Origin of the sequence: Nostoc sp. PA-18-2419, assembly GCF_005869855.1 — a bacterium.
Lineage (GTDB): Bacteria > Cyanobacteriota > Cyanobacteriia > Cyanobacteriales > Nostocaceae > Nostoc.
In genome coordinates this window covers 1-57,671 of record NZ_SZNH01000001.1, presented here as the reverse complement: position 1 = coordinate 57,671, position 57,671 = coordinate 1, and the positions used below count along the sequence as shown (strand labels likewise).

Annotated in this window: 39 protein-coding genes, 2 tRNA genes, 3 pseudogenes and 2 other annotated features; of the genes and pseudogenes, 22 read left to right on the top strand and 22 right to left on the bottom strand. The window is 41.3% G+C overall.

Annotation, left to right across the window (positions count from 1 at the left end):
* Positions 1-45: 45 nt before the first annotated feature.
* Positions 46-101 (bottom strand) — a sequence feature (23S ribosomal RNA rRNA prediction is too short).
* Between the two features lie 946 nt (positions 102-1,047).
* On the top strand, positions 1,048-2,154 hold the full coding sequence (locus tag FCR06_RS00205; protein WP_138496860.1) for an acyltransferase family protein: 1,107 nt from the start codon (positions 1,048-1,050) through the stop codon (positions 2,152-2,154).
* 134 nt (positions 2,155-2,288) lie between these two features.
* On the opposite strand, the gene FCR06_RS00200 is transcribed toward FCR06_RS00205, so the two are convergent.
* The 12 genes from FCR06_RS00200 to yidD all read right to left on the bottom strand — a co-directional run bounded on the left by FCR06_RS00200 (position 2,289) and on the right by yidD (position 28,491).
* Positions 2,289-3,722: a vWA domain-containing protein gene (locus FCR06_RS00200; RefSeq protein WP_138496859.1), complete on the bottom strand. Its 1,434-nt coding sequence runs from the start codon at positions 3,720-3,722 to the stop codon at positions 2,289-2,291.
* A gap of 15 nt (positions 3,723-3,737) precedes the next feature.
* Positions 3,738-3,929: a hypothetical protein gene (locus FCR06_RS00195; RefSeq protein ID WP_138496858.1), complete on the bottom strand. Its 192-nt coding sequence runs from the start codon at positions 3,927-3,929 to the stop codon at positions 3,738-3,740.
* A gap of 5 nt (positions 3,930-3,934) precedes the next feature.
* A complete protein-coding gene (gene rplL / locus FCR06_RS00190; RefSeq protein ID WP_138496857.1) occupies positions 3,935-4,315 on the bottom strand; it encodes a 50S ribosomal protein L7/L12 in 381 nt (126 codons plus the stop codon).
* Between the two features lie 189 nt (positions 4,316-4,504).
* Positions 4,505-4,575: transfer RNA gene (locus FCR06_RS32215), tRNA-Cys, on the bottom strand.
* A gap of 432 nt (positions 4,576-5,007) precedes the next feature.
* Positions 5,008-5,208 carry a hypothetical protein gene (locus FCR06_RS00185; RefSeq protein WP_138496856.1) on the bottom strand — a complete coding sequence of 67 codons (201 nt, stop codon included), beginning with the start codon at positions 5,206-5,208 and terminating at the stop codon, positions 5,008-5,010.
* A gap of 753 nt (positions 5,209-5,961) precedes the next feature.
* Entirely contained in the window at positions 5,962-8,637 is a 2,676-nt protein-coding gene (locus FCR06_RS00180; RefSeq protein WP_138496855.1) for an alkaline phosphatase family protein, read from the bottom strand.
* Between the two features lie 500 nt (positions 8,638-9,137).
* Complete coding sequence (locus FCR06_RS33270) at positions 9,138-13,910, bottom strand: esterase-like activity of phytase family protein (RefSeq protein WP_138496854.1); 4,773 nt, start codon at positions 13,908-13,910, stop codon at positions 9,138-9,140.
* A gap of 597 nt (positions 13,911-14,507) precedes the next feature.
* Complete coding sequence (locus FCR06_RS00170; RefSeq protein WP_138496853.1) at positions 14,508-19,952, bottom strand: phytase; 5,445 nt, start codon at positions 19,950-19,952, stop codon at positions 14,508-14,510.
* A gap of 190 nt (positions 19,953-20,142) precedes the next feature.
* On the bottom strand, positions 20,143-25,989 hold the full coding sequence (locus FCR06_RS00165; protein ID WP_138496852.1) for an Ig-like domain-containing protein: 5,847 nt from the start codon (positions 25,987-25,989) through the stop codon (positions 20,143-20,145).
* Between the two features lie 683 nt (positions 25,990-26,672).
* Complete coding sequence (gene ychF, locus FCR06_RS00160) at positions 26,673-27,764, bottom strand: redox-regulated ATPase YchF (protein ID WP_138496851.1); 1,092 nt, start codon at positions 27,762-27,764, stop codon at positions 26,673-26,675.
* Positions 27,765-27,802: 38 nt separating this feature from the next.
* Positions 27,803-28,027 carry a hypothetical protein gene (locus tag FCR06_RS00155; protein ID WP_138496850.1) on the bottom strand — a complete coding sequence of 75 codons (225 nt, stop codon included), beginning with the start codon at positions 28,025-28,027 and terminating at the stop codon, positions 27,803-27,805.
* Positions 28,028-28,254: 227 nt separating this feature from the next.
* Positions 28,255-28,491, bottom strand: a complete 237-nt coding sequence (yidD, locus tag FCR06_RS00150) for a membrane protein insertion efficiency factor YidD (protein WP_138496849.1) — start codon at positions 28,489-28,491, stop codon at positions 28,255-28,257.
* A gap of 61 nt (positions 28,492-28,552) precedes the next feature.
* On the opposite strand from yidD, the gene FCR06_RS00145 reads away from it, so the two are divergent.
* The 5 genes and pseudogenes from FCR06_RS00145 to FCR06_RS34690 form a co-directional block, all read left to right on the top strand.
* Positions 28,553-29,290, top strand: coding sequence for a diacylglycerol/polyprenol kinase family protein (locus FCR06_RS00145; protein ID WP_138496848.1), 738 nt, complete (start codon positions 28,553-28,555; stop codon positions 29,288-29,290).
* Positions 29,291-30,268: 978 nt separating this feature from the next.
* On the top strand, positions 30,269-31,933 hold the full coding sequence (locus FCR06_RS00140) for an HlyD family efflux transporter periplasmic adaptor subunit (RefSeq protein WP_138496847.1): 1,665 nt from the start codon (positions 30,269-30,271) through the stop codon (positions 31,931-31,933).
* 137 nt (positions 31,934-32,070) lie between these two features.
* Positions 32,071-34,239, top strand: coding sequence for a peptidase domain-containing ABC transporter (locus FCR06_RS00135; RefSeq protein ID WP_138496846.1), 2,169 nt, complete (start codon positions 32,071-32,073; stop codon positions 34,237-34,239).
* Between the two features lie 30 nt (positions 34,240-34,269).
* The gene (locus FCR06_RS32285) at positions 34,270-34,428 is read left to right on the top strand and encodes a hypothetical protein (RefSeq protein WP_189523277.1); all 159 of its coding nucleotides are present in this window, start codon (positions 34,270-34,272) and stop codon (positions 34,426-34,428) included.
* A 40-nt stretch (positions 34,429-34,468) separates the two neighbouring features.
* Positions 34,469-34,609, top strand: a pseudogene (locus tag FCR06_RS34690) (IS5/IS1182 family transposase); the annotation flags it as partial.
* 1,550 nt (positions 34,610-36,159) lie between these two features.
* Here the strand turns inward: FCR06_RS34690 and FCR06_RS00125 are convergent.
* Positions 36,160-37,077 (bottom strand): alpha/beta fold hydrolase, encoded by a 918-nt coding sequence (locus FCR06_RS00125; RefSeq protein WP_138496845.1) that lies wholly within the window; start codon positions 37,075-37,077, stop codon positions 36,160-36,162.
* 784 nt (positions 37,078-37,861) lie between these two features.
* Between FCR06_RS00125 and FCR06_RS00120 the strand changes: the two genes are divergently transcribed.
* The 3 genes from FCR06_RS00120 to frr all read left to right on the top strand — a co-directional run bounded on the left by FCR06_RS00120 (position 37,862) and on the right by frr (position 39,739).
* Entirely contained in the window at positions 37,862-38,404 is a 543-nt protein-coding gene (locus tag FCR06_RS00120) for a thioredoxin family protein (RefSeq protein ID WP_138497150.1), read from the top strand.
* A 71-nt stretch (positions 38,405-38,475) separates the two neighbouring features.
* Positions 38,476-39,204 (top strand): UMP kinase, encoded by a 729-nt coding sequence (pyrH, locus tag FCR06_RS00115; protein ID WP_138496844.1) that lies wholly within the window; start codon positions 38,476-38,478, stop codon positions 39,202-39,204.
* Positions 39,191-39,739, top strand: a complete 549-nt coding sequence (gene frr / locus FCR06_RS00110) for a ribosome recycling factor (protein ID WP_138496843.1) — start codon at positions 39,191-39,193, stop codon at positions 39,737-39,739. The genes pyrH and frr overlap by 14 nt, the downstream gene beginning before the upstream one ends.
* Positions 39,740-40,118: 379 nt before the next feature.
* Here the strand turns inward: frr and FCR06_RS00105 are convergent.
* From FCR06_RS00105 to FCR06_RS32280, 3 genes and pseudogenes are all read right to left on the bottom strand, one after another.
* A pseudogene (locus FCR06_RS00105) lies at positions 40,119-40,226 on the bottom strand (glycerophosphodiester phosphodiesterase); the annotation flags it as partial.
* Positions 40,227-40,263: 37 nt separating this feature from the next.
* Entirely contained in the window at positions 40,264-41,814 is a 1,551-nt protein-coding gene (locus FCR06_RS00100) for a glycosyltransferase family 39 protein (protein ID WP_138496842.1), read from the bottom strand.
* 593 nt (positions 41,815-42,407) lie between these two features.
* Positions 42,408-42,569 (bottom strand): hypothetical protein, encoded by a 162-nt coding sequence (locus tag FCR06_RS32280; RefSeq protein WP_189523276.1) that lies wholly within the window; start codon positions 42,567-42,569, stop codon positions 42,408-42,410.
* Positions 42,570-42,615: 46 nt separating this feature from the next.
* Between FCR06_RS32280 and FCR06_RS00095 the strand changes: the two are divergent.
* From FCR06_RS00095 to recR, 3 genes and pseudogenes are all read left to right on the top strand, one after another.
* Positions 42,616-42,900: pseudogene (locus FCR06_RS00095) on the top strand (histidine triad nucleotide-binding protein); the annotation flags it as partial.
* Positions 42,901-42,930: 30 nt separating this feature from the next.
* Positions 42,931-44,013: a photosystem II q(b) protein gene (gene psbA, locus FCR06_RS00090; RefSeq protein WP_138496840.1), complete on the top strand. Its 1,083-nt coding sequence runs from the start codon at positions 42,931-42,933 to the stop codon at positions 44,011-44,013.
* Positions 44,014-44,584: 571 nt separating this feature from the next.
* Complete coding sequence (recR, locus tag FCR06_RS00085) at positions 44,585-45,142, top strand: recombination mediator RecR (protein ID WP_262984629.1); 558 nt, start codon at positions 44,585-44,587, stop codon at positions 45,140-45,142.
* A 215-nt stretch (positions 45,143-45,357) separates the two neighbouring features.
* On the opposite strand, the gene FCR06_RS00080 is transcribed toward recR, so the two are convergent.
* Both FCR06_RS00080 and FCR06_RS00075 read right to left on the bottom strand, forming a co-directional pair.
* Positions 45,358-46,410, bottom strand: a complete 1,053-nt coding sequence (locus tag FCR06_RS00080; RefSeq protein WP_138496838.1) for a glycosyltransferase — start codon at positions 46,408-46,410, stop codon at positions 45,358-45,360.
* A gap of 316 nt (positions 46,411-46,726) precedes the next feature.
* Positions 46,727-47,671, bottom strand: a complete 945-nt coding sequence (locus tag FCR06_RS00075) for a glycosyltransferase family 2 protein (protein WP_138496837.1) — start codon at positions 47,669-47,671, stop codon at positions 46,727-46,729.
* A gap of 152 nt (positions 47,672-47,823) precedes the next feature.
* Between FCR06_RS00075 and rplS the strand changes: the two genes are divergently transcribed.
* The 8 genes from rplS (at position 47,824) to rplL (FCR06_RS00035) (ending at position 52,092) form a co-directional block, all read left to right on the top strand.
* Positions 47,824-48,186, top strand: coding sequence for a 50S ribosomal protein L19 (rplS, locus tag FCR06_RS00070; protein WP_138496836.1), 363 nt, complete (start codon positions 47,824-47,826; stop codon positions 48,184-48,186).
* A 151-nt stretch (positions 48,187-48,337) separates the two neighbouring features.
* A tRNA-Trp gene (locus FCR06_RS00065) sits at positions 48,338-48,410 on the top strand.
* Between the two features lie 177 nt (positions 48,411-48,587).
* On the top strand, positions 48,588-48,809 hold the full coding sequence (gene secE / locus FCR06_RS00060) for a preprotein translocase subunit SecE (RefSeq protein WP_138496835.1): 222 nt from the start codon (positions 48,588-48,590) through the stop codon (positions 48,807-48,809).
* A complete protein-coding gene (gene nusG / locus FCR06_RS00055) occupies positions 48,809-49,450 on the top strand; it encodes a transcription termination/antitermination protein NusG (RefSeq protein ID WP_138496834.1) in 642 nt (213 codons plus the stop codon). The genes secE and nusG overlap by 1 nt, the downstream gene beginning before the upstream one ends.
* Before the next feature lie 6 nt (positions 49,451-49,456).
* A complete protein-coding gene (gene rplK / locus FCR06_RS00050; RefSeq protein ID WP_138496833.1) occupies positions 49,457-49,882 on the top strand; it encodes a 50S ribosomal protein L11 in 426 nt (141 codons plus the stop codon).
* A 170-nt stretch (positions 49,883-50,052) separates the two neighbouring features.
* Positions 50,053-50,769, top strand: a complete 717-nt coding sequence (rplA, locus tag FCR06_RS00045; protein ID WP_138496832.1) for a 50S ribosomal protein L1 — start codon at positions 50,053-50,055, stop codon at positions 50,767-50,769.
* A gap of 54 nt (positions 50,770-50,823) precedes the next feature.
* Positions 50,824-50,993 (top strand) — a sequence feature (ribosomal protein L10 leader region).
* A 61-nt stretch (positions 50,994-51,054) separates the two neighbouring features.
* Entirely contained in the window at positions 51,055-51,606 is a 552-nt protein-coding gene (gene rplJ, locus FCR06_RS00040; RefSeq protein ID WP_138496831.1) for a 50S ribosomal protein L10, read from the top strand.
* A gap of 96 nt (positions 51,607-51,702) precedes the next feature.
* Positions 51,703-52,092: a 50S ribosomal protein L7/L12 gene (gene rplL / locus FCR06_RS00035; RefSeq protein WP_138496830.1), complete on the top strand. Its 390-nt coding sequence runs from the start codon at positions 51,703-51,705 to the stop codon at positions 52,090-52,092.
* 454 nt (positions 52,093-52,546) lie between these two features.
* On the opposite strand, the gene FCR06_RS00030 is transcribed toward rplL (FCR06_RS00035), so the two are convergent.
* Complete coding sequence (locus FCR06_RS00030) at positions 52,547-53,809, bottom strand: HhoA/HhoB/HtrA family serine endopeptidase (RefSeq protein WP_138496829.1); 1,263 nt, start codon at positions 53,807-53,809, stop codon at positions 52,547-52,549.
* A 460-nt stretch (positions 53,810-54,269) separates the two neighbouring features.
* On the opposite strand from FCR06_RS00030, the gene FCR06_RS00025 reads away from it, so the two are divergent.
* Positions 54,270-55,160, top strand: a complete 891-nt coding sequence (locus FCR06_RS00025) for an ATP adenylyltransferase family protein (RefSeq protein ID WP_138496828.1) — start codon at positions 54,270-54,272, stop codon at positions 55,158-55,160.
* Positions 55,161-55,470: 310 nt separating this feature from the next.
* Here FCR06_RS00025 and FCR06_RS00020 read toward each other — a convergent pair whose 3' ends face one another.
* The 3 genes from FCR06_RS00020 to FCR06_RS00010 form a co-directional block, all read right to left on the bottom strand.
* Positions 55,471-55,926, bottom strand: a complete 456-nt coding sequence (locus FCR06_RS00020; RefSeq protein ID WP_138496827.1) for a cupin domain-containing protein — start codon at positions 55,924-55,926, stop codon at positions 55,471-55,473.
* A 108-nt stretch (positions 55,927-56,034) separates the two neighbouring features.
* Positions 56,035-56,814 (bottom strand): cysteine hydrolase family protein, encoded by a 780-nt coding sequence (locus FCR06_RS00015; RefSeq protein ID WP_138496826.1) that lies wholly within the window; start codon positions 56,812-56,814, stop codon positions 56,035-56,037.
* Positions 56,815-57,020: 206 nt separating this feature from the next.
* Positions 57,021-57,284 (bottom strand): peptidase, encoded by a 264-nt coding sequence (locus FCR06_RS00010; protein ID WP_138496825.1) that lies wholly within the window; start codon positions 57,282-57,284, stop codon positions 57,021-57,023.
* 151 nt (positions 57,285-57,435) lie between these two features.
* Here FCR06_RS00010 and FCR06_RS00005 point away from each other — a divergent pair.
* On the top strand, positions 57,436-57,671 hold a 236-nt coding region (locus FCR06_RS00005; protein WP_138496824.1), incomplete at its 3' end, for a helix-turn-helix domain-containing protein.

The window sequence follows — 57,671 nt, the reverse complement described above, 5'->3', positions numbered from 1 at the left end:
AAGTTGGTGGAGCATTGCGTTATCTCAGTTACTAGAGGGACTCCACTGGTGAGTTGTTACACACTCTTTCAAAGATGGCTACTTCTAAGCCCACTTTCCAGGTTCTTCGCACTCCCCGTTCACAAACGCCCACTGCATTTGGCAGTGTTACCTTCCTCTCGTACTAGTATGTAGGCTCCACGAGTTGGGGCACGCATAAAATTATATTACTACATTATACTACAATTAATGCTTGTTACTTTCCGGTAAATATTTTGGCTGCTAGTTATGCTTACAAAGCGGATCTTAAACCCTTGAATTTACGAGCAAAAAATCCCCTACTTGATGGGATACCGTAAATATGATCAGATCATTAACCGTCTAAGAAGCTTATCGCCTGGTGCTTCTGCACTAGCAATTTGGTTGATTAGTTTATAAATGTCATACATAAATAATACCAATTCTTTGAAATCAGGCTACGGCTGAGTTATTGCAAAAGGAATGCTTTTAGTAATTCAATACCTTCGCCAAAATTAAAAGAGTTAAAGAAGAGGACAAGGAGCAGTTCTTGCTGGGTGCAGGGGGGAGAACCCCATAAGCTGTTTCAAAAAAATGGCAAAGGTCTGGTATGTAAATAGTATTATTTGAAACCCAGATATAGAACTCATATATAATTTTTGAACAAGATTTCAGATAAAACGGGCTTTTCAGTCTCAGGATATTTTCACAAATCAAATCGGAGTTTTATATGGTATTTTCAATATTAATTGGTTAACTTTATTAGGACTTACGCATTGATACAGACAACCAACTGTGACTTACCTCTTGTTAGAAGGCAGAGGCTTGTAATACTCTTGTGGGAGGCTCTGCCTCCTGGTTTGACGAGAGGCAGCAGCCCTGTTAATCACATTCTCAGGTAGAGCCGGGGAATCAAGCAGGGCAAGACTTTTAGCTTAACGAGACTACCATCCATATGATGGTCAATGTGTAAAGTGCATAAGTCCTATTTATATACAAAAAACCACTTGAATACTTTGTTTTTTCAAAAAATCTACTTTAACACTAACAATGCAGTCAAAAATAGAGGCAAAACCAAGGCTATCGGGTGTTGATTTGTGCCGAGGAATCGCGGCATACGCAGTTGTCTTACTACATTCAGCCGATCCAAATCGGGATCGTGGAAGTTACTTTTCCCAAGAGATACAATATCTATTTAGTTTTGCTGTTCCCTTTTTCTTAGCTGCATCTTTTTACTTCATGATTTGTAAGTCGAATGCTGACTTTTCATTCGCTTATTGGAAAGCAAGATGTCGGCGTCTCCTAATACCATATATGGTTTGGACAGTTATTTATCTAATTGCCAAAATAATTATGTTTTCAGCATCAAATCAAAAAGAAGAATTAAATCATCTATTAGGAAATCCTTTTTTAATTATATTTTATGGAAAAGCATCATATCAACTATACTATTTACCGCTATTGCTAGTAGGTACTTCGCTCATAATATTTGCAAATTACTTCGCAAAACCGAAAATTGGACTTAAAATATTAGCTAGTTTGTCTCTGTTGAGTCTCATCCTCTACAACCTGCTTTTAATTACTGGAAATACAGTAGATTTACATAATGATATAGCTTTTAAAAATTTATTTAATCTAGTGAATTACGAGCCTTCTAAAAATGAGTTTTTGAGGTTTATATCTATAGAAGTAGCATGGTTAGTGAGGTGTTTACCTTACTTTTTTATCGCAATGACTTTAAGGTATTTACTTCTTAAAACCAACTTTTCATTGTTGCGTGTGAAACTCGTATATGCTTACTTGTTATTAGGTTTATTTCTTGTTGTTAACGTTTATAATAACCCACTAATTACTGGTTTTCGGGAAGTTTTTCTGGGATATTCTCTTTTATTATACGGTATTGTTTTATCGAATTACTTTAAACCAAACAGCGTAATAAAAAATTTAGCATTATGTTCTTTTGGAATTTACTTGATACACCTATTTGGAATTAATATTATGGAAATTTATCTGAAGAAAACTCAACCTCAGTTATTAGATGAAGTAACTTTTTTCTCTCAATTAGTATTTTCTTTACCCACTTTTCTCATGAGTTGGTTAGCTGTATTCACTCTGATGAAAAATAAAAGAATTGCTAAGTACCTATTTGGTGTTTAGCAACAAATTGAATTAGTTAATAATAAGTTGAATTGAAGATTTTACTATAACTTTGTAAATCAATAAAAGTGAGAATATATGATGGAATAAGATCGGGATGCGTCATAAGTAACTATAACGCACCCTGATGTACTCTACTTATCTTCTCGCACCGGCAACGGCATATCCAGAATCTCCATCAGCAAATCCAGACGAGAGGGGCGCGTTAGCAGTGGAACGATGTTCGGCAAACTGTAGTAGTCACCTGCGAAAGTGAACGTATCTACAGGTGCTTGCTGCTGCTTTAGTTGGCTCTCGACCCAGTTGTAATGAGTACCCACACGGACAATCACCACATTGGGCATTACCGCAAACTCTCGACAGTAGGTCTTGTAGACTTCACCGAAGTAAGGAGCAGCATTTTCGCCTTCATCCGTCACCAGAATAATCTGGTCAACAACCTGCTTCTTCTTCCGCATTGCTTCCAATGCAGAACCGATGCTAGTACCACCGCCTGCATTGATGTGCTGGAAAGCACGCTGCCAGTCGGTTAACTCCTTGCCCTTTGCCGTAACAGCGTAAGGAATGGTGTCGAAGGCGTAGACAAACAGTTCTGCTTGAGTGATACCAGAGATTAAGGCAGCGAGTTGCAAACCCGTCGCGATCGCATTTTCCATTGAACCAGACTTGTCTACCAGTAGAGCAGTTGGACGAGCGATCGCACCACGCCGTTTTACCTGTTCGTTGGTTACTTTTTCCAAACGTGCAACGGTGTCTGCGTCAAAATCTGCGGTGTCTGCGGCAATCTGAGCTTTGAATGCTGCCACACGCCCATTTTTAGATGCTGATTCGAGCTTAGAGTCAATCAACTTCTTGACTTCTGGATGATCCATTGCACCTCTAGCCTGAAGTGACTTGAGGTTATTAATCGCTTCTTGGGGAGACATGCTGTTGATTAACGCCACCAGCACAACCGGTGTAACTTGTTTGATTGCACCGATGGCGATCATGTAAGGAATGTTAAAGTCCACAATCAACCGCGCTTGTTCTGCGGCACTTTCTGCCTTTGCAAGGCGCTTGAGGATATCTGCTAAGGAACCTTCTGGAGGAGTATCACCAAACAGAATTGCATTTGCCCGTTCGTTTGGTTTGATGTGCAGCGAAGCATACAGATGCTTCATTGCCTTACGACCCCGCAAGGCGGCGCGATCAAATAAAGCCGGATTGCTCTCCCGTGTCTTCAAGTAACGGCGTACCGCAGTCCTTGCTGAACGAGGCAGTTTATTTTGCTGCTGCTTCATGAAGTCCACTATACGCGCCACCTGATAAGGTGGAAATTCTTGCAGCATGATAAATCCAGCATCCCGGTGTTCAATCAAATTGCTGGTTAACAAGTGACCAACAAATACTTCCTTGTGGTCGCGGACATCACCATGACGCTGATACCAGACTGCCAAATGTCCGTAGAAAATAGGATCGAGTTCAACGATTAACTTGTGAATTTCTGCGACTTGCTCAAGTTTGCGGTGAGGAGTTGTCAGCAAACTGTTGAGCATTTCCAAGCGCAGGTCACGTTCTGCGGTATTCATAGTAACCTCCTCTAATTATGATGGATGAGGAGGCAGATGTTGCACGCGGGGCGATAAAGTCACCATGCAAGTTGTAGAAGCATCGTGTATAACTTGTACAGAGTTATGTAAGCTTCTGCGATCGGGGCGCGGCAACAACTGCCAAGATTGGGGAGATGGGGAAGTGTGGGGAGCAGGAGAGGCAGGGGGAGAATAATCAATGCCCAATTCTATTAGGTCAGAGAAACAACTGCTCCTGTTTCCTCTAGCTGCTGCTTAAGAATTTCAGCCGCTTGTTGATTCAGTCCTGCTTGAACTACTTGAGGCAGGGATTCTACAAAGTCTTTTGCTTCTTTGAGTCCCAGTCCAGTCACCGTCCGGATGACCTTGAGTAAGGCAATCTTTTTCTCTGCTGGAACCGATACCAACAAGACATCAAATTCCGTTTGAATCTGCGCTTGAGTTTCATCCTCATCTCGCTTGTCAATCTTAAGGAATTTAGGTGTGGATATGTCGACATTGAAAGTTGCTTCAATCTGCTTTACTAATTGAGCGGTTTCATTAATATTTAAAGACTTGATTTGTTCTAAAATTTCTAGAGTGTTCACAGACATAGCAGCCTCAAATTATATTAAATTGCAATAAATAGTATTGTTTGTAATTCTATTAACAGTCTTATAATTCAGATTTTTCATTCAAAATTTGTCTTAAAAAGCTTTGAGCAGAGGTTTCCTCGACTCCATCAAAATTTTGCCAAATCCAATATTTATATCACCTCGTGCAAGTTAAAAAAGCTGTTGATTCACACATGGGATTTGAACCCACATTTGCTTGATTTGCATTCAAGTGCCTTTTCCAATTAGGCTAGTATGTAAGCTTTTTCGGTTAGGGCACGAAGTGAAAATTTTAGTTTTAATAAATCAGTAAGGCTTGCTGTAAATCTTAAATAATTGAAATTCCGCACAAGTTAGCAAAGCAGTTTTCACAGTTGCCTTTACCAATTTGGCTACGCTCCCATCAAAGGGAGCGACAGGAATCGAACCTGTATTCCGTTTCCGGATATATGTTTGTATGCTTTACAAGTCAGGGCGCGGAATTAATTCTTCAATAAATCCGTACAAGTTTAAGAAGCTTTTTACAGCTGACGATCGCTCTTACCAACTATTGGCAGTGGGCACGTATGCTAAATCTGCAAAAGATTTATAAATTATAGTTCGCTAATTTGATCGCTCGAATTTTACTACCTTAGGATCGTTATGAATGTATATGTATGCTTCTTCTGTTAGGGCACAGATAACTAAACATTTTAACCGTAGACAGCTTCCGGACGGACAATTAAATCCCCACTGGGACGCCGATCTACTATGTAAGCAGAAAGGCGATCGCTATTTATATCTAAATGCCGTGCAACCTGTTGCTTCACTGCCACATCATTCATACTTGCTGTAATTCCCAGTTGTGTTTCTACAACATCAACAGAACGTCCTTCAAATCGAATATGAACCATTACAATCACCTCTTTTTAATTACGAATTACGAATTATTTAGTGGATCTGACCGGAATTGAACCGATACCTTCCCTGTGAGAGTTGCACTCACACCTCGTGCAAGTTGAAAAAGCTGTGGTTACACCGCAGGAATTGAACCTGCACTTATCGTTTTAGAGACGATCGCTCTACCTTTGAGCAAGTATGTAAGCTTTTTCTGTCAGGGCACAAGTGAATCTGGGCGCTCTACCATTAGAGTTACAGACCCAAACAAGTAGAAGTTAGTGGAGTCGTCGGGAATTGAACCCGAATCCTGCTACCGTCCGTTTGTTGGTTTCGGAGCAGTCGAACACCAATCGCGACCCCAAAAAGTTGTAACTTGCTATTCGGTTTTCTAGGTTCTGAGATGTTTTACCTTAGCCTTTAGAAAGGCTTTTATTTATATATTACATTTGTAATATATAAAATACATCTTGTCAAGGAGATACTACAAATTTTTTCAAAAAATATGGATTAGCGTAGGTTGTGAGAGTAAGTATTAAGGACTTCCAGCAAATAAATTATCTAATTTTGTGGGGTAGGTATCTTACCCGTCTTTTGTTCCAGATAACTGAGACACCCACTTTACAATTAGAAAACCCAACATTCTTATCCATGTTAGGTTTCACGTTGCTCATATAAAAAGCGAAGGAGTATCACTCCCCCGCATGAGCAAAATTATTACAGCATTAGTTAATTTGGAATGTTGAATTTAAGCTGTAATCATCTTTTAGCTAAACCACACTAGCAGCAAAAACAAAGTCATTTGCTGTCAGGCTAGTTGATGTAACTCCAACTAATGAAGCTAACTCTGTATTTCCGATTTTCACTAAAGTGTCACTACCTTGTTGCAATAGAGTTAAGGCACTAAATTGAGTCACACCAATACCACCAAGTCCAATTTTGTCAACACCGATGCTAAAGTCAGTAATAATGTTGTTGCTAGTTGGTAAACTGCCATTGGCTATCCAAAATTGGTCTGCACCAGTACCACCAGTTAGGCTATTACCACCCCCTTGACCAGCAAATAGCACATCATCACCATCGCCACCAAATAACGAGTCATTGACACCGGAGAAGAGTTTGTCATCTCCAGAACCACCATACAGACGGTTATCGCTACCTTCACTCTTGAGGGTATCCTTACCCGAACCACCAAAAGATAATTGACGCGAACCTTCAACTACAGTCAGAGTGTCTGCGCCTGCGCCTCCAAATAGGTTATTACTACCATTGGCTTCAACTACAGTAATTTGGTCATTACCATTGCCACCATCAGCGCTGGTATTGCTAGCAGCACCATTTTGACCAATAAAGACACTATCATCTCCGTCTCCTGCGGATACTGAAGAGTTACTGCCTACCAATACAGTGTCATCACCATTGCCAGTCTGGATTGTGTTACCTGTAGTACCTTCTACAAAGTCTGCTCCGTCGCCTGTGAATAAGGTTTGGTTTGACTTGAGGGTGACATCATCGCTACTTGTAGTACCAAAATCAACATCCAATGTTGATAGTCCAACAGTGCGATCGGTAAATCCTGCTGCTGTAAAGTACTGAGTATTGCCTACACTTTGATAGTTGAGAATTGTTGTTTGACCGTTAGCAGCTTCTTCTGAAGTCAAAGTTCCTTGGGTGAAGGAGACTGAATCAGGCCCTCCCACTAATGCTTCTGTGATGGCACGACCTTTCAAATCGCCATTACTAGGAATATTCAAACCCAAAATCTTAGCGAGTGTGGGTGTTATGTCAGCATTACTGACAGGCGCATAGTCTACATAACCTGATTTGAAATCAGGGCCAATAGCCTCCATGTTATTGAAGGTATCGCCCCGACCAAAACTGCCATGCATCCCCTGCCCTTGTTGTAAGCCTGTGTCAGCAATCTCTACCTCAGCTTGAGGGTTGTTTGGGTTATTTGGGTCGGTGCTAAAGGTTTTGAAGTTGATTACAATCGCTGGAACAGGTGTTTTAGCATCACCTTTTAGCCCGATCGCACTTAGTGGTAAAGCACCTGGAATGTTTCCATAGGCGTCATCTACGAAAATACCACTGATGTAGTCCTTTTGCGAAAGCAAATTCACTACCTGTTTGGCTAAGTCAGCATTACCATTGGGCAAATAAATCAGATCGGAACCACCGTTAGCAGCTACAACTACCTTTGTACCTGAGTCCAGGTGACCATCAATTACCTGACCGCTACCGCCAATTACACCATTCCCAGCTGTCGGGCGTTGACCTTGTGTTGCATCAACAGCAGCATACTGAATGTTATCGATGTCTAAAGGAGTGACTGTATTTTTATCAGGATCGTATAAAGGTAGATTTAAATCGTGAGCCAAATCAATGGCAACAAAACCTGGTGGTAGAAATCCTGGATTGACACCAGTGTAGGTTTGAGTTGCAGCATAACTATTTGTTGTTGTGCCTTGGTTATCAGTAACTTGTTTGCTGATGGTGGAAAAACCGTGGTCAGCAGTAATGAAGACATCAGTAGTCTTGTCCAAACCTGTACTTTTGAGGTAATCAAGAAGCTGCTTTAAGTTATTGTCAGCATTCTTGATTCCAGCTTTGGAAGTATCACCATTAATGCCCGGTGTCAAACTGTTTAAGCTATCACCTTGATTGTGTTGAGTTCCATCAGGGTCTCTCGACCAGTAGACCAATACGAATGGTTTATCTTCTGTCTGAAACTTCGGGAGAACTGCCTTAGTAGTGGCATCGATAAAAAACTGTTGCTGGTCAACATTGGCAACTGTAGTTCCTGGAGTTGTGTTATTACCAGAATTACCATTTGCCCCTCTACCAGGAGTTGTGGTGGGTAGCCCAACTGCTTCTAAACGAGCGGCTATATCAGCATCGAGTGGTACAGCTTGAGGTGAACCTGTTACCGGATTAGGTGCTGCACCTGTGCGATCGTCGATAATTACAGTATCTGGGGTAGGAATAGTTCCATCGGTGCCGCCATCTCGGTTAACTTGTGTGACATCTTGGATGGCAACTGGCCCTAGCTTACCAATTGCAGCAGTGTTAAAACCTTGCGCCCGTGCGTAGGATAGCAGTGACTCTTCATCGAGAAAGTTATTACCAGGAAACTTTTCGTCAATATCTCCGAGAACCGCATCATTTTCGATAAATGGCGTCACACTGCCGTTAGCATTAGGAACAGGAAAACCAGTGTAGACGGTATTGCTAAAGTCCCCCGTATCTCCAAGATAATGTCCTGTGGCGATCGCAGAAGCATTTGGAGTGGTAAATGTCGGAAATAACGAATGACTATTGGTAAAATTAACTCCCTGCTCGCGGATACTAGATAAAGTTGGGGCGTCAGTCGGGTTTACAGAACCGTTACGCAATCCATCCGCTACAAAAATAATGACATTTCTACCGTTGCCGTTTGTATCAGCCATGCCGACTACTCCTTAAATATTGTAAGCTACGAGCGATGCCTACAGCTGGCTACGCCTACGCAGCAGTTTTGTGTCTGAAGACTAGTACCGCAAGGCGTAATTCGTAATCCGTAATTCGTAATTAGCTGTTTGCAAGGGTTTCAGACATTTAAAATGGTTGGTTTATTTCCGTTGCGCTGTACTTAGTAATTAATTACACTTAAATACAGCAAAGATTATTGCCTACAAAAACCTGAGTAGTATTTGGTGAAAATGCTTACTATCCACACAATTTAGTACAGACAATTAAATGAATGTAACTCTGGTCAGTGTTTCAAAAGATAGTTGTTCAAAGTTTAAGGAAAGTTATGAACAAGTTAAAATTTTGGACTTTACAAACATCCAGTAAATCAATTTCTCACAAATATAAAAAGCGAGGGACTATCACTCCCTCGCAATCGCAAAATTATTACAGCATTAGTTAATTTGGAATATTGAATTTAAGCTGTAATCACTTCGATTTAAACCACACTAGCAGCAAAAACAAAGTCATTTGCTGTAAGGCTAGTTGACGTAATTCCAATTAATGAAGCCAACTTGGTGTTTCCGGCTTTTACCAAAGTATCGCTACCTTGTTGCAATAGAGTTAAAGCACTAAATTGAGTCACACCAATACCACCAAGTCCAATTTTGTCAACACCGATGCTGAAGTCAGTAATGATGTTGTTGCTAGTTGGTAAACTGGCATTAGCAATCCAAAATTGGTCAGCACCAGCACCACCAGTTAGGCGATTACCGCCATCTTGACCAGCAAATAGCACATCATCACCATCGCCACCAAACAACAAGTCATTAACGCCAGAGAAGAGTTTGTCATCTCCAGAACCACCATATAGACGGTTATTGCTACCTTCACTCTTAAGGGTATCGTTACCTGAACCACCGAAGGATAATTGACGCGAACCTTCAACTACAGTCAGAGTGTCTGCGCCTGCGCCTCCCAATAGGTTATTGCTGCCATTGGCTTCGACTACAGTAATTTGGTCATTACCATTACCACCATCAGCAGTTGTGTTACTAGCAGCACCATTTTGACCAATAAAGACACTATCATCTCCGTCTCCTGCGGATACTGAAGAGTTACTGCCTACCAATACAGTGTCATCACCATTGCCAGTCTGGATTGTGTTACCTGTAGTACCTTCTACAAAGTCTGCTCCGTCACCTGTAAATAAGGTTTGATTTGGCTCAACTGTAATAGTATCGCTGTTAGGGGAGCCAAAATTAATTTCTTCAGCTTGGGGTTGACCTAAGCCAGGAGCAAGATTAAGTGGCTTCTCCAACTTCAAAAGCAGAATTTCGTTGTTGTCTATGACTGGATTTTGAGGGTCATTCCCAGGACGGCCTGTTGAGAAGGGATAGTTGTTGTCATTGGCGACCAAAATGGTGTTTTTGTCAACAACTAAAACATTTTCAATTGTTTGAAAGGGGAAGTCAAAATTAGTTTTGCCATCTCCATTCAGGTCATTGGGGTCTTGGATATTCAACAAGTCTGCAACTTCTTGTTTAGCTACATAGCCATTAGAATCTGTTTTAGACAAGTCTATTTTGTAGATTCTCTTGAACTTAGCAGCAGCTCCTTGATTGTTATCCCGTTCAATTACAAGGTACTCATTGTCATTAATGACTGCTAAATCTCCGATTGAATTTGAGGGATTGTCCAGTCTGTAGTAAAGTTTTCTATCAGTATACTTGTGACTGGCTAAATCAAATTCGTTAATCCGCAAAGCACTAGGAGTATCGCCTTGGACTGTGCCTTCTAGTAGCATGTAGAGCTTGGTTTTGCTGGCGTTGATTGCTCCGCCCTCAAAACCTTTAGAACTAGCCAAGTTAGCAAAGGCATCACCTGAAAGAACATCGGGGTTTTGTGGCGATCGCACTACATTATATTGAGGATCGTCTCTAAGTTTATCGCGTACTTCATCAGCGATATCTGGAAAATCAGAGAAGAGTGCATCTACCCCTAATTGATAGAACTGCTGAATTTCTAGTGCTAGCTGGCCTTTGTAATCTGCTGCTAAATATTGGTCTTCGGCACGGAAGGTGTAGGGATGAACCTGCAAGCCTGCATTGTGAGCATCTTGAACTAAGGTAGTCGGAGGTAATGTTGTCTTATCAGCATCATTGACTACTCCATCGCCATTGACATCATCGGCTTTACCATCGCCATTGGCATCAGTACCTTTGACGCTAACAATCATCCGCTTCCAAGGGCCAATGCCATCAGCATAAGTAGCAATTTCAGCCAAGCCTTCTGGAGTTCGCAAGTCGCCGTATGTGCGAGTATCACCACTAACTTTCAAATCATAAGGCTGACTTTCGATAATCTTACCGTTGATATCGATATCACTGGCATCTAGAAGTTGGATCAGTGGAATATCTACGCCTGCGGCAGGCATAATGGTATCGTGGAGTTCTTTAAGATTACTTACTTCAAAGGACTGGATGAAAATCCGACTCGGGTCGGTAAAGTTATTTGCCTTGAGCGTATCAATAAGTAACTGACTGATATTTCTGTGTATTTTGTCCGTAGTGCCTACATAGGTAGCTTCATCAGCAAAATAGGTCGGATGCTTAGTTTCCGGGTAGATGCCAATCTTTTTACCTGTCTTGGCTTCCACATCCTTAACCAAATTGATGATTTCCGTGAGGGTGGGAATCTCAAATTTATCGTCAAAGGAATGATCGCGGAAAGGTAAACGTTCTTCTGCGCGTAGAGTCTTGATTTCAGCTAAGGTGAAATCTTCAGCAAACCAACCTGTAATTGTGTTGCCATCTAAGCTTACTGTCTTGAGGCGATCAGCAAACTCTGGATGTTTGTAAACATCTGTGGTTGTATTGCTGAAATTAACAGTGCCATCAGCATTCAAAACTGCTAAAGCTGGCTCGTGGCGAGCAATTAAGACACCATCTTTGGTCACAACCAAGTCAGGCTCAATAAAATCAGCGCCTCGCTCAATTGCTTGCTTATAAGACTCTAAAGTGTGTTCTGGACGATAGCCACTTGCACCTCTGTGACCAATGACTAATGGTGCTTCTCCATCTAAAGTTTTGAAGCGATCGGGTGTAGCAATGGGAGCTTCCAACAACTTACCACTGGCATCAAAATGCAGTAGGTAGGGGCCAAACTCGTCTCCCACCCAAATTGTCCCGTCTTTATCAAAGACAAATGACTCCACATCAAAGTCAGCACCAGTTAGTAATCTTCCAGTACTTCCTTCATTCACAATTTGGAAAGGAACTTTGTGGTTTGGGTCAGACAGTTGAATGTAATCTAAAACTTTAACAGTACCATCGCCGTTTTCTGTTCCTTGAAAATTCGGGTCTAGACGATTGATTCGCAGCAGAAAGTCTGCACTATTATCTTTGCTACCGTAACCGTTGTCTGACAGAAAGTAGAAAGAGTTGCTGTTAGCAAATTGGACACCGCTAAAGCCTTGTATTGGCTGTCCTGGGAAAGGCCCTGTTCTACCATTAGCTGAAACATCTTTACCAGAAGGTGGCCCATCACTAAAAGTATCAGCAGGTAAGGAAGCAAAACCGATTAATTCAACTTTTGKCACTATTGAAGCAAACATTGTTTGGTAAATATGAGTTTGATCATTTAAACCCGTAATTCCAGGAATATCAGAACCATAGGCGTTATAACCTTTACCCACCAAGCTACTTAGCACTTTTGAACCAGCGCCTTGATAGTAAACAGGTACAGGACGGTTGGTGTGACTTCCCCAACCATATTTGACAGTGGGATCTGACCCCCAGTAATGTCCAACTTCTGCTGGAGTATCCAAATTCGTTAACGCTTCGGCACCTTGATTTTCTACTAAAGTTGGAAAATCACCGTTTAGAGTCAGGTAGTGATCGTGGTCAGCTGTAACGATGAGTTGGTTTTCTTCCCAACCACCATTTTTTTCGATCCAGTCAATTGTAGATCCGACTGCCTTATCAAAGTCCAATACGGTGCCAATCAAGTTGTCCATATTATTATCATGGGCAGACCAATCAATATCGCCACCCTCAACCATCAACCAGAAACCATCAGGGTCTTTACCAAGTACATCTAACGCCGCATTTGTCAAGTCATTGAGGGTTGGGTTTTCGTTAGTTTCTTTGGCGATAAAAGACGCGTCCGTTTCTCCAGGAAGTAAGGGACGCTTAGTGTCTACTTTGGCGTTATCACCTTGGTTAGCGAAAACGCTGAACATATCTAAACCAGTGGTACTGTAGTCGCCGTTAGCAGAACTTACAGGCAAGTTACCATTTTGACCGCGAGCGCCGTACAGACCCAAGAGGCGATCGCCTTTTTCCGGATCAAGTGTCGCCGCCGTTTCGGCTAGTTTCTGTGCAGCGTTCTCACCCCGCTCCAAAAAGGTGTAATCGTAGATGTTATTAGTTGGCTTAGTACTAAGTTCTGTGTAAGTAGATTGCTTAATGAATTCATTGCTCCGATTCGGCTCAACCCCGTTTGGTAGTATGTCTCCAGGAGCTGAAAGTGGGTGTCCGCCACCAAGTAATACCGTCGGTTGATAAATACGGAGTTGCTGTTGCAGGATATTGTCTAATGCCGGATAGTCAGCATCATACTTGCTGCGACGATTAACGTTGGCTGCTGCTGCTGCGGGTGTGGCATGGTCGATGGGAACTGAAGTCACTAAACCAGTAGATTTACCAACTTCGTTCGCAGTTTTGAGAATTGTTTCTAGAGGATTCTCAAAAATATCAACGGCAATGGCGTTGTTGTAGGTCTTGACCCCAGTGTAGAGAGTTGTAGCGGTGTTTGCAGAGTCAGGATAGCTGTACTTAATATATTCAGGGTTATTACCGGGAGTCCAAGGATTAATACCACCTCTGGTAGGGTCGTAACCTACGAGGTTACCAACAGCACCATCACTAACTTTTGCACCACCTGTCGGGGTATTACCTGGATTAAAAGTAGGATTAAAGGTGAAACCAGGGCGAACTGGGCTTTTTCCTGTGATGGGGTTAGTACCGTCAACAGCTGAATTACCAGTACTAAAAACTCCATTATTATCAGCGATCGTTGTCCCGTAGGTGGTTACCAAACCATAGCCTTGGAGTGTTTGAAAGTTAAGTCCTTGACCCTTACCTTGTGTATAAAAATCGCTTAAATTAGCACCTGTCTTTCCATTTTGAATCTCTTTATAGATTGATGCAGCACGAGCCATTTCCCAGCCCATACCATCTCCAATCATAATGATGACATTCTTAGCCATAAAAGAGAATCTCCCTGTGTCTAATTATTGAAATGGTCTTCGCTCTAGTGGAATCACAAAAGTCATTTCGTGAGGGTAAAATTAATAGTTTTTGGCTTCAAAGATGTAATTGACTAGTAAATTGTTGAGTCTGAACTATTAAATGTCAACCACCACTACAATTGATTTATCACTAGAACATTTAAGTATCAAAATCGACAATGATAATTACATACTAGTTAACTTACAGAGCCAAAGTTGTGAAAAAATTGTGAATTGGTTAAGAAAACTTGACTTGTAATCTTTGACCTAATGTGTTATGAAAAAATCATATATATTTTTGAGATAAAAAAGTTTTTTAAATCCTGGTTTTATTGCTCAATAAATATAAGTATTTATATCTATAAAAATGCATAAATGTAGCCGATTATAGTGAAAATTCACGACTCCGGAGCTAATCTGTGGAAATACTAAAGCTTCTTACAAGAGTTTGATTAATTCGATTATACAATTTAGATTTTTTCAGCTTATTTTTAAGCACTTTTGGAAAAATTCACTACAGCTCCATTAAATTTTACTGTGTAATGAAGCTGTAATAATCACGTTAGTTAGAACTGACTAAATCACACTGGCAGCAAAAACGAAATCATTAGCTTTCAGGCTAGTCGATGTAACTCCAACTAATAAAGTCAACTCAGTATTTCCGGTTTTCAGCAAAGTATCGCTACCCTGTTGCAATAGTGTTAAACCACTAAATTGAGTAACGCCAATACCACCAAGCCCGATTTTGTCAATACCGATGCTGAAGTCAGTGACAATGTTGTTAGTAGTTGGTAGACTGCCATTGGCAATCCAGAACTGGTCTGCACCAGCACCACCACTTAGGCGATTACCACCTGCCTGACCAGCAAATAGCACATCATCTCCATCGCCACCAAACAACGAGTCATTGACATTGGAGAAGAGTTTATCATCACCAGAACCACCAAACAAACGGTTACTGCTGCCGTTACTGGTAAGGCTGTCGTTGCCATTTCCACCGAATAAGCATTGATGAGAACCTTCAATGACTGTGAGAGTATCATCGCCAGCAGCTCCAAATAAATTATTACTACCACTGGCTTCCACTACGGTAATAACATCATTACCATTGCCACCATCAACTTTGGTATTTTTAGCTGAACCGTTTTGACCAATAAATATCTGGTCGTCACCCTCTCCCCCGGATACTGAAGAATCACTGCCTACGAGTACGATGTCATCACCCTTTCCAGCTTCGATTGTGTTGCCTTTAGTACCTTCTACAAAGTCTGCACCATCACCCGCGAAGAATGTTTGTCCTGGCTCAACTGTGACATTATCGCTATCGCTAGAACCAAAGTTGCCTGGGAAAGTAGGCTCTACAGGTGTCAGATTATTAGGTAATTCTAGAATACCCAGTTTTTCAGCAGGAGTATTGCCCGTAATATTAAAGTCGTTGTCGTTAATCAAAGCTAAGGTGTTGGGTGCTACCAGTGCTAAACCTTCCAATTTTTCGACACCGGTATAACCCAACTGAGCAGCATTAGCAATCAAACTCTTGCTTACAGGGGTAATATTGGCAGCAGCTAATTCCGCAGAGGTCAATTGTTCAATAGTCTTACCTGCTGGCAAAGTAAAATTAGCAGGGTTGTTGATGTTGGTCGCTCTGGCTAAATTAATTTGGTAAATTAGTTTATTGCTAGCAGATGTACCATTATCGTCTCGTTCAACTACTGCAAATTTGCCGTTACCTAAAGAAACTGCATCGCCAATCTTATCAGTTCCCGGTAAACCTTCTAAGCGATATAAATACTCTCCTGTTACCTGCTTAGTGACAGTATCAAACTCTAGAATTCGCAGGTTGATAGAAGCTTTAGAACTTGCGTCATTGGCGACATCTGGATTATCGATCGCACTCTGAATAAAGGCATATAATTTATTACCTTGGAGTGCTACAGCTTCAAATCCTCGGTTATTGCGGCGTTGGGCATAAACTGCTGGCAGTACCTCAGTACCAAAAGTTCCGGCGGGTTGGTCTGGGTCGGGTGCAGTGGCAGTTCCTTGAGGAATAAAGCGGTCAATTAGTTTACCATTACTATCAAAGTGATAAATTGCTGGACGGTACTCATCCACCATCCAGTAGTCACCATTTTGTGCAACTGCAATTCCTTCTAAGTCTGCGCCCAAAGGATCGTTAGGAAGAACATTATTATTTAAGTCAACAGCAATTTCATCTGTGTAGGCAGTACCATTTGCCCCAGCTTGCAAGTTTGGTAGTCCGGTTAATGGCGTTGTGCCATCTTGGCGAAATAATCCTGTTCTGTTGGTGATGGTGATTTCACCTGTGGTGCGATTGAGTTCAAAACTGACTATTTCTGGCTGGAAGTTGGGTAATAAAAATGGTCTTTTGACACCATCAGCATCTCCATTGGGGCCACGGTCTGTGTTAGTGACAAATTTTAGGTTGCCATTTGCCGCAATTCCTTGGAAATACAACCCAGAAAAACCACCTAAGAAAATATCTTGACCTTTGGAGGTGGTGCCTAATTTAGGTAGGTTGTCAAAGTCATAGATAGTCAACTTGGGTTGAGCAACGGGATTGCGAGGATCGTAACTACTGGTATCGATATTTAAAGAATTAGGTAAGGCATTGGCTATATTTTCCCAAGGTACTAGCTTAAAGTTTGAGTTGACGTTTTCGCCATCGATGGTTTTGGCAGGTTCATTAGACCCATCTTGAGTAACAAATAAACCAAATGGGAAGTTAGGGCCCAGTGGTACATTAGTTACATCGGCACCATCTGACTCTTGGACGCTATCAATCGAACCGTTGTTACCAATAGCAAAGTTACCCACGTATTCGTTATTACCTTCACGAGTGTAGGCAACAAAGGTACTATCGCCTTGGCTGGATGCTAGCAGGTAGCCTGTGCCGTTTTTGCCGTAGTAAATGGTCAACCCTTCAGCGTCATCGGTGAGGTGAGAACCACCTTCAAAACGCACGCGGTCAATCAACTTGCCTGTTTTGCCACCATCTGGTTCGGCGTTGAATTTCCAGATGCCGACATCTTCTTGGGCTATGTAGAGAAAGCCGGTTTCTTGGTCAACTACCATACCCTCTGTTTGAGGAGAACGTCCTGCTGCGGTGGGCGAGGGAATGGTGAACTCGCGCACCAGTTCTGCTCCAATTTTGCCATTACCTTTGTCAATTAGCTTGAACTGAGCTATATCTCCAGTTTGGCGACGAGTGGTAAAGACATAGTAATCATTAGTTTCGGGGCTACGGTATAGGGCAAGTCCGTAAGAACTACGAGTGGATGCAGAATAGGGAGGTTGAAAAGGCAATCCTTGGAAAATAGTACCAATATTGCTATCGGTGATATCTTCCAAATACTGACCGGGAGTTGTGGGGTTCGGGTTAATTTTGAAAATTGCTAGTTTATCATTTTGGCGATCGCTAGCTACGGCAATATCGATAGATTGACCGCCTAATTTAAAACCGTATTGCAAATCAATATTGTTGTAGCGAATACCACCGGGATTAACTGTTTGCAACAAATTACCAGACAAGTCATAAACCCGCAGTCCGGCATTTTTCACTGAGGTTAATACTAAACTATCAGCAGCATTTGTGGCATTAACATAGATAGCAGGGTCATCAGCATCAGCATCTCGATCTACAGCAGGTAATGCTGGATCTTCATCGTCAAATAAATCGGGACGAGTTTCTACTGTCGGTGCAGCAGTGGGAACTAAGTCTGCACCCAAGGTGAGGATTTGGGTGTATTGGGTGCTGCTAAAGTTGTTGTCACTTACCAATACAATCGACTGACGACCATCTGCTAGTTTGGGGCCGAAGGCAAGACCTTCTATATTATCTACTCCTGTAATCGGGTGATTTGCATCAGTGGGCAGATTGAGGTCAGTTAAATTCAACAGCAGACGCTTTTGGGCGGGTTTAATCGCTGCTAGTTGTTCAGCACTCAAATTGTTGAGAGAATCGTCGAAACTAATGTCAGTTGCACCTTGCAAAGAAACTTCGTAGATTTTGATGGTATCGCCCACACCTTGGGCAAAGGAGCGTTCTAATGCCAGGAAAGTACCACGATTATCTATTGCTAATAAATCCGCCAAACCATTGTCAGCCGAGCCTGTGCTGGGGTTTGGTGCTTCGGGAATGGCATCAGTGATGTAGAGGTATTCTTTTTCTGGCTGTCCAGTCACCAAATTATATTGCAGAATTCGGGAAGGGCTGCCATTAGTAAGTGAAGCCTTTAAGCCATCTTGGGACAATGCGTTTTCAGTAGCCGTGAATAAAGTTTTTTGGTCAGGTGTGATGGTGAGGCTTTCAAAGGCTAAGTTATTGTAAACACCTGATGTCTGGGTATCTCCTGCATCGACAATACCATCTCCGTTAGTGTCTTCGACTACTGGTAAGAATTTGCTAGGGACAGCAAGCGATCGCACTTCTTGCCCTGTAGTCAGCGAAAACTCTTTAATAAAGGGATTGGTAACGCGGCCAGCAGCAGGATTAACTTCGCCTTCAGAAGAGATGAATACTGTGCCCTTGTTGGTTAAAGCAATACCTTCTGTGTCCAGGCTGTTGGTTGCAAAAAAGTTGCCGTTGGTATCTTTTAGGGGAGTAACGTTAGTAAAAGTCACTCCAGAATCGGCAGTGAAGGTATAGAAACGGGCAGGGGCAACTTGAGAGCGATCGTCTGAGATAGCGTAGTAGCGGTTATTTGCAGCATCATAGGTAACACCAGACAATCCACCCACCGGAGTCTGTACCCCATTCACAGTCCCTGCCGCGCCAGCAGGAATAAAGCCAGTAGCGAAAGTAGTTTGTCCAACAAATCCTATATTAGGAATGGTTTTACCTGCTGGAGTTGCCCCAGTCTGCACATCTGCAAACACTAAGCGATGGTCAGAACTGGGGAAAGGAAAAACACCTACTGGGGAGAATGTCGGGTCAGTATTTAGCGGCCAAAATACTCCTGAGTCGGTAATTGTTAGGTCAGTGGAGGGTAGCACGTAATCAGACCGCAAGTTTCCGGGAGTAGTATCAGCAAAGTCTGCAGTGTCAAAAGCTGGATTACCTATATGATTAGTGTTAGCACCACTCTGCAAAGCTGCTTGTTGCGGACCACCAAGACTGGTAGGGATGACATTAGTATTAATACCAGGATTTTGCAACAATTGGCGAATAGCATAGTCATAACTATCACCATCTAAAGGGTCAGCATTTTGGTCGCCCATAATTACAAAGCTTGAACCAGCAGTAATCCCGCCTGTTTTACCTTCATCATCGTAGATGTAATTGCCTTTACCAGGAGTAATATAGTCTGCCCAAAAACGGATTTCGTCATGGTTGCGTTTACCGTTGCGGTCTTCTGACCCATCAAATGTTGGGGGTGTGGGATGGCTAACAAGAGCATGAATTATTTCACCGTTCACTTCGATAGGTACATCCCAATGACTTTTAGAGGAGAGGCGTAGAACCGCTAGTTCCTGCGGAGAATACCAATCATTTGGCTCTGGTGTCGCCGGGTCATCCGGAAGCAAAGCATTGGGCATATCCTTCCAGAGAAAATTTTGGAAGGTGCGGATATTAGCTGTATCAATGGGATATTTGGATAGCAGCAACATTCCGTATTGACCAGGAAAACTACCGAATCCTAAAGCATCATCACCATATCCGGCTGTACCTGAGGTGGTAACGGCTGTACCGTCGTTGTTCAAGTCAAACCCAGAAGCAATACCCGTATTGGAAGGAGCAATGTAAAAGTAGGGATAATCAACCGGACTTGCACCATTCTGACTGACTGCAAGATAATTTTGCTTGAATAGTTGAACCGCCTGTGGCGAGTAATCAAACTCATTAATCAGTAGTACATCTGGGTTATTACGCTGAATGATTTCCGCAACTGCCTTTGCCTGAGCATTATCAGGAGTAGATAAATCAGTTACTAATTGGCCTTCGGCGTTCCGATTCAGGGAAGCATTGAACTGGGAAAAACGAATTGTGCTTGTAGTTACCATAGTTTAATTCTGAGGTAGATTCCAGGAGAATTGGAAGTAGCAAATTCAATACCGTTTAATTAAGGGTTATTGGTGTAGATAATTGGTCTAGAGAAGACGCAATAAATCCTTACTCTGTGCGACTCTACGTCTGTGCGTAAGCCAAGCGATCGCTCTTAAGTTTTCTCAGGAGCGATCGCTTGAATCAGCTTTAAACAAAGACGAAACGAGTATCTGTTGCCAAATTGCGGTTTAATCCGGTTTCCACAACCCCAATTAACTCTAATTGCGCCCCATTCTTGGTGAAAATGCCCACAGCCGACCTGCTAAATCCAGACACTGGTGCTGATCCCAAGAAGTAATTGTCAACAGATCCCTTAAGCTGAATCCGATCACTTGCTTTGAAGCTAACAATATCGGCGTAGTCACCATTGCCGGAATTGGCATAGAAAACTGAATTGGTATCACCCAAAATGTAAGTATCTGCACTTTGAGCGCCGTTGAGTTGGTCAATTTCGTTTGTGCCACCTCCCCAACCAATCAGGTGGTCTTTGCCACCACCTCCAGAAAGAATGTCATTGCCGAGCCCACCTAAAAGTGTGTCATTGCCAACTCCACCATTGAGGTTGTCATTGCCAGCTCCACCATCGAGGCTGTCATTGGCTGCTCCACCTAGAAGTGTGTCATTGTCAAGTCCACCTAGAAGTATGTCATTGCCAGCTCCACCATCGAGGATGTCATTACCTGCTCCACCAATAAGTGTGTCAATGCCATCGTTCCCCAAGAGGGAGTCGTTACCGCCCTTGGCATCAATGTAATCATTGCCTGTACCACCACTGAGTGTTTCATTGCTATCAGTGCCGATTAAGCGATCATTGCCACCTAAGGCATTGAATGTATTCACGCCAACAAGTTGGTCGAGAAAGACAATGTCGTTGCCAGATGTAGCCTTGTTATTGGCCACAGTCAAGTCAAAGGTGTCGCTCACATTACCGCCTTTACCATCAGCAGCAGTGACTGTAACTGCAAAAATGCCAGCTTGGCTGATTTTGCCGGATATTACACCTGTGTTTGCAACGATACTAGAACCAGTAGGCAAACCTGTAGCACTGTAAGTAAGGGTGTCAGCTTGGTCGATGTCAGTGAATTTATTACTGACATTGAAAGAGAAAGCTTTATTAGTAGAAATGATTTGGTCGTCAAGCGGTTGCACTGTGGGAGCATCGTTGACACCGAGAACAGTGATATTAACAGTAGCAGTAGACTGCAATCCTTGACTGTCAGCAAGTGCATAACTAAAACTATCAGTTGCAGTCTGCCCTTGGGATAGAGAGTTAAAACTTGAGGCTATGTAAGTTAGGGTTTGAGTGTTCTGATTAAAGGAGACTGTGCCTTTTGTGCCTGTGGTGTTAACTGCAATAATGTTTTTAGTATCTCCAGCATCCGGGTCAGTATCGTTACTTAGCAAGGTGGTGTAGAGATTAGATGTAGTTGCGTCTTCGGCAATGCTGACTGCATCATTTACGGCTGTTGGGGCTTCGTTGCGATCGTTAACTTGGATAATTAATACCTTTTCTACGAAAAGTCCACCATTATCGGTGCTGCGTACCCGAATGCTATAAGAGGATTTGGTTTCAAAGTCTGGAGAAGCTTTGATTTCTAAGCTATTGTCATCAATTGCAAAGGCAGCGTTATCTGTATCGCCAGTTCCAGCAACTAAGGTGTAAGTGAAAGTGTTGCCAGCGTCAGGGTCAGTAGTAGTAAATGTACCTATAACTGTGTTAGCTGGAACATTTTCGTTGACACTGGTAGCATTTAATGATAAGTCTGTGGGAGCATTGTTTGCAGGCAGATTAAAGCGAGCTAGGCTGGGGTCATGGTCGCTATCCTGGTCGGCAAACTCTGAGTTGATATGAACTACATCATACCCATCTAGCTTGTTGAGCAAGCTATTACTGACTAAAACTTGATCAAGTGTTTGGGCGTTGCCTTCAAAGTTGTAGGTGTAGCGCTCGTTTTGAGGCAAAGTTTCAATCAAGGAAGTCAGTCCAGCGCTTTCTAAAATGCTGACAGGGTTGGAAAACTCAAAGTCATTTAAATCGCCCACTACCGCTACATTGGCATTGGGGTCGATCGCTAAAATGCTCTGAACAAAGTTTTTCACCACCGTAGCTTGTTGCTGGCGCTGAGTTTCGCTACTGAAGGTTGGCGGTTGATTTGGTCCGTATAGCGGTTGGTCGCCGCCCTTAGAATTAAAGTGGTTGCCAACTAGATAAATATTTTTGCCGTTGAAAGTAAATTCACCAACTAATGGCTTGCGACTGGTAGTAAAAGCCGAGTTGGTGGGGTCAATGCGACCGGGACTTGCAGAAAGTGTGGGCACACCATTGACATTGCTAACTGTGGTATTAGTTAAAGTACCGCCACCAGGGATGTCTACAAACTGAACTCGGTCGGGATTAAATAAGAAACCTTGGCGAATATTACCACCGGGTTCACCACCATCTTGGTTGTTCTGTGGGTCAATTTCCCGATATTGATACGTGGGACCACCAGCAGCAGCGATCGCATTAATTAATGTTTGGAAGGTGGTGCTAGCATCAACTGTGCCGTTATTCGTCGGCCCGTTATTATCTTGAATTTCTTCCAAAGCTATGATATCTGGTGATTTGAGGTTGTTAACAATGCGGCTAGCAAGGTTGTTAAACTTGGTTGCACCATCACCAGGGTCAAGATTTTCGACGTTGAACGTAGCAACTGTTAGTTGGTCAGTAGTGGGAGTTAAATTAGTGACTTCCTTCGTCAGCGTGTTGGAAGTAACTGTCACCGAGGTCGGCAGAACTTCGTAGTTGCTGAAACTATAATCCACTACACCCGTAATCGTGCCGAAAGTCGCACCAACGTTAACTTGGGGTGAGCTACCAGAGGTAAACAGGGCATCATCTATTTGGATACGCTCTGGATTAAAATCATTGGGGCTAATCTCGATACCACCGCGTGCTGTGCGTCCGGTGGCATTAACCCCATTATCCGCCAGTACCCAAATTTCCCCAAAAGAATTAGTCGGGCTAACTGCTACAGGATTATTCACCTGTACTAGCATTCCTTCCAAACTTTCGTAGAAATCAATGCCATCTTGGGCAGGGTCAAAGGTGGTCGTTCCAGTTTCGATGTTACCAGTGGTATCATTATCGATTACTGAGGTGGGAATGGTTCTGCCGCCATTACCGAGAATCGTGGCAGCTGGCAAAGCATTGCCACTGGACAGCTTGGCAATTGTGGGGCTAATAATTTCTGTGGTTGTCAAGTTATTAGTACCACTAGCACCACCAGGACGGAACTCGCTCACCGTACCGCCAACTAGTACTGAGTCGCCCACTTGCACAGTTGGGGCTGATGAGGTAAAAACGAAAATGCCTTCAGAGGTGCGAACATCGTTATCTGGATTGGGGTCTTGTAAATAAAAGCCATTAGATTTGACAACTGTGACAATTCCCGGTACATCTGCGACATTTTTGGCATTTAGTGGAGAGATGTGAGATGCACCTTGGATGTCGTGAATCCGAGGAGTGAGAACTACACCGCCAAGGGTAATGCGATCGCTGCGAAATTTTTTAAAATTGTTCTGTGATAAATCTTTGGTTGCTGTGCCGTCGTTGTAGAGAACGGTGTTGCCATCATCGCTGACAAATTGAATTTGAGATGTATCTGTTAAATTATCAGGGATGGTGATAATTCCTTCCGGGTTGAAGCTGGCAGGAAATGTAGCCGCACGCAATTGTGGTTGGCTGTTGGGATTGCCATCCCAAGTGTAAAGGCGAAAATCGTTGGGTGCTGTTCCTGCGTCTCCTGCTGGGCCAGCAATAATCACGTACTGGTTATTAGCATTCTTGCGAATTTCCCGAATTCCCCGACCGCCTAAATCTAATTCAATGGGAGCGCCAAACTGTGCTGAGCCTTGTGTACCACCACCGCTAGCAGATACCAGGCTAGCAAAGTTAGTCACAGGAACGATGAGTGCGTTGGAGCGTCGAGAGGGGGGAACTTGGGGAGCGCGGAAGGCGATGTAAGCTGTAGTGTTATCCGGGGCAATTTCCAAGCCTTCTATATTGTAGCCGTTTGATTGCTTTGACCCGACATTAGTTGCAGCGCTGGCAGCCAAGCCGTAATAATTAGCTCCCTTACCGTGACCATTGGTGACATCCCAGTTGATGATGTCTTCCTTTAAAAAGTCATAACGGCCAACATAGCTGAGTGTGGTGGATGCTCCTGTACCAGTAACATCTGTGGCAAAAACGCGATCGCGGTTAGGACGATTCTTGCCATCATCGCTATTGCTTTGCGACCCTAACCAAAAAATGCGATTGCCTATTTCGGTTGCAGCTTCGAGATCCACTTCTCGCAACACCCCAGAACCATCACTCTGGGTCAGTCCTAAAGAGTTTGTAAAGTCAAAACCAGTTACCGGAAGTCCCGATTTGCTAGAGTCATAAAGGCGCAAAACTTGATTTTCGTCATCCGCTTCTAAGAAAAACGTCCCACCCACAGGAATGGCTGTAGAAGCATCACTCGTACCCGTTAAAAATTGAGTTGTCGCAGTCCCATTATTCGCTGACGCGGCATAGGCGATCGCATAATTTGCAGTACTATTACTATCACTGACGGTAACTGTAATATTGGCAGTACCAACGCCTACAGGATTGATTTTGAGATTGCGACTATCTCCAGTGCCAGTTAGGGTTAAGTTTCCATTAGGAACCACTGCGGCATTACTACTGTTGACTGTGACGGTCAAATTTCCTACAGCAGTATCCGGGTCAGCGATGGTAAAGTTTACGCCTAATGTTTTTGCTGGGTCGTTGGCGTTGTCAATTACGCCACTGATTGCCCCCGTTCCTGTGGTAGGCAAAGCACCGTTAGCATCTAAAAGGTCTGTGGTAGTAGCTGTGTCTAGTTGAATAGTCGGCGCTTGTCCTACTGCTACATTATTAACTGTGGTAGTAATTGCAGCAGCAGTATTGTTAGTTTCGCTGCTTTCAGCAATGGTGTTGTTGGGGTCTACAATTGGTGTGCCACTAGTGAGAGTCCCGGCGGAATTTGGGGTAACGCTAACGGTCAAGATAGCAGTATCACTAGCATTAATGCTGCCACCAGAGAAGGTTACGACACCACCAGATTGGCTAGCAGTAAAACCGTTGGCAACAGTTGTACCATTAAAGGTTACCCCACTAGGCAAGGTATATTGTACTAAAATGCCACTGGCATTAGCAGTACCGTTGTTATTCACGGTGAGAGTGTAGGTAAGGGGGTTGCCTATAATTACCGGATCGGGGGAGTCTGCCAAGCTAATACTCAGGTCTGGTTGAGAACCTGCACCACCAGAAACAGTAATATTGCCAGTCGGTAAACTAGTTGCACTACCAAATGTCCAGTTTGCTGGATTGTTGATTGCCGCTAACCATTGAGCTTTTGTACCACTACTGAGTGTGTTAAGATTAAACGCTGCGTAAGTAGCAGGATTACTCGCAGTATTGCCAGGACTTGTATTGGTAATAACAGCCGTGTTATCAGCCTGGGATAATCCTGGAATGACGTTACCACTACTAGAATCTGTAGCGTTTTCAAATACCCCTGTATAATCAATCTGATAGATAGCTGTGAAACCCGAATTAAGCGGGTTTGAGGTATTGGTAGATTGAAATGCCGCGATTTGGTCGCCACCTTGACCTAAAGAAAGGTCATTATAGCTACCTGCACTAGTGGTTCCAATTTGTCCTGATTTCGTCCAGGTATAGTTAGCAGATGTATCAATGCTACGGATAACTGTACCAGCTGGAATATCATTATTAGCTGTGAATCGAATCAGGTTTTCATTGCCATCGCCATCAGTTGCGGATGAACCCCTGAAGCCGCTACCAGTCCAGCCGTTATCAGTGAAGTAAATAACTGTACCTGAACCAATAGGTACTAAGTTAACGAAAGAGAAAGAATCAGGGCTACCGTTATTGATATAACCAGCGATCGCTATATCACCAGGAGTAAGAATTGTTGATGCCATAAATGTGTATTTACAGAGAAGTTTTTTGTAGTGAATTTAACTTAAAGCGCCTATTGAAGAATTGGTGGCGCGATAGGCGTCTAGGTAGTTTCCTAAATAATTGAAATCAGATAGATGTAGATTTTATTAGTCAAAAGCTGGCAGTGCTAATACTTGGGAATGTCAATGCCATTTTTTCTTGACAGTAAAAAAATTTAACTCCAAAGGTAAAATTTACAGTCAGGCAGTAGACTGTACTGAGGCTTTGAGCGATCGCAAGTTCAGCATGAAAATAAAGTATATAGTCAAAAAAAAACTACATTTTATCTGAGTATTAATTACTATTCAGCAAATTCAACTTATCTCAGTAATATTAAGAAATAGCTAGCAAAAGGTTAAAACAAATAAATATTTAGCATGAGATTGCAAATACATCTTCTGTTGTTTGGCTTAAGTTTTGCTCAAAATTGAAAACTCAGTAGTGMGATATTTTGTCATTGCGAGCGTAATGAAATGGAGAGAAGCAATCGCAATATTTCAGATTTTGCGATTACTACTCTTCAGAAATACCAAGGGCGAACATTGCACTTCGCTGCATTGGCAATAACTATCTACCATCTTGGTAAATTTGCTTACATTGGGATGCTCTGATTTTGCATGGGTTAACCATTATCTAATTGATAACAGCAACCCATTACTCCCACTTACACATTAAAGCGGAATAACATTACATCCCCTTCCTGCACAAGATACTCTTTACCTTCACTGCGAACCAATCCTTTCTCCTTGGCAGCATTCATCGAACCAGTAGCTACCAAATCTTTATAAGCGACAGTTTCAGCACGGATAAATCCCCTTTCAAAATCACTATGGATTACGCCTGCGGCTTGAGGTGCAGACATTCCCGCATGAATTGTCCAAGCGCGAGTTTCTTTCGGGCCACAGGTAAAATATGTCCGCAAGCCTAAAAGGGTGTAGGTTGCACGAATTAATGATTTCAAACCGCCTTCTTTCACACCTAAAGACGCCAGAAAATCAGCTTTATCTTCATCTGGTAATTCGACTAATTCAGCTTCAACTTGAGCAGAAACTATGACAACTTGAGCATTCTCTGTTACTGCAATTTGCCGTACTTTTTCCACAAAATAATTGCCTGTTGCCAAGTCATCCTCAGATACATTGGCAGCATAAATAATTGGTTTATTAGTCAGTAGTCCTAATCCTTTAATAATTTCTGCTTCTTCTTCATTCAAACTCACCTGACGCACCGATTTACCTTCATTTAAAGCCGCAGCTAATTTTTCTAAAACTGTGACTTCAAACTGAGCATCTTTACTGGTGCGAGCTTGTTTGCGAGTGCGCTCAATTCGCCGTTCAATTTGTGCTAAATCTGATAAGCCTAACTCTAAATTAATGATTTCAATATCTCGCGCTGGGTCAACAGAACCAGCAACGTGGATAATATCATCATTCTCAAAACAACGTACCACATGGACGATCGCATCAACTTCCCGGATGTGGGACAGGAATTGATTACCTAGTCCCTCACCCTGACTTGCACCTTTAACTAAACCAGCAATATCCACAAATTCAACACGCGCCGATACAATTTGTACCGAACTGCCAATTTTGGCAAGAACACCTAACCGCTCATCCGGTACTGCGACAACGCCGACATTCGGTTCAATCGTGCAAAAAGGGAAGTTAGCCGCTTCTGCTTTGGCATTAGCAACTACAGCATTAAATAAAGTAGATTTTCCGACGTTGGGAAGTCCGACAATTCCGGCTCTTAACATTTTGGATTTTGGATTTTGGATTATATTACCAAGTTAATTCAAACAGGTTCCGGTATGGTTTGGGGAATTGGTCCTGGAACTGTTTGAGGAATGGGAGCGGGTACTGGCTCTGGTACTGGCCCCGGTACTGGTTGAGGAATGGGAGCGGGTACTGGTTCTGGTGCAGGCCCCGGTATAGGTTCCGGAGTCGGTAAGGGATTCGGCCCAGGAGTGGGAATTTGTGGATCGGGGTCGGGTATATAAATATCTGTGGAATTAATCATGATCAGTCTAAATTTTAGATTATTCAACGTTCCCAAACTAGATGACAAACCCTGCCCTTGACATCTCCCCAAAAGACTATACCCGCAAAACTTGGGCAAAGTTTGGGTGCTTATAGCAACTCCAAAGGGCAACGGAGGAAGTCTTTACTCCAACTTCTTTGATTGTCTCCCCATTACCCCTTATCCCCAGAGGGGGCTCCACCTTCCCCACCTCCCTATCTCCCAGACTACTCTTGTCTCACTTTTTCTACCACTTCTGGCACCGGATCGTAACCTCCTGGATGAAACGGATGACAGCGCAAAATTCGTCGGGTTGCCATCCAGCTACCACGTAAGACTCCAAATCGTTCAACAGCTTGAATGGCATACATCGAACAAGTCGGTTGGAAACGACAACTGGGAGGAAACAATGGGGAGATAAACATTCGGTAGCCGCGAATCAGCCAAATTAATAATAGTTTCATTACAGTCACCGAAATCTTATAAATTAGTTATAGAGGTAAAAATTTTCATCTTATTCCATCTTTGTTGATTACATTTTCTCACTTCACCTCAATTCCAGTTTTATGGCTGCAAATTGCCTTGACAAAGCCTACCGTAGGCATTGCTGCAATTTGGGTGTTATTCATCCTCCTGATTGCATGGCTGGTAAACCGCTTCGCTAATGGCGAACCAGAAATTGTCCGCAAGATAGTTCATATTGGCACTGGTAACGTAATATTACTCGCTTGGTGGCTAGATATTCCTGCTAGCATCGGGATTACAGCCTCAATTTTAGCAAGCGCAATCACTTTACTATCTTACCGATTTCCCATTCTTCCAGGTATTAATAGCGTTGGACGCCAAAGTTTCGGCACATTTTTTTACTCTGTTAGTATCGGTATTTTAATTGCCTGGTTCTGGTACTTGCAACAACCGCAATACGCAGCACTAGGAATTTTAGTTATGACTTGGGGAGATGGATTAGCAGCTTTAATCGGGCAGCGTTTTGGTAAACACAAGTACAAAGTCTCTGGGACAGAAAAAAGTTGGGAAGGCTCTTTGACTATGATGCTTGTTAGCTATCTTGTCAGCAGTTTGATTTTAGTCGCAACTCAAGGAAATAGTTGGCAAACTTGGACAATATCACTGTTAGTAGCATTGATTGCTACTGCTTTAGAAGCTTTTTCATTTCTGGGTATTGACAATTTGACAGTTCCTTTAGGAAGTGCAAGTCTTGCCTTCTTTTTAAGTCAGTTAGTCTTTTATAGTAATCGGCTTTGATTTTTAACAAAACTCAGCTTTGCTGCGTTATGCTTGGCTAACGCAATATTTCAGCTTTACTACGCCACTACAATACCTAATCTTGTTCAAAAATCAAATATGATTCTTATAGTTAAGCTGTTCCACATTTAACTTGCATAATTAGAGTGGGCATCTTGCCCACTCCACAAGAGTTATATAAATTTTAGATATCCAAACTAGATGTGGTTTAGCTTAGCCAAAGACTGAATATTGACCGTATCTGCTCTACGTATTGCTACATATAAAATAGATAGAAGATTTTATATCTATCTTGAGAAACAAAAATGCAATTTTGAATTATGTCTTCAGATTTATGAAATCCTGACAAACAATGCCTATAGTTGGGTCTTAGGTAGTGAAACACCTGATTTCGTCAGTGAGGCTAACAATCGTGTTACATCAAATAATTACATCTGAATTGTTGCTTGAGTTATTAGATAAGGAACAACAGTAAATTTAGAATTGTTCGTTCAAAACTTAAATTTAAAAAATTATCATTATTATCTAAATTCGTTATCAAACGAAGATGAGTGCTACTTTTAAAATACTCAAGAGTTAACGATGAATTTTGGGATTTTGCTTCTTTTTTTCCTCACGTAAAATCTCTAAGTTAATAGCTGTAATAATTAAATATTTCAAAGGTTTATTGAAATCTTCACTTAAACATGTGTAAGAATTTTGCTGCACCATTCAGATGAAATTCAATCTGCAATCAAGTAAATTGATAGAATTTTAATTTGAAAAAAGAGTAGTGAAGTAAAACTTTTTTAGATGGAGTTGTAGAATTTTTTGTTATTGCTGTTTTGAAAACAAAAGGAAGTGTTTGAGAACGGTAAATTGCTAACTACGAACCTGGCAAAATTGATCAAACAGCTCGCTAAAGTTCGCCAAGATAATTTGGCGGGATAATGAATTTGCAAATTTTGATGTATCCATTAAAACAAAAGGTGTAATGTCGTGAACTCCTTACGCCCCGAAGAAAACTATTTTTGGAATAGATTTAATGAACCATCACCAGAGCAACTTAATTTGGTCGAAGGTAACGAGTTTCTCCCTGGTATTAGCAAATGGACTAACATCAGTACGGGAGTTTTACTGACTACTTTTGTAGTAGGAGTGACTTTAACATCTGTTCTCAATTACAACGTGACGGTGAAAGTTCCTGCAAGTATTCGACCAGTGGGAGAACTACGGGTTGTTCAGTCTGCAATGACTGGAAGTGTTCAAAACATTGATGTTCAGGAAAATCAAATAGTAACTCAGGGACAACCTATTGCTCAAATTGATGATTCCCGCCTCCAGACTCAAAAAAGTCAGCAAGAAAGTAGTATCAGGCAAAGTCAATTACAACTCACTCAAATTGATGCTCAGCTGCGTGAAATTGAGACTCAGATTGCAGCGCAGACAAGCTTAAATGACCGCTCAATTCTAGCTGCACAAGCCGAGTTACATGATACCCAACGCAACTATGAAGACCAGCAAATTATAGCTACAGCTGAGATGGCACAAGCACAAGCAGGCTTGAATTTGGCTAGGGTACAACAAGAGCGATCGCACCAACAAAAACTCTCAAAGGCAACTATACAAGAAGCTGAAGCTGCTTTTACTTTAGCCAAAATCCAACGTAAGCGATTACAACAAGAAAAAGTTTTAACCGCAACAATACAAGAAGCCGAAGCTGCTTTAACCTTAGCCAAGGTGCAACGCGATCGCTTGCAGCCAATAATTGTATCAGGAGCTATTTCTCGCAATCTCTTTGAAGAAAAACAACAAGAAATTATATCTGCCCAAGCAAAACTAGAACAAGCTAAAGACAACGCGAAAAATCTCCAAGAAGAAAAACAACAAGAAATTATATCTACCCAAGCCAAGCTAGAACAAGCCAGAGACAACGCCAAAAATATTCAAGAGGACAAAGAACAAGCCTTAAAGGTCGCCCAAACGAACCTAGAAAAGGCTAAAACTGCCATTAATCCTAGTAATACTGCTGTAACCGTTGCATCTGAAAAAATTAAGCAGGAACAGGCTAGAGGTGAAGGTAGCCTAGCTGCTTTGAAAAAAGAACGAGAAACTCTACTTCAGCAACGCCTCGAACTTCAAAAGGAAATTGCTCGCAGTATCAAAGAACTGCAACAGGTAAAAACCGACCTCAATCAAAGTGTGATTCGGTCGCCAATCACTGGCACACTACTGCAATTGCATCTTCGCAACCCAGGACAGGTAGTGCAATCAAGCGAATCTATTGCTGAGATTGCTCCTCTAAATGCACCATTACTAATTAAAGCTCGCGTGCCAGCTCAAGATATTGACAAGGTAAAACCAGGACAAAAAGTCCAAATGCAAGTTTCTGCTTGTCCGTATCCAGACTACGGTATCCTCAACGGCAGTGTGAAAACAATTGCCCCAGACGCCCTACCACCTGCCAAAAACACTGCAAATTTAGATGTAGCCGAAGTAGCGGGTTACGAAGTAACTATTGAACCACAAACTCCATATGTAGGTAGAGGCGATCGCCAATGTTATCTCAAATCAGGCATGGAAGGTAGATCTGATATTATTTCCCGCCGAGAAACTGTACTTCAATTCATTCTCAGAAAAGCCAGATTAATTGGACAATTTTGAATTCAGAATCCACAAGAGTTTTAAAGCCAAGCTTAGTTATTTCAATAAAAATAATACACTCTAGTACCCTGAATTTTGAACCATTCTAGCTCTTTACTTCTGAATTCTCCTGGAATTACAAATTATTAAAGATGAACATGTTTAATCTATTTAAACTCGGTCAAAATTATCAATGTGTTGCCCAATTGAATGAAGAAGACTGTGGGGCAGCTTGTCTGGCTTCAATTTGCAAACATTATGGACGTTTCTTAAGTATCAGTCGCAGTAGAGATGCCGTTGGGACTGGACAGCTAGGAACAACTTTACTGGGTTTAAAACGTGGGTCTGAGGCTCTGGGTTTTAATGCCAGAGCAGTTAAAGCTGCACCTGCGATCATAGACAGAATCAAAGAAATACAATTACCAGCAATTATCCATTGGCGGGGTTACCATTGGGTTATTTTATACGACAAACGAGGCAATAATTACGTTATTGCCGACCCCGCAGTGGGCATCCGTTATGTCAACCGAGAAGAGTTGACATCGGCTTGGAATGGGGTAATGTTATTAGTCGAACCAGATACAGACCGCTTTTTTGAGCAACCCCAAGAAGAAGCAAAAGGTGGTTTAACACGCTTTTTTCACCGGATATTAGCTTATCGTGGGTTGTTGACTCAGGTTTTGACGATCAATATTGTCTTGGGTTTACTTGCTTTAGGTACTCCCGTCCTCATCCAACTGCTCACAGATGATGTGCTTGTGCGTGGGGATACCCACTTACTTACTGTTGTGGTTTCAGCCGTTGTGGTTATGAGCTTGTTCAGCAGTAGTCTGCAAGTATTACAAAGCACGATGATTGCTCATTTTGGTCAACGACTGCAATTAGGATTAGTTTTGGAGTTTGCCCGAAAAATTCTCCAGTTACCCTTAAATTACTACGAAGCTCGACGCAGTGGTGAAATCACCAGCAGACTCAGAGATATTAATGAAATCAACCAATTGGTATCGCAGATTGTAGTTCTTTTACCCAGCCAATTTTTTATTGCAGTCATATCTTTCTGCTTGATGCTGTTTTATAGCTGGAAACTGACACTAGCAGTCATTCTATTTGCGGCTTTAATGGGGTTGTCTACCCTACCTTTTTTGCCCATCCTCCAACAAAAAACGCGCAGTCTGTTGGTTTTGGGGTCGGAAAATCAAGGCATTTTGGTGGAAACTTTTAAGGGAGCGCAGGTGATTAAAACCACAAATGCTGCACCGCAATTTTGGGATGAATTTCAAAGCCGCTTTGGTCGCCTTGCCAATTTAAGTTTCAGCACCATCCAAATCGGAATTATCAACGGTACTATTGCTAAACTTTTAGCTACTATCGGCAGTGTGACTTTACTTGGACTAGGAAGCATTTTGGTAATTCAAGGAGAGTTGAGCATCGGTCAAATGCTGGCTTTTAACGCCTTACAGGTGAATGTTCTGACTTTAATTGATTCTTTAATTAACTTCGTCGATGAATATTTTCGCTCTCAAACAGCAGTCTCTCGCCTGCTGGAAGTTATCGATGCTACGCCGGAAGTAGTTGGAGGTAGTGAAAAGCCAGTTGTCCAAATCTCTGGTGATGCAGACATTCGCTGTTCTCATGTGCAATTTAACCACGCTGGCAGAGTTGATTTATTAGACGATTTTTCTCTCAAGCTTCTAGGAGGAAAAGTAACTGCTTTGATTGGTAAGTCCGGCTGTGGAAAAAGTACTTTGGCAAAAGTAATTGCAGGTTTATATCAGCCTAATTCTGGCAATATTCGCATTGGCTTTTATAACATCCAAGACCTTTCCCTGGATTGTTTGCGACAACAAGTGGTTTATGTGCCCCAAGAACCTCATTTCTGGAGTCGCTCGATTTTGGAAAACTTCCGCTTAGGAACGCCTTACATTTCCTTTGAAGAAATTATCAAAGCCTGTCAAATAGCTGATGCAGATGAGTTTATCAGTCAACTTCCGAATCAGTATCAAACTGTTTTAGGGGAATTTGGGGCAAATCTCTCTGGTGGACAAAGACAACGATTAGCGATCGCCAGAGGCATCCTCACTAATCCACCTATACTCATTTTAGACGAAGCAACTGCCGGACTCGATCCAGTCAGCGAATCTCACGTACTAGACCGACTCTTGGAATATAGAGAAGGCAAAACTACGATTTTGATTACCCATCGTCCGAGTGTAGTTAATCGAGCCGACTCGATTGTGCTACTAGATAAAGGTCAAGTGCAAATACAAGGTACCCTTGAGACTTTTCTCTCTCAACAAGGAGAACATTTAAAGTTTTTGTCACTGTAAAAATTACGCTCTGTATGAGCAGATAAAACTATGTCTGAAAATCCCAAATCCCAAAATCCTGAATGGTTCAGTTATTTGTCTGAAGAAGAACAGAAAACCCTAGCCGCTGGGCAAATCACAAATATGCCAGGTGAAGGCAATTTTTTCTTCAGCAAACTAATATTACAACCAAGGCAGACAATACATTAAATCTTGCAAATGGTGATGTCTCTTCACAAAAAAGTTCTACAGCGGTAAAAATAAACAGCATACACTGAAGTCACAAGTAGTGGTAGACCAAGTGAATGGTCAAATTATCTGCACTGCTCATGGCAAAGGTAGAGACCATGATTTTTGTATATTTAAAAACAGTAAGCTTAGGTTGAGATAAGACATAGAATGCTTGGCAGATAAAGGTTATCAAGGTCTTGAAAAATTACATTCTAATAGTCGCATTCTCAAGAAAAAGTCCAGAGGAGGTAAGTTAACTTATGAAGATAAAAAGAGTAATCAATAATTAGCGAAAATTAGAGTTTTAAGTGAGCATGTACTTCTGTTGCTGAAGGTATTTAAAATTTTGTCCTTTACTTATAGGAATCGTCGAAAAAGATTTAGTTTGAGGTTTAATCTGATTGCTGCTCTCTACAATTACGAGCTTCATCTCTCCCAAACCGAATTTGCCTGAGTGACTTTTGTAAGAGGTCTATTCTAATCCATTCAGGAGTAAATTTAACAACTTTATCGCTAATAATATATTAAATAATTTATTGATTTGAAATTTAGCTATTTTCTAATAATTCACTCAAGATAAATGAAATTTTGAGACAGATTCTGGGCATTTTTTTATATTGTATTAAGAGATTAAATCAATTGTCTACAGATAAAAAAGGTAGGCAATAGAGATAGCAATTACCTTTTTATTTCCCTTTTAGTTCAAATACAAATAGTTTTAAATGTGCCAATTTTATATTATTTTGATTTATCCCTGATTAACGTCCCGCTACGCTAACATAAGAAAGGGGTGACACAAATATAAAATTAAAAATCTTTGAGCTTAATTGGTTAATTGATGGGGTTAAACTAAAATCAAAAAATTAAAATCTAAAATTTGTTAACTATTGGACAAAGACATTTCTTATTTAAATTTTGTAACTATTAAGGATAATACTGCTAATAGATTACTCAAGAAAAATTAATTTTTGAGCAATATTTTTATTTGTCTTTTATCCAGCCTTAACGTATGATTTTAACAGTCTATAAATATAGAAAGATAGATACTATTTTTAGCATCTATCTTTCTATATTTATAACAGTCATTAGGATGAGAAAATGACAAAAATATAGCTGATTAATATATAACTTTAGGATAAGTTAATATATAAAAAATATATGTACAAATGAAAGCAAAGGTACTATTCACTTAGGTTTTCTTACTCATGTGTCTAATACCTGTGTACCAAAGTGAGGCAAACAATTATGTCAGATCAAATGATCGTGTCTGATTTGCTTGTGGATTTACCTACACAAGAACAGCAGGTTATATCTGGGGGAATATACGGTTTTGGTTTTTATAGACCCCCCTTCTTCGGAGGTCGCTTCTTCGGAGGTCGCTTGTTCGGAGGTCGCTTCTTCGGAAGACGCTTCTATTGATCTTAAGTTAGCAAAGCTTAAGGATTGGGTAATCCTTTAATTTCAACTTTGCAATTAGTGGAGAGAGTATAAGACTCATATAACTCGCTAAAAATAAATCAATTTCAAAGAGAGTTTGAGCCGTCTGCTATATTCTCTTCATGCATGAAATAAAACGACTGTAGCTAAGAAAGATAGATGCTCCCGATAGCATCTATCTTTCTATTTACCCTTTAATTTATTGTAATAAAAGAATCAATTTCCAATGTGTGTTCTAAAAATTTTTGGATTAGCTTGATGTAAATTATATCTTTAACTTTCCGAGTCTATTACCGATTTTCGCTCGCAAATCCAATCTTGTAAAATCGGATTAACCAACTCTGGCGCTTCATCTTGCGGACAATGTCCCACTCCTTCTAAAGGAATAAACTTTTGTACCTGCGGGAAGTTAGCTAATTCTCTACCCAATTTAATAGGTTCCCAAGGATCGGCTGCTCCCCACAAAATAATTGCCGGACAGGGTAACTGTGGTAGAAGGTCTTCCGGTAGCGGCCCTGTAGAATAAGAAGTAAATGCCAGAAACACAGCCACAGCACCAGGATCGCTTGCTGGAGAAGTGAGAATATCTACCAATTCATCTGTCACTACTTCTGCGTTGGCATAGGCTTTGAGTAGAATCTTCCGTACTGTTTTTGGTTTAGCAACTTGGTTGAAAAAGAATTCGCCAACTGGTTTAACAGACAACATGCGTTGCAATAAAGGCGCTCCTACACGACGAATCCAAGGTAAAGTTACCCGTTTGCGATCGTGCAACAACCTTAGAGAACAGTTGAGCAAAGCAACTCCTAAAGCAATATCTGGCTGACTCACTGCTGCTTGCATCGCTACAATGCAGCCAATGGAATTTCCAACTAGAAAAGCTGGCTCACCCACTACTTCGCGGCAAAAATCTGCTACTTGCTGTCCCCAGGTTTCTAGAGTATAGGCAATTTTTTCACCAGGTTCGGGTTTGGCTGAAGCTCCAAAACCAATTAAATCAATCGCATAAACACGGCAATTCTTTGCTAATGCAGGAATATTTTTCCGCCAGTGCCACCAAGAAGCGCCAAATCCATGCACCAGAACAACAGCTGGGCCAGTGGTTCCTTCGGTTTGATAGCAGATAGGGAAACCTTGCCAAATCCAGGTTTTTGTAGACGTAAGTGCTGTTTTTGAACTTGAGGTAGTCATGGGAAATTTAATCCACGCAAGGGTAAAAGATTTTTGGCACTGCTGAGTAGAAATATGAATTAGTCTCAAACAGAGGCAACAATGGTGCAAAGAGTAACAGTCAAAAAGAGTTTATTTTTTAATTTTATATTCTTATTCAACTACACCAGATTTCCAGTAGCAAACTTCAGCAAAATTCTGTTGATTTTACCTAAATTTTATGAGGTTTTCAAACTAAATTTCTTGTGGTAATAACTTAGACATATACCACGAAAACTTCTATGCGTCTAATACCAGCGTTATCCAATGTGCTGTATCTATCATAGGCAGTTTAGAGCTTGTTGATATAGCAATTCCCAGTTAAGTGAGGTACAGAACTAATGTTTTGAAACGCAGAGTAGCGCTGAGATTGCCCAATTTTATTAGCGCTGCACTTAGTACCTCAGCAGATTAGGAAACGCTATAGAGCTAATTTACTCACAACTTAGATGATGTCAGTATTAGAAACCAAAGCTTCTGTCATCTGAATCAGATTTTTGCTTTGATAACAATGCTACTTATAATACTTAGAATTTAGTAATATTTACTAACGCTTACCAAGTAATATATACAGTATACAGATGAATATATATGTGATGAAATTAACATAAATGTTAGATTCAGTAGTTTCACAATTAACGATCGCCAACTTGATTTATAAAATTATTAAACATGAGGCATCGGCTAAGAGGTGGTTTGCAACTGGAAACTGACGCTGAATTTAACAATATTTTTCTTGTTCCTAGTTCTGCGAGCCAGAATAATGATGAATATACTAGAAACAATTGATACTCCTATCGGCAACTACGCGCCAGATTTTGAACTCCCAGGAATAGATGGTCAAGTACACCATCTTAGCCGTTATCTTGAGAAGTTCCGTGCGGTCGGCGTCGTTTTTATATCTAACCACTGTCCTTATGTAGAGTGGTATCTAGACAGATTAAAAAACATTCAAGCGGAATTTGCTCCACAAGGCTTGACACTAATTGGCATGAATGGTAGCGACTTAGGCTCGAGCTTTGAAAATATGAAAGCTTTTGCCCAGCGCCACGACTTGAACTTTCCTTACTTATGGGACCCGACTCAAGATGTGACGCGCAGTTTTGGCGCGACAAAAACACCAATGGCCTTTCTAATAGATAGTACAGGTACAGTACGCTACAAAGGTCAAATTGACGATCGCCCCCAAGATCCATTATCTGTGAGAGAGGATTATTTGAGAAGTGCGATCGCGTGTTTGTTTGGGGGTCAAGAAATAGCCATACCACAAACAGAGCCAATAGGTACTACATTGATTTGGCGCAACTAGACATAGATAGTCCCCGTAACTGTTATCTTAAATTGGAGGCAATTGCAACTTTTTTGATAAAGCGTAACTTCATGGGAACGAATTACCGACGGGTTTTACTCAAACTGAGCGGTGAAGCTTTAATGGGCAACATGGGCTATGGCATAGATCCAGAAGTGGTGAAAGAAATAGCTCAGGAAGTAGCAGAGGTAGTAGCCACTGGGACTCAAATCGCCATCGTTGTTGGCGGCGGCAATATTTTTCGTGGCGTCAAAGCAGCATCGGCGGGGATGGACAGGGCAACCGCTGACTACATAGGAATGATTGCCACGGTAATGAACGCCATGACGCTGCAAGATTCGCTGGAGCGAATAGGAGTACAGACGCGAGTGCAAACTGCGATCGCGATGCAAGAATTAGCAGAACCGTATATCCGTCGTCGTGCCATCCGTCACCTTGAAAAAGGGCGGGTGGTAATTTTTGGTGCTGGTTCTGGAAATCCCTTCTTTACTACAGACACCACTGCGGCATTAAGAGCCGCAGAAATTGATGCCGAAGTGATTTTTAAAGCTACCAAGGTAGACGGAATATATGATGCCGATCCTCATATTCATCCTGACGCCAAGCGTTATAACACCCTCACCTACACGCACGTTTTGGCTCATGATTTGCGGGTAATGGATAGTACTGCGATTGCCTTGTGTAAAGAAAATAATATTCCAATTTTGGTATTTGACCTAACGGTGCGAGGTAATATCCACCGAGCAGTCATCGGAGAATCCATCGGCACCGTTGTGGGAGGTTCTTGTGAAATTAGCTGAAGCTGAGAGTACGATGCAAAAAACTGTTGAGGCGACTCAACGAGCTTTTAACACAATTCGCACTGGTCGCGCCAATGCGAGTTTATTAGATAAAGTCTTGGTGGACTATTATGGTTCGCCTACACCCCTAAAATCACTGGCAAACATTAGCACGCCAGATGCGACAACCATCCTGATTCAACCCTATGATCGCAGCAGCTTAAACATCGTTGAGAAGGCGATTTCCCTCTCCGATGTAGGTTTAACACCTAGTAATGACGGTTCGGTAATTCGGCTGAACATTCCGCCTTTGACAAGCGATCGTCGTAAAGAATTAGTTAAACTTGCTGCTAAGTATGCTGAAGAAGGTCGCGTTAGCATTCGTAACATTCGTCGTGATGCCATAGACTCGATTCGCAAACAGGAAAAAAACACCGAAATTTCTGAAGATGAAGCACGCGATCAGCAAGACAAACTACAAAAACTGACAAACAAGCACACCGCCAAAATAGATGAATTGTTGGCAGAAAAAGAAAAAGACATTACGACTGTTTAAAGTCTAAAGTCTAAAGTCTAAAGGCTGAAGAATGATGGATAAATTCTTCAGCCTTTATCTTATAGGTACAAATTACTATTAATCTGCTTTCACCACTTCAAATGTCAAGTAGGTTGGGTTAAGCGTAGTGCAACCCAACATTTCAATCGCAATACTCAAGGCTATTGTTGGGTTTCGTTCCTCAACCCAACGCACCTAGTACAGCAGAGCGGAAATAAACCAACCATTTTAAATGTCTGAAACCCTTGCGAACAGCTAATTACGAATTACGTTATCGCAGCCTTAGCGAGTCCTCGTCCCTTGCGCGTCTCGTAGAGAGCGTCATTACGTAGCTTGCTTCTCGCCGGAGGCGAGTATTACGAATTACGCCTTACGGTACTAGTGCGATCGCTAATTCATAAGCAGCCAAAGTATGTTCTGGACGATAGCTGCTAGCACTTCGATGTGCAATGATAATTGGGGATTTACCTGTGAATGTTTTAAGCATTCTTCTTTTGAAAGTCTTAATTATTTAGCTCAATTTATCACTCTTTTTTCTTTGTAAATCGATAGATTTTAATATAAAGCCAATTTTCTTCCGCTTCTAAGTTATATAATTTACTCATTTCAGTTTTAAAAGTATCTTTTAGTTCCCAGTAAAATTCCCGATTAACTATAATCAATACTGTATTTGTATTACTGCTAGCTGTGTTAACTTTTTCTGCCAAGTTTTTTCCATTTATTTTTTCGAGACGATATTCAGGTAGATATAAAGTCGATGAATCTCCGTAATATTTTAATAACCTAGGCTGTCCTAACAACAATAGAGATTTGACAGATTCATCTTGATTTTTTATCAAATACTCAACAGCTGAACGATAGTTATCTTTTCCATATTCTGGTTTAAAATAATAGTTAAAATTAGAATAAAGATTCATCATTATTAAAAATATAGTAGCTATTTTAGCAACTTGTGACAGAATATGAAGTTGATTTTGAGGTTTATTTTCCAGATAGTATTTATGCAAAAAACTAGAAGGTATCAGAATAAAAAGTGGTATAGTTAGATAAAAAGAATGACGTGGTAGCCAATTAATTTTTGTAAATAGAGCAAATATAAAATCTAGTAAAAAAGATATAATAAAAATCAGTGCGAATAAGCGATCTGCACGTTGGTATCTTTTCTTTTGATCATCACTTAATAAACTCCTTATTAAAACCACAAAAATTGCAATCAAGACAATAAAAAAGATTAGTAATTGAACCCCGTAATGAAGTAAAACATCTATTTTATTATCACCGCGTAATTGCTCCAGTGGTGGTCCATAGGATGTCCMGACTAATATACCGTAGAGGACAAATATAATGTTTTCAACTATGGGTAATCCACTACGAGTAACTGCTGTGGCTGTTGGATCAGATGCAGCAGGCGAAGACAAATAGAACCAAATCATTGGCGAAGAAAAAATTACTGGAGGTATTGACCATTTGAGCCATTCTTTTAAGTTTCTAAAAACGATAGCATGAGATAAACTAAGAGCTAACGTAAACATTACTGTTAAAACACTAGCAAAACTTGCTATCGCAGTAAAAATACCGAAAAATACTTGGAAAAGAATTTTATTAGTTTGATCGTTCTTGAGTGAATAACTAAAGAAATATACCTGAAGTGACGCTATGAATATTAATAAGGAGTAAGGTCTGGCATCTTGGCTATAAAATACGCTAAACGAACTAACCGCTAAGATTAATGATGACCAGAATGCATGTTTTTTTCCATAAATACGTAGGCAAGTAAAGTATATAGTAATTACCGAACTGACTCCAAACATAGCTGAGAGCGATCGAATAGCAAATTCACTATCTCCAAAACCCGAACGCCAATAGAACAATAGCAAGTAGTAAAGTGGTTGGTATTTGTCCCCAGCTTCTCTATTTACAATTCTAGAAAAATTTTCTTGAAGACTTGTAGCATCAGATAAAGATAGACTCCAGCCTTCATCAAACCAAAGACTTTGATTTTGTAATAAAAAGAAACGAGTAAAAATGCTAATTAAAATAATAATAAATACGAAATAGTATTTTGACTGTTTCATGTAAGCCTCCCAATAACTGATCTACGCAATATCGAACTTAAAAACTATCAAAATCCCATCTTATACTTGAGCAATCTCTGATAATTAATACTTCTATATTAAGATAGGAGTAATATGAACTATGGAAGACCTTATCATATGAAGGGTATTTTTGTTATATTAATTATTCTGTTCAATAAAATAACCTGTAGTCAATCGCTCAGCTGCTAGCAAACATCGCATTTTGGTAAATGTTGCTGCCTTAGCAAACTCGAAGTGATTAGGACACGGAGCCAAACTCTATTTGGAAAAAGAGACTAAGGATTTGAAAATAGGTATATTCCTTTTTTATGCTTGGTGATAGGTTTTTACCATAAGCGACTGTCTTCAATCCAAGGAGTACAGAGTTACGAGTTTAGTATCACTAAACTCTTATAGGGTATAAGAGTAAAGAAATTTTTATGCTCTTGTTGTCTAATTTATTATATGAATTTGTATTGGACTCGTATTTGATTGCGTAAAAAAAACTCCATACACTTTGAAAAGGCTGATTCCCTATACCCTACTCCTTACTCCCTATCTAGCCAAACAAGTTCAAAAATTAAAGCCCATTACTATAGCTTGAGTTTAGGACTTTCTGAATTGGTGATATTTGGCAGTGCCAAAATTACAATTCCTGATAATCGTCCTGATACATTGACTTTTAAGTAGCATACTTTGAGAGCATCAATACTGACAATTGATTTACTCCAAACTCTTGTAAGCATTTCTTGCATAACATTAAACCTTTAAAATCTTTAGCAGATAAGTAGGTAAATTGCCATGAGTGAAAACACAGAAACGATTTTTAGCAAAATCATTCGTCGGGAAATTCCCGCTGATATTGTTTATGAGGATGATTTGGCTTTGGCATTTAAAGATATCCACCCCCAAGCACCCGTCCATATCATTCTTATTCCTAAAAAACCTATTGCTACACTGACTGATGCCGAATCTCATGATCATCCTCTGCTAGGGCATCTTTTGTTAACTGCCAAACGTGTTGCCCAAGAAGCTGGACTGAAAAACGGCTATCGAGTTGTGATCAACACTGGTGATGATGGCGGTTCATAAACAAACAACCGCACTTATAAAGCAATGACAGCAACCATTCAACGCGCTCGTAGCGCCAACGTCTGGGAGCGGTTTGCAAGCTGGATAACCAGCACCAACAACCGCCTCTACATCGGCTGGTTCGGAGTATTAATGATACCCACCCTGCTAGCCGCCACCGCTTGTTTCGTAATCGCCTTCATCGCCGCACCACCAGTAGACATCGATGGCATCCGCGAACCAGTAGCAGGTTCCTTACTTTACGGAAACAACATCATCTCCGGAGCAGTAGTACCTTCGTCAAACGCCATTGGTTTACACTTCTACCCAATTTGGGAAGCAGCATCATTAGATGAATGGCTCTATAACGGTGGTCCCTACCAATTGGTAATATTCCACTTTTTGATAGGCGTATTCTGCTACTTAGGTCGGGAGTGGGAATTATCTTACCGCTTGGGAATGCGTCCTTGGATTTGCCTAGCATTCTCCGCACCAGTAGCCGCAGCAACAGCAGTATTCTTGATTTACCCGATTGGACAAGGTTCATTCTCTGACGGTATGCCTTTGGGTATCTCTGGAACCTTCAACTTCATGATTGTCTTCCAAGCGGAACACAATATCCTAATGCACCCCTTCCACATGTTAGGTGTGGCTGGTGTATTCGGCGGAAGCTTGTTCTCTGCAATGCACGGTTCTTTGGTAACCTCTTCTTTAGTTCGTGAAACCAGCGAAAACGAATCTCAAAACTACGGTTACAAGTTCGGTCAAGAAGAAGAAACCTACAACATCGTTGCTGCACACGGTTACTTCGGCAGATTGATTTTCCAATATGCTAGCTTCAACAACAGCCGTTCRTTGCACTTCTTCCTCGCTGCCTGGCCTGTGATTGGTATCTGGTTTACGGCATTGGGTGTAAGCACAATGGCGTTCAACTTGAACGGTTTCAACTTCAACCAATCAATCATTGATTCTCAAGGTCGCGTAGTCAACACTTGGGCTGATATCATCAACCGCGCTAACCTAGGTATGGAAGTAATGCACGAGCGCAATGCTCACAACTTCCCTCTGGACTTGGCTGCTGGTAATGTTGCTCCTGTGGCAATCACCGCTCCTGCTATCAATGGTTAATCATCAAGCTTAGCTAAATTAAAAACGCTCTCTGCTAACAGGGGGCGTTTTTGTTTTCAGAAGTATTTGGTAAAAGAGAAATTCAAAAAGTATCTTCTTCTATCTTCAAATTAAAATCCATCCCTTCAACGCGCAAATTATTCACTTATGGTAAGTGCCTCTGCTCGCGCTCGCAAAGCTAGTAATAATCTTTCATAACCATCTTTGCTCATACAAATTTACCTACTGCCATTGGTGTAACCTTTGAGGAATATTACACTCTTCTAACTTTGCCGGAATAGTAACGGTGCTACCTTCGGGCTGTTCTTGTTCATGTGTCAGGTATCGCTGAACGCTTTGAGATAAGCTAGATGTTCTGCTTTAAGTGGTTTATCAAATTGGAAACTTCCTTGAAATTCTGTATGATAACCCATTTACAAACGTCTATCCGCTACCAAGATTGCCATTTTAGCTGTGATCAATTAAATGACTACTCCAAAATTCTGTAAGAATGTCATCATAGTTAAAGTGAAAACATTCTGGAGACAAGACAACGGTTTACGCACGTCCTTTAGCACGATTAATTGAGCAATTGCAACGCTTGCCGGGAGTTGGACCTAAATCTGCCCAGCGACTAGCTTTGCACATTTTGAAGCGACCAGAAGCAGAAGTAGAAGCTTTGGCGCAAGCTTTGGTGGAGGCAAAAAAACAGATAGGCTTGTGTTCAGTCTGCTTTCACTTATCTGCTGAGCCAGTTTGTGAAATTTGCCGTAATGTCAACCGTGATAACAGTACTATTTGTGTAGTAGCAGATTCTCGTGATGTAATTGCTTTAGAAAAAACTCGCGAGTACAAAGGCAAGTATCACGTTTTGGGTGGGGTGATTTCGCCCATTGATGGAATTGGACCAGAACAATTGACCATTCAAGCTTTGGTGCGCCGAGTCAGTAAGCAACAACCTCAAGAAGTGATTTTGGCAATTAGTCCAAGTGTGGAAGGGGAGACAACCACACTGTATCTCGGCCAGCTGCTGAAGCCATTTACCAAGGTGACACGAATTGCTTTTGGTTTACCTGTAGGTGGTGATTTGGAGTACGCTGACGAAGTAACTTTGGCAAGAGCCTTGGAAGGACGCCGGGAATTGGATTAGAGTAACAGTCAAATAAAGTAATTTATTCAGCACATTCTGCTGGTGAAAGATATTTTTCAAAATTAAAATTTGGTTGCAAACTCCATACTTCTATTTCGGCTTTTAGATGTTTAGCTTCAAGAAACTGAATTTTCAACTAAGTTTTTTCTACTTTTGTTGTTCAATTGGATGGGCTGTTGATGTGTAACTTTAAAACTCAAGCGATCGCTACACTATTAAGGCTTTAACTCACTATACACTGCTAACGTTTCCTGATGAACGCGGGCAACACTCAGCCACTCTAGGTTTTGATTTGCCCGCTGTTTCCACTCGTGCAGCATATCAGCATTACTGAGTAATTGTACTAAAACCCCAGCTAGAGCATTGCTGTCTTTTACAGGCACTAAAAGACCTGCTTGCCCATTGTCCAAAGCTTCTGGAATTCCATCTACCTGAGTGCCAATAATCGCAACTCCAGCTTCTCTAGCTTCCGAAAGCACCAGGGGACAAGGGTCGCGGTGGGAAGCCAGCACAAATATATCACAAGATTTGAGGTAGCCCTGAGGTTCTGGTTGGAAGCCTTCAAAATGAATGCGTTCTCTAGCAGAAGTTGCTTGCGCCTGTGCCTCAAATAGCTGTTTATCAGGACCATTACCTACCAAATAAAGATGCACTTCGGCAAAATCTGAGGCAATCTGCTCAAAAGCAGCAATTAACTCCCCAATTCCCTTACGTTGATACATCCCAGCTACAGTGGCGATCGCTGGACGCTGTAACGGTAAGGTTTGATAATCTCCTATTTGCCGAGTGCGGGGACTACCCAGTGTTCCATTGCACACTACCCGTAACTTGTTTTTTGGGATACCACGCCTTGCCATAGAATCTCGCACAGCCTGACTGACAGCAATTACTCTATCAGCCAAACCCATCAACAAGCTAGTACGCTGAAATTCATTGTGTACTGTGGAAACTAAAGCATATCGACCTTGAAAAATGCGTGCTAGCATGACTCCCGTCATCATATGTGCATGAACGATATCCGGCTGAAATTCTGCGGCGATCGCTCGGTAACCAATAGCGGCTTTTATAATACTTATTGGTTTCCTTGTTTGATCTAGTTGGTAATGTTTGACGCCAAAGTTATTTAGTAATACCTCGTATTCACCACCAGCAGAAATAACTGCTACCTCATGACCAGATTTTGCCTGTAAACAAGCCAAATCTACAGCTACATTTACAATACCGTTACCTATTTCTTGAACATGGTTCAAAATATGTATGATTCGCATAAAGTTTGAGATATATACAAAATCAAGATAAGTAACTGACTAGAAATCAACACAACTGTTGAAATCTTTAGTGACAACTCAAAACTAGTCAGTAGTATGTAATGACCACTTACTTATCACTGACCGCTACCGTTTTTAATCAGCCACTTAGCTTTAAAGACTTATTCAGTAATAGCTGGATAAATCGGGGTAAAACTCCAAAATTATGATATTTTTTCTAGACAGCAACTTGCTTGATTTAAGCAAAAAAGTGAGCAATATTTTCTAAATAATATTAAGTTTGTCATCCTACAAACTATCGTTAACCCTAAAAAAGCTAAGATTCAATCAATATGAATTTACGAATCCGAGAATTATTTCCCTGAGCACGACGTGATGAAATAGCAGTTAGCAAAAATTTCCAAGCCAGAGGAGAAAATACAGATGGTTCTACCATTAAGAGAAAACTTTTGAGATTTTTTTGTTTCAGTGCTACTAAAATCCAATGTAATTTTAGATAATTTTGGATATCCTGAAAGCGGGGAATCTTCAGACGATGTTGTTCATTTACCAAAGCGTAAATTTTCTCTTTCATCAAGATATTTGTCGCCAATCGTCGAGATAAAGAAAACTTTTGATTATAAGCACCAGGCCAGATAGTGCGATAAGCAAGACACTGATTCAAGAAAATAGCATCACCAAATTGAGCAATCCGAATCCAGGAATCGATATCATCACAATTAGCATCGAGTGTGGAGTCCCAACCACCAGTTTGTAGAAAAGCATCACGCCGACAAGCCACTTGTGCAGGTGTACCAAAGGGTACAAGCTCTAAAAGCATACCGTAGTGAATATCGGCTTGAGGGATATAAAAAGCTAAACCAGGACCAACTTGGGAAGTGCGAGAAAGTTCAACTTCATTAGCATCTACTTGAGCCGCTACACAAGAGCAGATTACAGCATCGGGACGAAGGGCGATCGCACCCGTCATTTCTTCTATACAATTGGCAGCCAAATAATCATCATCATCAAGAAACTTAATCCAGTCGCCGCTAGCTTTAGCAACTCCTGCATTTACTGTCGCTGCATGGCCTTGGTTAACTTGGTTACGATGATAAACAACTTTATTGCTTAAGCTTTTGACATAGTTTTGGGTATCATCATCAGAACAGTCATCAGCAACAACCACCTCACATTCAATTGTTTGGTTACAAGCCGAGTCAATTGCTCTTTTGAGCAAGTCCAAGCGATTATAAGTAGTAATAACGACGCTAAATTTCATAAATTCATACTTGTGGTACAGTATTCTGCAATATAACTTCCATTTCTAGGGTGTTGTATCAGTAAAATTATCAATCTGCAATAGGTAGACTGAAATAGGATTATCGATTTATGATTGATGATTGTGAGTTTTTTTAAGCAGACAGAAACACTATGAACGCTCAAGAGGTTATCCGCTCGATTGAAGCGGAACAGCTAAAATCAAATTTGCCCGATATATATGTGGGCGACACAGTCAAAGTAGGAGTGAAAATCAAGGAAGGCGATAAATACCGCGTTCAACCCTACGAAGGAGTGGTGATTGCCAAGCGCAATGGTGGCATTAACGAAACTATTACAGTCCGCAAAGTTTTTCAAGGTGTGGGCGTTGAGAGAGTATTCCTGTTGCATTCTCCCCGGATTGACAGCATTAAAGTCTTACGTCGCGGTAAAGTACGCCGTGCTAAATTGTATTATCTGCGCGATCGCGTCGGTAAGGCAACCCGGATCAAGCAACGCTTTGACCGTCCTTTGTAATTCCCTTTTAAAAGTATGAGAGAAATCTCAAGCCTGAAGCGGCGTCTGCCGCTGACTTGTTTTCTCGATTAAATTGAGCTATGATATAAATCTCATATTGCTTTAAGCTAAAATTTAGTTCAACGCAATCACTGAATCAAAAACAGCTTGTGCGCTCTTAGTTCAGTTGGTAGAACGCAGGTCTCCAAAACCTGATGTCGGGGGTTCAAGTCCTCCAGGGCGCGCTCAAGAGCAAAAAACAAAGCCCGGAATAATTACGCAGTTGCTAAAATAGCAACTAGTGTTAATAATTTCGGGTAAAATTGTTGCATTTGCAGTTGTTTTACTAACAGTTAAGTGGAATAGAGTCGAAGCTGCAAACCAACACACCAAATTGACTGACAAACGGGGGATAAAGGACTGTGAGCAAAAAAAATGAAGCAGAATTGCCAGAAAATACAAACGGGTTTAGCTTTGGTAACTTTATCCAAGGAACCAAAGAAGAACTTGAAAAAGTAGTCTGGCCTAGTCGCAAACAGATAGTGAGCGAATCGGCTGCCGTATTGTTGATGGTAGCACTCTCCGCATCTTTGATATACTTGGTCGACGGATTGTTTGGTTGGGCAGCAAAACAGGTGTTCTAATGAGTTTTGCAACAGATGAACCACGCAACTCAATGTTGCAGTCAGAGGAAATAACAGAAACACTAGAAGCAGCGTCAAAAGAAGCACGCTGGTATGCGGTGCAGGTTGCTTCAGGCTGTGAAAAGCGGGTAAAGACTAACTTAGAGCAGCGCATTCAAACTTTTGATATGGTTGACAAAATTATCCAGGTGGAAATTCCCCACACACCAGCGGTAAAAATCCGCAAAGATGGTAGTCGCCAGCATACAGAAGAGAAAGTTTTTCCAGGCTATGTGCTGGTGCGAATGATGATGGATGATGATACGTGGCAGGTGGTACGCAACACATCTCATGTCATTAATTTTGTTGGCTCGGAACAAAAACGTGGCAGTAGCAAGGGTCGCGGTCATGTCAACCCCATACCACTAAGTTCTTCAGAAGTAGAGCGGATCTTCAAACAAACCAGTGAACAAGAACCGATCGTCAAAATTGATATGGCCACTGGTGATAAGATAATCGTGCTTTCTGGTCCATTTAAAGATTTTGAAGGCGAGGTGATTGAAGTCTCTCCAGAGCGGAGTAAGCTCAAAGCTTTGCTCTCGATTTTTGGTAGGGATACACCAGTAGAATTGGAATTTAATCAGGTAGAGAAACAGAGCTAAATACAAATGGCGAAGAAAATAGTGGCGGTCATTAAATTGGCCTTAAATGCCGGAAAAGCCAACCCAGCACCGCCAGTAGGCCCCGCCTTGGGTCAACACGGCGTCAATATCATGATGTTCTGCAAAGAGTACAACGCCAAAACAGCAGACCAAGCTGGAACGGTAATACCCGTAGAAATTTCCGTTTTTGAAGACCGGAGTTTCACCTTTGTACTCAAGACACCACCAGCGTCAGTACTGATTCGCAAGGCGGCGAAAATTGAAAGAGGCTCGAATGAACCCAACAAAAAGAAAGTTGGAAAAATTACCAGAGCGCAACTGCAAGAAATAGCCCAAACGAAACTTCCTGACCTCAATGCCAACGACATAGAAGCGGCGATGAAGATTGTGGAAGGAACAGCTAAGAATATGGGTGTAACAGTTACGGATTAATTATTGGTCATTAGTCATTGGTCATTAGTAATTTGCTTTACATAAAGAACAAATGACAAAGTGCAAAGTCTGAGCCGCGGCTTCCAGCGATCAGAACTTTGGAACAGAGGACAAAAGACAAAATTGTATCGGGGGAGAAGCAAAGCTTCGGAATTACCCCAGGAGAAAAAATGACAAAAAAAGTATCGCGTCGTTTGCAAGCGCTGCAAGCAAAAGTAGAAGAGAAGGATTATCAGCCTTTAGAGGCTTTAGCCCTTTTAAAAGACACAGCAACAGCTAAATTTTCTGAAGCCGCTGAAGCGCATATCCGGCTAGGAATTGACCCCAAGTATACAGACCAACAGTTGCGGACAACGGTAGCACTACCCAAAGGTACAGGACAGATTATTAGGGTAGCAGTGATTGCTAGAGGTGAAAAAGTAACAGAAGCAACAAATGCTGGTGCTGACATAGCTGGTTCAGAAGAACTAATTAATGATATTCAAAAAGGCATGATGGACTTTGACAAGCTGATTGCCACACCTGATGTCATGCCACAGGTGGCAAAGTTGGGTAAGTTGCTTGGTCCTCGTGGTTTGATGCCATCGCCCAAAGGTGGAACCGTGACATTTGATATCGCAAGTGCGATCGCTGAATTTAAAGCTGGTAAATTAGAATTCCGAGCTGATCGCACTGGCATTGTCCATGTTATGTTTGGTAAGGCATCCTTCTCGCCTGAAGATTTGTTAGTCAACCTGAAGGCGTTGCAAGAAACAATTGACCGTAACCGTCCTTCAGGCGCTAAAGGTCGCTATTGGCGGACATTTTTTGTATCTGCTACGATGGGACCATCGATAAAAGTTGATATCAGTGCCCTACGAGATTTGAAACTCAGCGAAGCAGCATAATTTTAGTCATTAGTCATTTATAAAAATAAGGACAAGTGACTTACGACAAAGGACAAAATTAAATAGTCAAAGCCGGAGACAGCAGGTGCTAATAGCTTAATATCCTGCCGAGGTAGAAAACTCGAATTGCCAAAATTACCACTGATATCAGTGTGATAACTATGGCGTCAAAGTTTTTACTAATACAACCCCGGCTATGTTAGCTGGGGTTTGTTGTTTTCGATTGAGTTGAGAAAAACGCACAAGTAGGGAAATCGCTGATTGTTTTGAGGAGGTGAGATTGGAATGGGTAGAACGATAGAAGATAAAAAAGAGATCGTAGCTGACCTCAAAGAAACTTTGAGTGAGTCAACTTTGGCACTGGTAATCGAATATCAAGGGCTAACGGTTGCTGAAATTACTGACTTACGGCGGCGGCTACGTCCTAGTGGCACTGTATGTAAGGTAACTAAAAATACCCTAATGGGCATTGCCATCGAAGGTCAGGAAAAATGGCAGCCCTTATCAGAACTGCTCAAAGGTTCTTCAGCTTTTTTGTTAGTCAAAGAAGATTTTTCATCCGCAATTAAGGCTTATCAAGACTTCCAAAAAGCCACCAAGAAGACAGAACTTCGCGGCGGTGTTATGGAAGGTCGCCTACTCAAAGAACCGGATGTCAAGGCTCTAGGAGACTTGCCATCTAAGGAACAACTCATGGGTCAAATTGCTGGAGCGATTAATTCGTTGGCCACCAAGATTGCTGTGGGTATCAATGAAGTTCCCGGTTCACTGGCTCGTGCTTTGCAGGCTGTGGCCGATGCAGAAAAAGGTGATAGCACCGAAAGTACTGCCGAATAAAGTTAGTGGTCGCTCGGTTAAAAGTCTACAGCTAATGACTAATAACTTAATCACCAATGACTAAATAAATAATCACCCATTACAGGAGTTATATCAATGTCCACTACAACCGATGAAATTTTGGAAAAACTCAAATCCCTGACTTTGTTGGAAGCAGCTGAGTTAGTCAAGCAAATTGAAGAAGCCTTCGGTGTGAGTGCTGCTGCACCTGTTGGCGTGGCGATGGCCGGGCCAGGCCCAGCCACCCAAACTGCTGAACCAGTAGAAGAAAAAACCGAGTTTGACGTGGTTCTCGAATCAGTTCCAGCTGATAAGAAGATTGCCGTACTGAAGATTGTCCGCGAATTGACAGGTCTGGGTTTGAAAGAAGCTAAAGACTTAGTGGAAGCTGCACCCAAACCAGTTAAGGAAGGTGTTCCTAAAGATGCTGCCGAAGACGCTAAGAAGCGTATTGAAGAAGCTGGCGGTCAGGTGACTGTGAAGTAATCACAATTACGTTACTTGTTTTTCATTAAGAAGCTTGACTGACTCAGGCTTCTTTTTTTGGTATTGGTAAAATTAAGCGATCGCTCTTTTTCTATCCTTTTGTATCTCCAACAGCTTGGCAAATGTACAATTAGCTTCTCATCGCTGTTGATTACTGAATTGACAAAGAATGTCTTGTTTCACTAGATACGGTAATGATGTACAGTTTCCGTAGCTCTTAGAGTAAATGAAAACAACGATAATCCCGGATGTTAGTCATTCCTTTCAAACATTGTGATTATGGGGTTAAATTGGTTATCAAGAAAACATTTTATTCATCAAAAGTAGAGCTTTGCTCAATCCTTGTTATGTCTGGCTAGTTTTTGCCAACAAGGTAACACTTCGTAAAGTCTAACTTAAAAAAAAGAATGGGTATTTCACCCATCCTTTAAATTTCACCTTGACTCAAAAACTTTTATTGTACTTGCGCGGGGAAAGCACCAGGCTGCACCGCTAGGGTAATATTCTGCCCATTACGACGTAACTCTAGGCGTAAATCTCCCCCAACTTGACTATTTTCTACAGCCTTTTGGACGCTACTGGCATCTGTAACTGATTGACTGCCCAGCTTTTGAATAACATCACCAGCACGTATTCCAGCTTTAGCCGCTGGGGAATTTGGCATAACTTTTACAACTAATACACCTTTATCTTCACTGACATTCAAACCACTATTGGGATCTGAGTTGATATTTTGTTTGAGTTGAGGCGTTAAGCCCACCATCTGAATTCCTAAATAAGGATGTTGAACTTTGCCTGTAGCTATTAATTGACTAGAAATGTGTTGTGCTGTATTAATGGGAATGGCAAAGCCTAATCCTTGTGCCCCTTGGATAATGGCTGTATTCATCCCAATTACCTGGCCACGGAAATTTAGCAAAGGGCCACCAGAGTTACCAGGATTAATTGCAGCATCGGTTTGAATATATTCTACTCGCTTATCGGGAGCGCCGATTTGATTGCTAGTGCGTCCAGTAGCACTGATGATTCCGGTTGTTACTGTATTATCTAGCCCAAGGGGATTGCCGATCGCGATCGCCCATTCTCCTGGTTGCAGTTGGTCTGAGTTACCCAAAGCTACTGTCGGCAAATTATCTGCTTGAATCTTCACCACAGCCACATCGGTTAACTCATCTTTTCCTAGCACCTTACCTTGCATGGTGCGTCCATCCTTGAGTGTCACTGTTACCGTATCCGCCCCATCTACTACGTGGGCATTTGTGAGAATACGACCATCAGCACCGATGATAAAACCTGAACCAGTACCCCGTTCTACCCGGTCTTGTTGTTGTGGGAGTTGGGAACCAAAAAAGCGCTGGAAAAAAGGATCATTAAATTCATCTGGTAACTGACTTTTTATAGTTCGGGAAGAGTCAATCCGCACTACAGCAGGTCCCACCCTTTGCACTACCTGTGTCACAAAATTAGGATCTGTGCTAGCTGGTATTGGAGGGGCAGCATTGACTCGACCGACTGCCAAATTAGATGCAGTATCAGACACCTGCTGCGGGTGTCCAGCCAGATAGCCGCCTGCTAATGTCATACCCGATCCCAGTAGCACCAGTGACAGAGAGGCAGCAGCCTTCTTCCACGGTGCTGGATTATGGTATTTGGTGTCAGCAGTATTAGATAAAATGCTATTTGATGGGTGTTTTCCTTCGTGAGATTGGTTTTGCATTGCTGTTTGGAAGCATATCTTAGTATGTATTAATAATGTAGATATTATTTATGACAGTTTTGTTGCAGAGATATTGAGTTATTGTGAAAGGTTTGATTTTTTGTACTAAAGAACTCAAAAGCTAGAATGGCAAGTGTAGCATATTGAAATTTATGACTTTAGTCATAGGTATCTTAGGTATTTCCTGTGTCAATTTTAAATTTGGGATTTTGAATAATAGAATTTTTTGATACTCCCACTAAACAAGCAAGCTAGATGTCTCGTGGCTTGTAGCTGGAGTAAATCTTATAGATGTTTCTTTCTAGCTAACCCTTGACAGCAAATTTAAAATTCTTGCATTGGTTAAACAATACAACAATTTTAACTATTTTTCGTATTTGTGATATTATTTTATCAGAAATACATGTATAAAAGTTAATAAAAAATTAAAATATTTCAGCATACTTAAAAATGTATAGAAATGGTAGAAAATAAAATATTACTTAAGCCTAATACTTTATGGTCAAGTGTCAAACAGCGGACTGAATATGCTTTAAAATGTAGAGCACTGTTATCGATACCGACAGAATTTGAGTTTGTGGAAGACGATGATGTGCGCTTTTTAGTGCGGATTTTGTCTAACTTGAATCGTAAAAAGGTAGCTAAGGAAAAACAAGAAAAACAATCTACTTCAGGTCAAGAATTTAACCCTTTCTTACCTTACGAAGAAGATTTATTTGTGGCAAAGATCTCCGATACTCATATATGTCTTCTAAATAAATTCAATGTTGTTGATTATCATTTGCTAATTATTACCCGCAAGTTTGAGGAACAGGAAAGTTTACTCACCTTGGAAGATTTTACGGCGATGTGGGCATGTCTGGCTGATTTTGATGGTTTAGGATTCTACAACAGTGGCAAAAGCGCAGGTGCCAGTCAGCGACACAAGCACTTACAATTAGTTCCACTACCACTTGCACCTGAAGGATTGCAGATACCTTTTGAACCTTTGCTAAAGGAAGCACAATTTCAGAACTCCATCACAATACCAAAACTTCCTTTTTTACATGCCTTCGCACCTCTAAATCCTTACTGGGTTGAGTCTCCATTGACAGGAGGTCAAGCAACACTGAAAATTTATCATACCTTGTTAGAGGCTGTGGGTTTGGATGCAACGCAATTGAGTGCTTATAATTTGCTAATCACACGAGAATGGATGTTGATTGTACCGCGATCGCAAGAGCATTTCCACACCATTTCTGTGAATTCCTTAGGATTCGCTGGTGCTTTGTTAGTCAAGAATGCAGCAGAAATGCAACTTCTCAAAGAACAAGGGCCAATGACTATCTTGAAGAGTGTTGCCATATGTTAATTATCATTTGTCATTGGTTATTTGTTTTTCTCTGTATCCTCGCGTCAATTTAAACAATAAGCCTACGATATTACAGAAGCCTGACTTTTCTAAAAAGTCGGGGATCTGAATTTTTCAACTGCTTATCGCATTAAAATCTGACAAATTAAAATACTCATCACTTCGTCAGCATTGCCAATTGGCACCAATGGACTCCAGTCGCCAACACTCGCGTCGGCAACGACTTGCAGATCATAAATTGTTTGGTTAAGGCAAGAGACGGCGATTTATTCAGTCTTTAATATGCAAATTCTGTATTTTTAATTCTTATTCAAGAAGGTATTAAAGCATCTAATCTCCCTAATACTGCCATATCTTCTGCATCTAATTCGACTGGAATTCCACTGCGAATTAATTCAGAAAAGTCCTCATTTGGAACCATTACAGTTAGGGTATACAAGCGAGAAGAACCTGTATTTTTAATTAAATGTGTCCCAGTAGGAGGGACTAATAAACTATCTCCAGCTTTGATGTTAGCAATCTTGCCATCACACATCGCTGTTCCTTCACCTTTGAGGACAAAAAACATTTCTACTGCCCACTGATGGCGATTTGGTGGTGTTTGTCCGCCGATATCGAAGATTTCTACGCAGCAAGTTAAGGAAGTATTTGCATTAGTAGAATCAAAGATAATTGCTAAGCGATTAGAGTCATTAGAACTTATGCGATATACTTGGTAATCTTCGGGAGATTTGATAATAGGAATTACACAACGACTAGCTTGCATTTATTTATCCCCTTAAAGTTATTGATGGTTATGAAAATTAAATTTATTAATCTCACGCAGAGGCGCAGAGACGCAGAAATGAGAGCTATTATCCTGTACAGACGCAATTCATCGCGTCTCCCCACTTAGCACTTTTAAAATCGCTTGAGAATCTGTAACAAAACCGAAGCATTGTTTGACGTTGTACAATGTCGCCAACCAACAATATTCAGGTGATGTAGTGGCGGTGCAGTCTTTAACTAATATGCAGTCATATCCTAAAAAATTGGCATCAGATAATGTAGTTAGGACGCATTGATCAGCGTTGACACCAGCAAAAAATAGTGTCGTCTTTCCCAGATTCTTCAAGATACTGTCTAAGGGAGTGTCCCAAAAGCCACTCATCCGGTATTTGTCTATAAGAATATCTTCGGGTAGCGGTTGTAGTTCGTCTATCACTGCTGCTGCCCAACTACCCGCCATGAGTACTTTAGCACCGTTTTTGGGTAAGGGATCGCCCAAGCCTACGCCCTCGCCTGTAGGATTGTAGACGTGAAGCGAAGCTGCACTAACGTTGAGTAAGTCGGGGCGATTCCCCCAATTTAGCCAAATTATTGGAATCCCAACAGCACGCAGTTCTGGCAGTAAGCTATTTAAAGGTTCGATGGGCTGACGGGCTGGAGTGACATCGACACCGATATGCGCTAACCAACCGTCAGGGTGACAGAAGTCGTTTTGCATATCAATGATGACGATCGCAGCTTTTGCCAAGTCTAAGCGCAGGGTTTTGGTTTCTGTTGCTAAGATAACGGATTGTGGAGTCTTTTGCGGACGAGTGATATCTGCAATGGCGTCATTCACTGTCCACGCATTTGGCAAAACTCCCAACGTCCGTAATGGTAAGTTCATAAAATTGCAATAGCCGATACCATTTTCTCTGTTGTAGCTTGAAATTCAGTTTGGAAGACGATTACTAAATCAAGATATGTTAAGTTTCATTATTTTGCAGCAGCAAAAAGTAATTACGGCGCCTATTCTAGATATCCACACAGCAAATCATCTGAGCTTCAGCTACCTGCATCAGGTGAGTTAAGTTCAATAAATTACGAAGGTGATTAGGCTCGTTGACGAAATAAGCCTGTCATACTTAAACCAGTAATCAACAAGCCCACTAATCCCAAACCATTTAAAAGCGGATAAATTTTCTCTAAATGCAAGATTTCTAAGGTGTGTAATCCCAAGATAAATTCGCCCAACTCATCTTGGTGCAACCATTCATGGGCAATGGTAAAACTCATACCAGTTAGCACAGTCAGAAATAATGGCAAACACAACACGATCGCAATCTGACGATGATACCGCCGAAACATCCGAGTCATAAATAATTCCTGAAAAAGTAACTTTTAAGTTATCAGTTTTACACTAAATTTAAATCTACAGCCGTAGTTACACCCTTTAGTACATAATAGACCTCTTGCAAAAATATTTTATGGTATGATATTGGGTTTTGTCGCTTGAATCAATCTACTTATGCGATACGAGCAAACAAAAAAGTTATCGAATCGGCAGTTCAAACGTTTGGTTGGGGTGCAACAACGCACGTTTGATGAAATGATTAAGGTGTTAAAAGATGCAGCTAATTTGAAGCAAACACGAGGTTATCCAAACAAGTTAAGCTTGGAAGACCAAGCTTTAGTTTGCTTACAATATTGGCGGGAATACCGAACTTACTTCCACATTGCTAGTGAGTGGGAAATATCAATATC

What these genes read in the sequence shown, in the direction of transcription:
- FCR06_RS00155 (WP_138496850.1), bottom strand. Translation starts at nt 28,027, where the DNA reads ATGATTAATTCCACAGATATTTATATACCCGACCCCGATCCACAAATT.
- rplL (WP_138496857.1), bottom strand. Translation starts at nt 4,315, where the DNA reads ATGTCTGTGAACACTCTAGAAATTTTAGAACAAATCAAGTCTTTAAAT.
- FCR06_RS00200 (WP_138496859.1), bottom strand. Translation starts at nt 3,722, where the DNA reads ATGAATACCGCAGAACGTGACCTGCGCTTGGAAATGCTCAACAGTTTG.
- rplS (WP_138496836.1), top strand. Translation starts at nt 47,824, where the DNA reads ATGAACGCTCAAGAGGTTATCCGCTCGATTGAAGCGGAACAGCTAAAA.
- FCR06_RS00025 (WP_138496828.1), top strand. Translation starts at nt 54,270, where the DNA reads ATGGTAGAAAATAAAATATTACTTAAGCCTAATACTTTATGGTCAAGT.
- FCR06_RS00185 (WP_138496856.1), bottom strand. Translation starts at nt 5,208, where the DNA reads ATGGTTCATATTCGATTTGAAGGACGTTCTGTTGATGTTGTAGAAACA.
- FCR06_RS00010 (WP_138496825.1), bottom strand. Translation starts at nt 57,284, where the DNA reads ATGACTCGGATGTTTCGGCGGTATCATCGTCAGATTGCGATCGTGTTG.
- FCR06_RS00120 (WP_138497150.1), top strand. Translation starts at nt 37,862, where the DNA reads ATGAATATACTAGAAACAATTGATACTCCTATCGGCAACTACGCGCCA.
- FCR06_RS00180 (WP_138496855.1), bottom strand. Translation starts at nt 8,637, where the DNA reads ATGGCTGATACAAACGGCAACGGTAGAAATGTCATTATTTTTGTAGCG.
- FCR06_RS00020 (WP_138496827.1), bottom strand. Translation starts at nt 55,926, where the DNA reads ATGCAAGCTAGTCGTTGTGTAATTCCTATTATCAAATCTCCCGAAGAT.
- FCR06_RS00135 (WP_138496846.1), top strand. Translation starts at nt 32,071, where the DNA reads ATGTTTAATCTATTTAAACTCGGTCAAAATTATCAATGTGTTGCCCAA.
- nusG (WP_138496834.1), top strand. Translation starts at nt 48,809, where the DNA reads ATGAGTTTTGCAACAGATGAACCACGCAACTCAATGTTGCAGTCAGAG.
- FCR06_RS00170 (WP_138496853.1), bottom strand. Translation starts at nt 19,952, where the DNA reads ATGGTAACTACAAGCACAATTCGTTTTTCCCAGTTCAATGCTTCCCTG.
- FCR06_RS00075 (WP_138496837.1), bottom strand. Translation starts at nt 47,671, where the DNA reads ATGAAATTTAGCGTCGTTATTACTACTTATAATCGCTTGGACTTGCTC.
- yidD (WP_138496849.1), bottom strand. Translation starts at nt 28,491, where the DNA reads ATGAAACTATTATTAATTTGGCTGATTCGCGGCTACCGAATGTTTATC.
- FCR06_RS00080 (WP_138496838.1), bottom strand. Translation starts at nt 46,410, where the DNA reads ATGCGAATCATACATATTTTGAACCATGTTCAAGAAATAGGTAACGGT.
- FCR06_RS00125 (WP_138496845.1), bottom strand. Translation starts at nt 37,077, where the DNA reads ATGACTACCTCAAGTTCAAAAACAGCACTTACGTCTACAAAAACCTGG.
- ychF (WP_138496851.1), bottom strand. Translation starts at nt 27,764, where the DNA reads ATGTTAAGAGCCGGAATTGTCGGACTTCCCAACGTCGGAAAATCTACT.
- FCR06_RS00030 (WP_138496829.1), bottom strand. Translation starts at nt 53,809, where the DNA reads ATGCAAAACCAATCTCACGAAGGAAAACACCCATCAAATAGCATTTTA.
- rplL (WP_138496830.1), top strand. Translation starts at nt 51,703, where the DNA reads ATGTCCACTACAACCGATGAAATTTTGGAAAAACTCAAATCCCTGACT.
- FCR06_RS32285 (WP_189523277.1), top strand. Translation starts at nt 34,270, where the DNA reads ATGTCTGAAAATCCCAAATCCCAAAATCCTGAATGGTTCAGTTATTTG.
- FCR06_RS32280 (WP_189523276.1), bottom strand. Translation starts at nt 42,569, where the DNA reads ATGCAAGAAATGCTTACAAGAGTTTGGAGTAAATCAATTGTCAGTATT.
- rplA (WP_138496832.1), top strand. Translation starts at nt 50,053, where the DNA reads ATGACAAAAAAAGTATCGCGTCGTTTGCAAGCGCTGCAAGCAAAAGTA.
- FCR06_RS00165 (WP_138496852.1), bottom strand. Translation starts at nt 25,989, where the DNA reads ATGGCATCAACAATTCTTACTCCTGGTGATATAGCGATCGCTGGTTAT.
- FCR06_RS00015 (WP_138496826.1), bottom strand. Translation starts at nt 56,814, where the DNA reads ATGAACTTACCATTACGGACGTTGGGAGTTTTGCCAAATGCGTGGACA.
- rplJ (WP_138496831.1), top strand. Translation starts at nt 51,055, where the DNA reads ATGGGTAGAACGATAGAAGATAAAAAAGAGATCGTAGCTGACCTCAAA.
- FCR06_RS00205 (WP_138496860.1), top strand. Translation starts at nt 1,048, where the DNA reads ATGCAGTCAAAAATAGAGGCAAAACCAAGGCTATCGGGTGTTGATTTG.
- rplK (WP_138496833.1), top strand. Translation starts at nt 49,457, where the DNA reads ATGGCGAAGAAAATAGTGGCGGTCATTAAATTGGCCTTAAATGCCGGA.
- pyrH (WP_138496844.1), top strand. Translation starts at nt 38,476, where the DNA reads ATGGGAACGAATTACCGACGGGTTTTACTCAAACTGAGCGGTGAAGCT.